General features: G+C 48.9%; 43 protein-coding genes (1 of these 43 cut by a window edge). 11 read left to right on the top strand and 32 right to left on the bottom strand.

Annotation, left to right across the window (positions count from 1 at the left end; translation table 11 throughout):
- Positions 1 to 1,445 carry the 5' portion of an arylsulfatase gene (locus tag GA003_08375; GenBank protein QXD29962.1) on the bottom strand. The gene continues 403 nt to the left of window position 1, outside the view, so only the first 1,445 of its 1,848 coding nucleotides appear in the window; its start codon is at positions 1,443 to 1,445; its stop codon lies beyond the left edge, outside the window.
- 229 nt (positions 1,446 to 1,674) lie between these two features.
- On the opposite strand from GA003_08375, the gene GA003_08370 reads away from it, so the two are divergent.
- From GA003_08370 to GA003_08330, 9 genes are all read left to right on the top strand, one after another.
- Positions 1,675 to 3,507: an alkaline phosphatase D family protein gene (locus GA003_08370; GenBank protein ID QXD29961.1), complete on the top strand. Its 1,833-nt coding sequence runs from the start codon at positions 1,675 to 1,677 to the stop codon at positions 3,505 to 3,507.
- A 402-nt stretch (positions 3,508 to 3,909) separates the two neighbouring features.
- Positions 3,910 to 5,394, top strand: coding sequence for an Nramp family divalent metal transporter (locus tag GA003_08365; GenBank protein ID QXD29960.1), 1,485 nt, complete (start codon positions 3,910 to 3,912; stop codon positions 5,392 to 5,394).
- 98 nt (positions 5,395 to 5,492) lie between these two features.
- A complete protein-coding gene (locus GA003_08360; GenBank protein ID QXD29959.1) occupies positions 5,493 to 6,176 on the top strand; it encodes an ABC transporter ATP-binding protein in 684 nt (227 codons plus the stop codon).
- Between the two features lie 79 nt (positions 6,177 to 6,255).
- Positions 6,256 to 8,808 carry an FtsX-like permease family protein gene (locus GA003_08355; GenBank protein ID QXD29958.1) on the top strand — a complete coding sequence of 851 codons (2,553 nt, stop codon included), beginning with the start codon at positions 6,256 to 6,258 and terminating at the stop codon, positions 8,806 to 8,808.
- A 29-nt stretch (positions 8,809 to 8,837) separates the two neighbouring features.
- A complete protein-coding gene (locus tag GA003_08350) occupies positions 8,838 to 9,947 on the top strand; it encodes a carotenoid 1,2-hydratase (protein ID QXD29957.1) in 1,110 nt (369 codons plus the stop codon).
- Between the two features lie 58 nt (positions 9,948 to 10,005).
- The gene (locus GA003_08345) at positions 10,006 to 10,536 is read left to right on the top strand and encodes a DUF1697 domain-containing protein (protein QXD29956.1); all 531 of its coding nucleotides are present in this window, start codon (positions 10,006 to 10,008) and stop codon (positions 10,534 to 10,536) included.
- Positions 10,537 to 10,703: 167 nt separating this feature from the next.
- The gene (gene fdhD / locus GA003_08340; GenBank protein ID QXD29955.1) at positions 10,704 to 11,525 is read left to right on the top strand and encodes a formate dehydrogenase accessory sulfurtransferase FdhD; all 822 of its coding nucleotides are present in this window, start codon (positions 10,704 to 10,706) and stop codon (positions 11,523 to 11,525) included.
- 35 nt (positions 11,526 to 11,560) lie between these two features.
- Positions 11,561 to 11,788 (top strand): hypothetical protein, encoded by a 228-nt coding sequence (locus GA003_08335; GenBank protein ID QXD29954.1) that lies wholly within the window; start codon positions 11,561 to 11,563, stop codon positions 11,786 to 11,788.
- Positions 11,725 to 11,868 carry an SMP-30/gluconolactonase/LRE family protein gene (locus tag GA003_08330; protein ID QXD30379.1) on the top strand — a complete coding sequence of 48 codons (144 nt, stop codon included), beginning with the start codon at positions 11,725 to 11,727 and terminating at the stop codon, positions 11,866 to 11,868. The genes GA003_08335 and GA003_08330 overlap by 64 nt, the downstream gene beginning before the upstream one ends.
- Before the next feature lie 24 nt (positions 11,869 to 11,892).
- On the opposite strand, the gene GA003_08325 is transcribed toward GA003_08330, so the two are convergent.
- From GA003_08325 to GA003_08230, 20 genes are all read right to left on the bottom strand, one after another.
- Entirely contained in the window at positions 11,893 to 13,356 is a 1,464-nt protein-coding gene (locus GA003_08325) for a sulfatase-like hydrolase/transferase (GenBank protein ID QXD29953.1), read from the bottom strand.
- 149 nt (positions 13,357 to 13,505) lie between these two features.
- Complete coding sequence (locus GA003_08320; GenBank protein ID QXD29952.1) at positions 13,506 to 14,258, bottom strand: ThuA domain-containing protein; 753 nt, start codon at positions 14,256 to 14,258, stop codon at positions 13,506 to 13,508.
- A gap of 227 nt (positions 14,259 to 14,485) precedes the next feature.
- A complete protein-coding gene (locus tag GA003_08315; protein ID QXD29951.1) occupies positions 14,486 to 14,884 on the bottom strand; it encodes an NIPSNAP family protein in 399 nt (132 codons plus the stop codon).
- A gap of 174 nt (positions 14,885 to 15,058) precedes the next feature.
- On the bottom strand, positions 15,059 to 15,694 hold the full coding sequence (locus tag GA003_08310) for a hypothetical protein (protein ID QXD29950.1): 636 nt from the start codon (positions 15,692 to 15,694) through the stop codon (positions 15,059 to 15,061).
- A 412-nt stretch (positions 15,695 to 16,106) separates the two neighbouring features.
- On the bottom strand, positions 16,107 to 17,588 hold the full coding sequence (locus tag GA003_08305) for a sulfatase (protein QXD29949.1): 1,482 nt from the start codon (positions 17,586 to 17,588) through the stop codon (positions 16,107 to 16,109).
- 94 nt (positions 17,589 to 17,682) lie between these two features.
- Positions 17,683 to 18,039, bottom strand: coding sequence for a DUF488 family protein (locus GA003_08300; GenBank protein QXD29948.1), 357 nt, complete (start codon positions 18,037 to 18,039; stop codon positions 17,683 to 17,685).
- 136 nt (positions 18,040 to 18,175) lie between these two features.
- The gene (locus GA003_08295; protein QXD29947.1) at positions 18,176 to 18,691 is read right to left on the bottom strand and encodes a hypothetical protein; all 516 of its coding nucleotides are present in this window, start codon (positions 18,689 to 18,691) and stop codon (positions 18,176 to 18,178) included.
- 26 nt (positions 18,692 to 18,717) lie between these two features.
- A complete protein-coding gene (locus tag GA003_08290; GenBank protein ID QXD29946.1) occupies positions 18,718 to 19,002 on the bottom strand; it encodes a glycerophosphodiester phosphodiesterase in 285 nt (94 codons plus the stop codon).
- A 45-nt stretch (positions 19,003 to 19,047) separates the two neighbouring features.
- Positions 19,048 to 20,526, bottom strand: coding sequence for a sulfatase (locus GA003_08285; GenBank protein ID QXD29945.1), 1,479 nt, complete (start codon positions 20,524 to 20,526; stop codon positions 19,048 to 19,050).
- A 47-nt stretch (positions 20,527 to 20,573) separates the two neighbouring features.
- On the bottom strand, positions 20,574 to 21,818 hold the full coding sequence (locus GA003_08280; GenBank protein ID QXD29944.1) for a M20/M25/M40 family metallo-hydrolase: 1,245 nt from the start codon (positions 21,816 to 21,818) through the stop codon (positions 20,574 to 20,576).
- 89 nt (positions 21,819 to 21,907) lie between these two features.
- Positions 21,908 to 23,269, bottom strand: a complete 1,362-nt coding sequence (locus tag GA003_08275; GenBank protein QXD29943.1) for a Gfo/Idh/MocA family oxidoreductase — start codon at positions 23,267 to 23,269, stop codon at positions 21,908 to 21,910.
- Between the two features lie 79 nt (positions 23,270 to 23,348).
- Positions 23,349 to 26,522 (bottom strand): glycosyltransferase family 2 protein, encoded by a 3,174-nt coding sequence (locus GA003_08270; protein ID QXD29942.1) that lies wholly within the window; start codon positions 26,520 to 26,522, stop codon positions 23,349 to 23,351.
- Positions 26,523 to 26,873: 351 nt separating this feature from the next.
- Entirely contained in the window at positions 26,874 to 29,015 is a 2,142-nt protein-coding gene (locus tag GA003_08265; GenBank protein ID QXD29941.1) for a PQQ-binding-like beta-propeller repeat protein, read from the bottom strand.
- A gap of 94 nt (positions 29,016 to 29,109) precedes the next feature.
- Entirely contained in the window at positions 29,110 to 29,967 is an 858-nt protein-coding gene (locus GA003_08260; GenBank protein ID QXD29940.1) for a hypothetical protein, read from the bottom strand.
- A gap of 45 nt (positions 29,968 to 30,012) precedes the next feature.
- Entirely contained in the window at positions 30,013 to 31,368 is a 1,356-nt protein-coding gene (locus tag GA003_08255; GenBank protein ID QXD29939.1) for a sulfatase-like hydrolase/transferase, read from the bottom strand.
- Between the two features lie 15 nt (positions 31,369 to 31,383).
- Positions 31,384 to 32,787 carry a sulfatase gene (locus GA003_08250; protein QXD29938.1) on the bottom strand — a complete coding sequence of 468 codons (1,404 nt, stop codon included), beginning with the start codon at positions 32,785 to 32,787 and terminating at the stop codon, positions 31,384 to 31,386.
- A 107-nt stretch (positions 32,788 to 32,894) separates the two neighbouring features.
- Positions 32,895 to 34,319, bottom strand: a complete 1,425-nt coding sequence (locus GA003_08245) for a sulfatase-like hydrolase/transferase (GenBank protein QXD29937.1) — start codon at positions 34,317 to 34,319, stop codon at positions 32,895 to 32,897.
- 240 nt (positions 34,320 to 34,559) lie between these two features.
- Positions 34,560 to 36,107, bottom strand: coding sequence for an alkaline phosphatase D family protein (locus GA003_08240; GenBank protein ID QXD29936.1), 1,548 nt, complete (start codon positions 36,105 to 36,107; stop codon positions 34,560 to 34,562).
- Between the two features lie 3 nt (positions 36,108 to 36,110).
- Positions 36,111 to 37,508, bottom strand: coding sequence for a BNR repeat-containing protein (locus GA003_08235; GenBank protein QXD29935.1), 1,398 nt, complete (start codon positions 37,506 to 37,508; stop codon positions 36,111 to 36,113).
- 8 nt (positions 37,509 to 37,516) lie between these two features.
- A complete protein-coding gene (locus GA003_08230; protein ID QXD29934.1) occupies positions 37,517 to 37,942 on the bottom strand; it encodes a hypothetical protein in 426 nt (141 codons plus the stop codon).
- A 111-nt stretch (positions 37,943 to 38,053) separates the two neighbouring features.
- Here GA003_08230 and GA003_08225 point away from each other — a divergent pair, with 111 nt between their 5' ends.
- On the top strand, positions 38,054 to 39,037 hold the full coding sequence (locus tag GA003_08225; GenBank protein QXD29933.1) for a D-2-hydroxyacid dehydrogenase: 984 nt from the start codon (positions 38,054 to 38,056) through the stop codon (positions 39,035 to 39,037).
- 38 nt (positions 39,038 to 39,075) lie between these two features.
- Here GA003_08225 and GA003_08220 read toward each other — a convergent pair whose 3' ends face one another.
- The 6 genes from GA003_08220 to GA003_08195 all read right to left on the bottom strand — a co-directional run bounded on the left by GA003_08220 (position 39,076) and on the right by GA003_08195 (position 46,882).
- On the bottom strand, positions 39,076 to 39,495 hold the full coding sequence (locus GA003_08220; protein QXD29932.1) for a PIN domain-containing protein: 420 nt from the start codon (positions 39,493 to 39,495) through the stop codon (positions 39,076 to 39,078).
- 277 nt (positions 39,496 to 39,772) lie between these two features.
- On the bottom strand, positions 39,773 to 41,209 hold the full coding sequence (locus GA003_08215) for a sulfatase (GenBank protein ID QXD29931.1): 1,437 nt from the start codon (positions 41,207 to 41,209) through the stop codon (positions 39,773 to 39,775).
- 13 nt (positions 41,210 to 41,222) lie between these two features.
- On the bottom strand, positions 41,223 to 43,031 hold the full coding sequence (locus GA003_08210; GenBank protein ID QXD29930.1) for an arylsulfatase: 1,809 nt from the start codon (positions 43,029 to 43,031) through the stop codon (positions 41,223 to 41,225).
- A 186-nt stretch (positions 43,032 to 43,217) separates the two neighbouring features.
- On the bottom strand, positions 43,218 to 44,666 hold the full coding sequence (locus tag GA003_08205) for a hypothetical protein (GenBank protein QXD29929.1): 1,449 nt from the start codon (positions 44,664 to 44,666) through the stop codon (positions 43,218 to 43,220).
- Between the two features lie 19 nt (positions 44,667 to 44,685).
- On the bottom strand, positions 44,686 to 45,330 hold the full coding sequence (locus tag GA003_08200; protein QXD29928.1) for a redoxin domain-containing protein: 645 nt from the start codon (positions 45,328 to 45,330) through the stop codon (positions 44,686 to 44,688).
- Positions 45,331 to 45,415: 85 nt separating this feature from the next.
- Positions 45,416 to 46,882: a sulfatase gene (locus GA003_08195; GenBank protein QXD29927.1), complete on the bottom strand. Its 1,467-nt coding sequence runs from the start codon at positions 46,880 to 46,882 to the stop codon at positions 45,416 to 45,418.
- 208 nt (positions 46,883 to 47,090) lie between these two features.
- Here GA003_08195 and GA003_08190 point away from each other — a divergent pair, with 208 nt between their 5' ends.
- Positions 47,091 to 47,630 carry an acyltransferase gene (locus GA003_08190; protein QXD29926.1) on the top strand — a complete coding sequence of 180 codons (540 nt, stop codon included), beginning with the start codon at positions 47,091 to 47,093 and terminating at the stop codon, positions 47,628 to 47,630.
- A gap of 30 nt (positions 47,631 to 47,660) precedes the next feature.
- Here the strand turns inward: GA003_08190 and GA003_08185 are convergent, their stop codons facing one another.
- The 5 genes from GA003_08185 to GA003_08165 all read right to left on the bottom strand — a co-directional run bounded on the left by GA003_08185 (position 47,661) and on the right by GA003_08165 (position 57,103).
- A complete protein-coding gene (locus tag GA003_08185) occupies positions 47,661 to 48,443 on the bottom strand; it encodes an alpha/beta hydrolase (protein ID QXD29925.1) in 783 nt (260 codons plus the stop codon).
- Positions 48,444 to 48,574: 131 nt separating this feature from the next.
- The gene (locus GA003_08180; protein QXD29924.1) at positions 48,575 to 50,074 is read right to left on the bottom strand and encodes a sulfatase; all 1,500 of its coding nucleotides are present in this window, start codon (positions 50,072 to 50,074) and stop codon (positions 48,575 to 48,577) included.
- A 164-nt stretch (positions 50,075 to 50,238) separates the two neighbouring features.
- Complete coding sequence (locus GA003_08175) at positions 50,239 to 51,843, bottom strand: sulfatase (GenBank protein ID QXD29923.1); 1,605 nt, start codon at positions 51,841 to 51,843, stop codon at positions 50,239 to 50,241.
- A complete protein-coding gene (locus GA003_08170) occupies positions 51,840 to 53,336 on the bottom strand; it encodes a sulfatase (GenBank protein ID QXD29922.1) in 1,497 nt (498 codons plus the stop codon). Before GA003_08170 ends, GA003_08175 begins: the two co-directional genes overlap by 4 nt.
- Positions 53,336 to 57,103: a PmoA family protein gene (locus GA003_08165; GenBank protein ID QXD29921.1), complete on the bottom strand. Its 3,768-nt coding sequence runs from the start codon at positions 57,101 to 57,103 to the stop codon at positions 53,336 to 53,338. Before GA003_08165 ends, GA003_08170 begins: the two co-directional genes overlap by 1 nt.
- Positions 57,104 to 57,671 lie beyond the last annotated feature (568 nt).

Raw genomic sequence — 57,671 nt, 5'->3', positions numbered from 1 at the left:
TGCCAATTTTGAGAAGATAGCGTATACACCTCTTGCTTGGCTGCATCGACCACGAAGGGGACATAGGCTTCGGATCCCGGATAGATATCTTCCCACCAATCCTCATACTCTTCGCGCAGCTTTTTCACGACCTTGGGGTTTTCGGCTGCCACATCCGTTCGCTGTCCTGGATCTGATGCGATCTCGTACAACTCGTCCCCAACCATGCGCCACTGTTGAGTCATCACAGCATAATCTTTGTCTTTTATAAGGAAGCCATCGCCCACAAACTGACCGAATCTTCCTTGATGATGCACAAACAGTGTTCGGTCAGACCATGAATTGGGTTTCCCACGAAGTAGCGGGGATATATCCGTTCCATCGAATCTTACTCGTTTGGGCAATTTGAGATTACAAAGCTCAACCAGGGTTGGCATAATATCCACATGAGCAGTTAATTGAGGCACGTCGGTCCCGTGAACGAGGTTCCCTTTAGGCCAATGGATAAATCCTGCCGCTCGATGTCCACCTTCATAAGCCGAGGACTTCTTTCCGCGCATCCCGGAGTTGTACCCGGATTTCGGATATTCGGGATTCTCACCGAGTTCGTAACCACGCGTGGTTCCATTATCTGTCATGAAAACAATCATCGTATCCTCTGCGATTTCCAGATCTTCAAGCCGCTGCCTTAGCCCGATGATATTCTCATCAATCACTTGAATCATACCATAGAAGATAGCCCGAGCCTTGGGGATTCCAGCATCGAGATAGGGTTGCACATATTCCATCGGCACATGGGAAGGCCCATGGGGTGCATTGGTAGCCAGATAGACAAAGAACGGCTCTTCTTTGTTTTCTTCAATCCAATCACCCGCCTCACGAAACCAGACGTCCGTGCAATACCCTTCAACCTGCTCGGGCACTCCATTTCTGAAATAGGTATCATCGTAGTAATCGTTATTCCAGTAATCAGGCGTTTCTCCAACAACTCCTCCCCCATGAATGAGTGAATGATCGTAACCACGATCTTGAGGCCGAAATGGGTAGTTATCGCCCAAATGCCACTTACCAAAGGTAGCCGTTTTATAGCCACTTTCCTTAAAGGCATCTCCCAAGCTTACTTCGTCCTTCCGCAAATGATTCCGTCCCCCATAAGTAAGCCAAACCCCTACCCTGGAGGAATAGCGTCCGGTCTGCAGAGCCGCACGTGTGGGTGAGCAGGTAGGATCGACATGAAAATCAGTCAATCGCACACTTTCGGCATGTAGCGCATCGAGTCCCGGCGTTTTGATATCTGGGTTTCCATGAGCCGCAATATCTCCGTAACCCTGGTCATCCGTTATGATCACGATGACATTGGTTTTGACCTGATTAAATCCAAGGACGGGAGATTTACCTCGTTGGGCCCTACAGGCCACGTTGAGAATACAGAGAAGAATTAAAAACAGCGTAGAGAGGTGCTTCATTGCCATCGAAAGATAGGTGACTGAAGGACAGCATCAAGCACCACTTAACAGCTGTCGGCACATTCTCTTCGATGAGTTCTTTATTTTAAGGGTCTTTTTCCTTCTGACCGTTTTAGTATCACTTTCCCTCAATCGTGTGAGAATCTCGACTTTTGGTTCGCACTAGGTGGAAGGCACTGTTTTTCTGAATACTTTAAAACTCATTAATACCCCGATTTACTCTGTCTCTATGAAAATCATTACCATCCTTTCGCTGCTATTTATGACCTCTTTGGTATGGGCGCAACCTGCCATCACCATGGAGACCAAGGTTACCCATGGTCCACTCCTGGGACGCCCGGGCAAAGACACCATGAGTATCTGGATGCGAACCAATGGCCCCACCAGCGTATCCGTCACCTACGGTACTCATCGCCACATTCTGGACCAACAATCCGCCCCGGTTGAAACTAAAGCTGAAAATGATTTCACAGCCGTGGTAAAGCTAACGAATCTGGAGCCAGATACCTTGTATTACTACCGGACTGATACGGGCCGAGGGGGCAGCTTCCGCACTTTCCCTGAAGCGGACGACTACCGAAACGAAGAATACAATCCTGAAGGACTCTTCAATTTCCAGTTCCATGCAACTTCCTGCATCAATCAGAATCCCGGCTCCGGTGCAGGCCCCGATCTACCCTCCTACGACATTCTCAACGAACAATGGACGGACAAAGTACTTTTCGGCATCAACAACGGAGATTTCATCTACGAGGAAGACCGCGACTTCACCATAGAGGCCTGGCGTCATCAAGTGGGACTCGATAGAGCGGACGTACCAGAAGTGCTCGACCTCGCACCGTCCATCGTGGGCGTCTGGGAAAACTACAAAACCTACCTATCACGTGGCATGAACCTGATGGAATGGCATCAAAACGTACCCAACGTTTACACCTTCGATGACCATGAACTGTTGAACGATATTTATGGCACCAACGAAATTGGCCTGGTCAACCGACGCGCCGTCTTCCGCGATCCCGGCGTCAAGGCCTGGCACGATTACGTGGGTTGGGCCAATCCTATGGAGCACGAAGCCGATGCCTACTTCGGCCGCGGTAAGTTCGAAAAAGGCAGTGACGTGCTATACGATCCAGAAGCAGATTTCACGGACATGAACATGGAAGACTTCTCCACCTTGCATGTGCATTGGGGCCATGGAAATCTCGACGGAACACTCAACATGTCCTTGGACGTGGCACCACCACCCAATCCCAACTCTGCCGTCTACGGCGTCGTGGAAGTCATCGACAAACACCGACTGCGCATAACGCCTGAACCCAAGATTTCGAATGAAGGCACCTACTCAATCGGCCGCAGAAGTTATGGTTCCTTCAAGGTGGCCAACTGTGAATTCTTCATGCTGCAGACCCGGCCTCACCGCTCCCTCCACATCCTGAGTGAGCCCTGGCAAGAAGGAGCCACCATTTTGGGTAAGCAACAATTCGAATGGCTTAAGGAAGGCATCAAGAACTCCACCGCCGATTTCATTTTCATGGTCTCCTCCGTCGACTTTGTAGTTCCTCACACGGGTTCCGGTGGCGGTGCAGACAAAAACACCTATCCTAAGGACGAAGCCTGGACCGTTTTTCTCGAAGAACGCGATGAGCTCATCGAATTCTGCGACGAAAGAGATCCTAAACAATTCTTCGTAATCACCGGCGACCTGCACAACAGCTTCGCTATCCAGATAACCGACAACATGTGGGAATTTGCCGCTGGCCCAGGTAACTCGGTTAATCACATGCCCCTGCAAGACGAAGGTGGCCGCCCTGTAAATGGAAAGTGGACCTATCAGGATCGCGAAGTAGATATCAAATGGTCGACCTATGCCTATTCCGAGGCACCGCGCCTGGAACGCCTCTATCCGACCTTTTGCATCGCACAAGTAAACAACGTATTCAACAACCCGCTACAACGCGGAGGCGAACGCTGGGTAGCGTATCCGAAACCCCACGTGCTATTTAAATACTACGATGGTTATACGGGTGAGCTCATTTATGCTCAACCCGTCCACGCCCGATAGGTTCAGCAGGTGTGTGTAATGGATTTAAGCTTGAGTTGGATTGGGTACCTTCAGGAACACAGGAAACTCACTAAACTGAAAATCACACACACCTTCGGGCCAAGATGCCGCCTTTGGTTTCCTCACCGTTCACCAAATCCAACATCTTGACTCCGTGAACCTACCGGGAAGTCGCAGGCGTATCGTATCTCAAAGTATGCTTGCTTGGTCACAGCTGGCCAGCCCCGCCTATCGGATCGCGGGCGAATCGTAACTGACAGATCTTCCTTCTTCCTCCTACTCTTTGCCTTCCTCTTCCAATAGACCAGATTACTGATTACCGGTCACTGATCACCGATTACCCCTCCATCCCGACACCTGAACACTAGTCACCGACCACTGCTTTCTACTGACCTCCCCACCATGGACCCATCTCTAATACGCGAACCACCCAAGACATTCCTGGGAACGCTGAAGGAACTCGGGCCCGGACTCATCGTGGCTGCGGGGATTGTCGGATCGGGTGAGTTGATTGCTACCACGGCGACGGGAGCAGAAGCGGGCTTCTGGTTGATGTGGCTAATCATCGTCGGCTGCGTGATTAAGGTATTTGTCCAGGTTGAGATAGGTCGCTATGTTATATTAACAGGTCGCACGACTTTGGAAGGTATCAATAGCCTACCGGGTTTTCGCTTCAAAGGCGTCCACTGGATCGCCTGGTTCTGGCTGCTCATGTATGTGGCTACGACGGCACAGCAGGGCGGTATCATCGGCGGCGTAGGACAGGCTTTAAGTATCAGCGCACCCATTACCGAGCAAGGAGTCACCTTCAACGATGCCGCGGAGGAACAAGTAATGGCCAAACTGGCTCTGGCCAGTGGAGAAGTAAGCGAGACGCAGCTGGCGGCGATTGCAGCCCCACTCCCTGATCCTGGTATCGACATCTTCTTTTGGGCGTTAGTGATTTCGGTTCTCACCGCCATCATTCTATTTTTCGGGAGATACTCAGCCATAGAGACCATCGTAACGGTGTTCGTCGCTGGGTTTACTGTGTTTACTCTAGTCAATCTGGTGATGCTCCAGATGAATCCGGAATGGGCGGTGAGCTGGGAGAGCATCAAGCAAGGGTTATCCTTCAAGCTGCCCCCGGCCCAAGCAGGGATCGATCCTGTCGTAACCGCCCTCGCCACCTTCGGGCTCATTGGAGTTGGAGCTGGGGAGCTCGTCTACTATCCGTACTTCTGCCTAGAGAAAGGTTATGCAGCCTGGATCGGCAAACGGGAAGATACACCTGTCTGGAATGAACGCGCCAAAGGCTGGCTTCGTGTCCTCCGTTGGGACGCCGTCCTTTCGCTTGTTGTTTATACGTCGTCCACTGTCGTCTTTTACCTACTGGGCGCTGCGGTGCTTAATCGAGCGGACCTGCACCCTAAAGGCATGGAAATGATCCGCACGCTCGCCGCGATGTACGAACCGGTGTTTGGCAAGTGGGCCGTTGAACTGTTCCTGATTGGCTCGGTCTTTGTCCTCTACTCTACCTTTTTCGTGGTCAATGCTAGCAAGGGACGTGTCTTTTCCGATGCGCTGGTCATCTTCGGTTGGCGTAAACGAAATCCAGCAACAGATTACCTGTGGATCAAGTGGTTGTGCCTGGGATTCCCGCTGGTCAGCTTCCTCTTCTTCTGGCTCTACCCAAAACCCAAAGAGCTCGTCCTACTCGCCGGCACTATGCAGGCATTCATGCTACCCATGCTTGGTTTTGCCGCCATCCATTTCCGTTATAAACACGCTATTCTGGCCCTTAAACCTTCAAAGGCATGGGATTTCTTTTTATGGCTCTCTGCTTCGGGTTTACTCGTGGCAGGAGTCTGGCTGGCCTGGTCCAAAATAGCTGGCGCCTTTGCTTAGGCCATGGATTAAGCCTTGAATCGGCAGTGGCGCGATAGAGTCAGGTTTTTTTAGAAGAGCCAGTTGCCTTCCTGATTCTCAAGCTTATGTCATAAGGCATGCTAACCGTTAGCCATCTCTCAAAAGCATACCGTAAGCGCAAGGTATTGGACGACGTGTCCTTCACTATGGGCGCGGGCGAGCGAGTAGCTCTCATGGGGCCTTCCGGATCTGGTAAGTCCACATTACTCAATTGTATTTCCGGTTTAGATGCCCCGGATGAAGGCTCAATCCAACTCAACGGACAGGACATCGTTCAGCTAAGCTCAGACGATAAAACCCTACTGCGCCGCAAAACGATAGGTTCAATTTTTCAATTCTTTCATTTGCTCCCATCCATGACTGCAGTGGAAAACGTTTGTCTTCCACTACAGCTGAATGGCTTTTCCAAAAAAGATCAATTGGAGCGAGCAGAGAAGATGTTGGAACAAGTCGGCGTTTACAATCGCGCCCATGCCTTCCCACGGGAAATGAGCGGAGGAGAAATGCAACGCGTTGCCATAGCACGCGCCTTGGTCGTCGAACCCACTCTGTTGTTAGCCGACGAACCCACAGGAAACCTGGATGCTGAAAATGGAGACCGAGTATTGGATCTCTTGGAACGGCTGTCCGAACAGCACCAAGTGGCCTTACTGCTGGTAACCCATCAACCCGAGACAACGCGGATCTGCCATCGAAACTTGCACATGACGGATGGGAAGCTCAGCGCAAAGAACACGCCGACCCAAAATCCATCTTCCTGAAGTGAATCCAGCACTATCAGTACGGTCTTTTCTTACACTTTGGATGAGGACCAGCTTTCGTCACTGGGCAAGACACAAAGTGCAATTTACTATCCTAGTTGCCATTCTAGCCTTGGGTGTCGCTTCTTTTCTTTCTATCCGCATGGCCAATCGAGCGGCTATTCAAGGATTTCGTGGATTCACCGAATCCATCACAGGAAGCTCCGACCTAACATTGAATGCTCAAGGTGACCGCTTCTTGACCAATTGGTTACCAGAAGTTAGATCCGCACTGCAGGAGTATCCCATAGAAATAGCTCCTGTATTGGAAATCCAAGCACGCATTCAAGGTACTCAACTTAAAGCCACTGACTTAGGGTTCCCCATCACTATTATCGGCATTGATGTCGTGGGCATCTCCAACGTACAATACGCTGGAAATGGTGGCCGACTCCTGAACACCGAAAGCATCCAAAAAGGCTACGATTTATTCGAAGTCATCAGCGAGCCTCGCTCTATTTTTATCTCCTCCGGATTGGCTGAACAATTTTCCGTAGAGAGCGGAGACTCCATATCCGTTTTGATAAATGATCGAGTAACAAACCTGAACATCCGGGGCATCCTACCGGCCAACCGTTTGGGCGTAGAGATGCCAGCAAGCTTAACTGTCATGGATCTACCAGCAGCCATGGACCTCCTCCGTGATAATGAAGCAGTTACACGGGTTGAGCTAATACTTGAATCGGAGAAAGCCGTTCGATTGACACAAATACAATCTATAGAATCTAAATTAAGGAACATGGCAGCGGGTCGCTGGAATGTAACCTCCCCTCAAGGCGAACAGAAATCAAATGCCATGATGACCTCCGCTTTCAGGCTTAACCTGGCCATTCTTTCCCTCATCTCGCTTCTCGTAGGTATTTACCTCATCACCCAGTCAATGGATGCGGCCGTTATTCAAAGAAGAAAGGAGATGGGCATTCTCAGGGCACTGGGCGTACTGCCGTCTCAGATTCGCAACCTTTGGTTGATCGACTTGTTTGTGTTTGGCTTCCTTGGGAGTTTACTGGGGATTCTATTGGGATGGCTTGCAGCTCAATCGGTAGTTGTAGGCATTGCAAGGACCGTCAATGCGCTCTATCTAAACAGCACAGCCACGAGCGCCCAATTGAATATGAGCGACTGTGCCTACGGTCTTCTACTTGGATTTGTAGGAAGCTTGATAGCGGGATTGTTTCCTTTGTCTGTGGCCAATCAGATACAACCCTCCAAAATCCTGGCTAGTGGCCGTCAGGAAATTAGTCGCAGTCGATTTCCTTTCCAACGCTTAGGATGGGGTCTCCTGTTAATGGGTTTTGCAATGTCTCAATTTCCCGCTATCCAATTCACTGCGAATAGCCCACTCCCCGTGTTCGGCTATATTACGGCTTTTACTTGGCTGATCGGCGGTTCGCTAGTACTTGCGGGATTGATGGCTCCCGTTGGACGCGTCTTGCGACGGGCATTTGCATTTTCCATCGGAGGAAATCTTGGTTTTGGAAAACTGAGGACTCCTGGCAATCGTCACCGATTGGCTGTGTCGGGATTATTCATAGCCGTGGGCATGGCCGCCAGTATGACCATACTTGTCGGAAGTTTCGAGGCCACCGTTCTTGGCTGGATGAATAATCGATTCCAGGCAGATCTCTATGTGTCCAATAAGGCCTTCACAGGAGGAAGCTCTACCCAGTATGTGAGCGAAGAAACGGTCAATGAACTCACACAGGTTGATGAGATCGCTGAAGTTTCACCTTCCCGGTATTTGAACATCCAATACAAAGGCCGCCCTGTCTTCTTAGTGGGATTTAAAAGCAAATTAATGGGGAGCCATGAGTCCTTCCTTTGGATCAACGAACCTCTGCCCATTGAACAGATACCCGCTGAAGCTGATTCCTGGGTGATCAGCAATGAGGCCTTTCAATACCGATTTGGACACGAAGTCGGGGATCTCATTTCTATCCCAACTCCCTTAGGAGATAAACGACTATGGATTCGAGGCGTTAAAGCCGACTATGGTAGCGACCGTGGTAGCATCTTGATCGACGAAGCAGACATGCGCGCCTGGTACGGCACACGAGATTATTCCAATCTCAGTTTATATCTAAAACCCGACCGCGATGCAGATTACCTGGCCATACAACTAAGCGAACGATACCCGCATCTAGCCATAAGAGAGCAAGAATCTCTTCTGAAGAATGCGATTCGCATCTTTAACGAAACCTTTGCTGTGACCTACGCTTTGCGTCTGCTGGGGTTGTTTGTTGCGGTCGTGGGGTTGGCGCTGGCATTAATGAATATCCTTAAGGAAGACGCAGCAAGCTTGGCGACGCTCAATGGACTGGGTGTTCGGCGAAAAGAACGGGCGTCCATTACCGCTTGTGAAGGCTTGGGCATGACCTTGATCGCCAGCATGGGTGGGATCCTCCTAAGCTTAGGACTCGGCTGGCTATTAGTCTATGTCATCAACCGTCAATCCTTTGGCTGGACTCTCCAGTACACCATTCCTTGGCCCAGCATCCTTGGCTTGGGCATTATATTACTCCTACTGGGCTTTGCTGTCAGCTGGCTCGTCGGTTGGTTTAACGGAAACACCAAACCCCTGCAGGAAGAATGAAGGCAGGCGTTTCTTTAAATTACCTCTGGATGGCTTTTATCTATTTCTGTTGCAGCCATGCCTGGGCAGCGGTTCCAGAATTCACAACGGAGGGATTTCGCGTGCCACAACCAGGGACAACGCTCGAGTTTCCCCGCGATCACGGAAGTCATCCAGACTACAAAATCGAGTGGTGGTATCTCACGGGACACCTGCAATCCAATGATCAAAGAACCTTTGGTTTCCAAGCCACATTCTTTCGCTTTGCCGCGCCCCTGAAACGAGCACCTTCAGCAAGCGCTGCCTTTGGAAGTAACCAACTGTTTTCATCTCAGGTAGCCCTCACAGATATAGAAGGAAATCGTTTTCTTTTCGATGAACGTTTAGATCGCAATGGCTGGGACGCTTCAGCATCCACTGAAGGCTTGGGACTCCGGCATGGTCCATGGACACTCGAGATGATAGATACCACGTCGGAGCAAATGCAGCTTCAGTTTCACATTGGAAGCCAGGCACAATTGGATTTAGAATTACTCCCAGCAAAGCCCAAAGTAATCTTTGGTGAAGATGGAACTTCACGCAAAGGCACGGCTCAAACCGCCCGGAGTTATTACATCACTTTTCCCAGGCTCAAAGCAACCGGCACCCTAGCGCTTGACCGGAAGCAATTGGAAGTCACCGGAGAAGCATGGATGGATCACGAAATTGCCAGCCAGCAACTCAGTGCAGACTTACAGGGTTGGGACTGGACGGCGATTCAACTCAATGACGGTCGCGAAATTAAAGCCTACATCCTGAGACAAGAAGATGGCACTGCATCCCCTTTCTCACGCTTCATATGGATTGGTAAGGACGGTGAGACCCATTACGCCGGCCCAGAATCCTTCACATGGGAGCGCGTCAGCACCTGGCAGAGTCCAGAGAAGGATGCCACCTACCCGACCACGGTTAGGCTTAGCACCATCGACCCAGAAAGCGGTCAAAGGATTTCCCTGACACTTACTCCCAAACTCGATAACCAGGAAGTCCGTGGAGAGCTCAACGGAACCTATTACTGGGAAGGAGCTTGCGAGGTCCAAAACCCTGAAGGGATAAGCTTGGGACAAGCCTACCTTGAATTAGCAGGTTATCATGATTCTCTTGGAAATAAATTGCGGTAAATAATCAAGGGACTGCTTTCTATTTGTCCACATCCTCGGATTAAACTCCCCTAGGTATATGCCTTCATCTATCGCATTGCTCCGCGGCATCAATGTCAGCGGTAAAAACAAGATCTTCATGGCGGACTTAAAGGATCTTTTTATAAACTTGGGCTGCGAATCGGTTGCGACCTATTTGCAAAGCGGTAATGTGGTGTACCAATCAACAACGGCTATTTCTGCGAAAGATATCCAGTCTGCTATATCAAAGCAATTCGGGCTGGAGGTTCCCGTTCTAATACTCGCGGCTGATCGATTAAAGACGCTTATCCAGAACAATCCATTCCTCGAAGATGGAGCCAATACTGCCCATTGCTATGTCACCTTTCCTTGGGAGTCGCCTGATGAAGAGACCGCCTCAAACGGCACCCTACCCGCCAATGAAACAGGCCGCTTTTCGCTTAAGGACGATCTCATCTATATTTGCTGCCCCGATGGTTATGGTCGGACCAAGATCCACAATTTATTTTTTGAGAAGAAGCTCCAATTATTGGCTACCACACGTAACTGGAAAACCGTGAACGCCCTGTTGGAATTGAGTAAACAATAAATATCTTTAACAGAAGGTAACAAAGGTCTCTAGACATTCCTCCGTTACCCTAGGTGCCTTTTGTTCAAACAACCAAGTCCCTCGCCTCTCGCTTCTCGCCCTTCGCCCCGTTCAATATACCATTGTAAGCTCCGATTAATTTCTCAGCCTTGCACAATACAAACGCCATGTCGGAAGATCCCTTAAACGAACCCATCATTCAAAGCACCATTGTTCGCATGAACAAGGACGGTGCGGTTGAGACTGAACATGACCACATTGCCGTCGAAGAGCCGTTGGAAATTCGCATTGGAAATAAACCTTTTGTAGTCACCATGCGTACGCCGGGGCATGACGAAGATCTCGCTGTTGGATTCCTAGTGACTGAAGGCATAATCAAGAAGCGATCTGATATCAAACAACTCAGCCGCTGCCCCACCTCTCCTACACCCGACAACACTTTACGAGTCGACCTGATACAAGACGCGATACCTGAAGGCGTTAAATCCAATCGACACGGTGCAATTGCAGCGAGTTGTGGCGTGTGCGGAAAAGCATCCATCGACGTCATCCAAAATCAATTTCCCCCGAGTGATAGTTCTTTTCAATTCAATCGCCAAACGCTCATCGAATTGCCCGACAAGCTAAGAGAATCACAAACCGTTTTCGATCAAACGGGCGGACTTCACTCTGCCGGACTATTCGACCTGGAAGGCAATCTTCTCTTCCAGCGTGAAGACGTTGGACGCCACAACGCCTTGGACAAAGTCATCGGCCACGCTTTTCTCAACGACCTCTGGCCACTCGACGAGCATGTGCTCATGGTGAGCGGGCGTGTGGCATTCGAGATTATGCAGAAAGCTCTCGCAGCTCACATCGGCCTGGTCGCCGCTGTTTCTGCCCCGTCATCCCTGGCCATTTCTTTCGCCCTGGAAAGCGGCCAAACACTGGTTGGCTTTCTCCGCAACGGAAAGTTTAATGTCTACTCGCATCCGCAGCGGATTGGCTGACTATTCATGTCTATTCTATTAAAACAGAACCCTACATGAGCGATCAGCACATAAAGGCCATAATGGAACTCCGTAAGCGAGATGCGGAGGCTGCTAAGTCGGAGGACTTTGAGACGCTGCGCTCCATCATGTCTGACGACGCGGTTATGTTGCCTCCAGGCGGTAAGCGTCTGGAAGGAAAGTCTGCTATCGATGAGGCATTTGGGTCTTCAATACAAAAGGGAAACAAGATGATTTTATTTCGCTCCCTGAAGAGAAAGTGACCAATTGTGCCTTTGCCGGCGAAGACTTCAACACCCTCTACATAACTACCCAGCAGGGGCTATTTGTGGCGAAGCGTTAATACAGGCTATAGGGCTTCACTCCATTAATTCAGCCAAGGTGCGTATCCTGACATAGTCAGAGCAGGCTCATTGGCTTTCTTCATTTCTTCCTTGAGAGCCTGCGTCATCGATTCCCGGATACGCTTATAAGCTTTATGATCATAGAAATTGATCAGCTCATCCGGGTCTTTTTTGAGATCGAATAGCCAAGGCGAATCCTGATTGGAGAGCACCAGCTTGTAATCATCTGATACGGCAGCGACCCACGGCGGACTCATCGTCGTAGCCCGAATATATGCGATATGATCTTCATCTACCACCTGCTTGCTATTCTCAAACCAATCTGAGCGGTCTCTACCTTGCGTGCCAGGAAGCTCATCTTCGATTCCCAGCATCGATAGAAATGTGGGGCCCACATCAACCGAAGTCATAACCGAATGAATAACCTTGCCTGCCTTTACCTGTTTCGGGCTCTTCACAAGAAAAGGCACTTTCGCAGACCCTTCAAAGGGCACACCTTTGTTGTGGCGACGGTGTTCACCCATGAGGTCTCCATGATCGGAAGTCAGTACCACGATGGTGTCATCTTCCAGTCCTAGTTTATCCAGCTCGGCAATCAGTCGGCCGATATTGTCATCGATACACTCAATCATACCAAAGATGGCTGCGAATTGGTCCTGGTTGATTTCACGATTTTTAATGTAGTTATTCCCTGAAAAACTACTCCACCCAGGTGCTTCCTCCTCGGTCTTGAACATAGTCTTCGGCGCTTCAAATTTGAGTCCTTTATATTTATCCCAGTAAGGTTCGCGCACCGTGTTGGGGCCATGAGGGTCTGGAAGACTCAGCATCACGCAAAATGGATCGTCCTGGTTCTTTCGGATGAAATCCAAAGTGCGATCCATAAGAAAATCTGTGGCGTAGGATTTTTCATCTGCATCGCCAACTTGGTAACCGGGTATACCATCTCTTCCCTTGGGTGCGTCCACCTTTGCTCCATCATGCGTTTCGGCAAACTTCTTATAATGGCCACGGTTGAACATGAAACGATTATCTGCCCAACCAAAATTGCGCTCAGGCTCCCACTGCGGCTTCCCTACACCGTCCAAATGCCATTTGCCGATATAGCTGGTGGCGTAGCCATTGTCGCCAAGGATATCTGCGATGGTCGTCATATGACCGTGCATCGGGATATCATTAGTGGGCACTCCGGTCAGGTGAGGCATCAAGCCAGTGACAAAGGCAGCTCTTGAAGGTGAGCATACAGGAGAAGATACGTAGAAACTGGTGAGGAGTGCACCTTCGTCAGCCAACGCATCCATATGTGGCGTATCTACTTTAACCCCCTTGCCCCATACGAAGGCCTGATCTTCTGACAGATGCTCTCGATAACATCCCAGCGTCCGGAAATTATGCTCGTCCGTCATGACGATAACCAAGTTGGTTTTTGCAAGAAGACTGAAGGACGGGAGAAGAAAGAAGAGAAAGAGATGGAGATAGATGCGCATGAGAAACGGTGTCAGTTGTCAGGTGTCAGTATAGCGCAGTCGTTGTGTAGATCGTTGTGGATGTTGAAATTTAGAGCGAGTGAAAGAAATCATGAATCCATGCCTGAACACTGACACCCGACGCCTTTACACTCCGAACATAAGGACGATTACTTCCTCGCTGCCCAAAGGAACCCCTGGGTCAGGAGGTTAATAAACACTGGATCGCGGAAGGTATCGTCGGAGTGACCATAAGTCGTTCCAAATACGCGGGTACCTTCAAAATCGTTTACCCAAATAACCGGGTGAGCTTTGCCGTCTTTCTCACTGACAGAGCTAGCAAGTGAAGTCGCGCCAGGCCAAAGCTTTTCTATGATGTAAAGCTCATCCATGGGAGTGACCCAATCTTTGGGTGTCCCCTTAAGAGCTGGATGGTTTGGTTTTTCCAGCTTTACGGCATAATTACTTTTGTGGTCGTGGCGCTTGCTCGTCACTCCGAGAAACTTTCGCCAATCATTCGCGTCAATATCACGATAAGTATGCATGGCACAATGAATGACTATCGCAGGTGTTCCAGCATTCTTGTGACCGTCAGATACCGTCTGGATGTAAGATTCATCAGTCACCTGAGCAAAACACTCGTTATGAATAACGATATCGTAAGGCTTGGCCCAATTGGGATCTGCATAAAATTCTGAATGGTGATCTTTGCTCGTGCCGCCCTCGTGCAGGATGGTCCAATTGACATCGACCTCTTTGCTGATGCCTTCCGTCATAGCACTCGTTTGGAAGTGATAGTTATGGCAGCAGCCACCGGTTATAATCAGAGCCTTGATCGGCTTTTTGCCATGGTGATCAGCCAATACGGTGAGAGCCGAACCACTTGAGATTACGGTGAAAAGTAGAATGCGAAGTAACTTCATAGGTGTAGATTTTAAGTTCTTGGCTGAAGCTAGCAGTCCAAATAAGATTTGCATAGGAAAAGTTTTAGGTGATTAACCACTGATAGCATTGATGAACACTGATTCAATAGGCTCGAGAAACAGGCTCCGAATCACTCAATGGGTCTAAAGTACAGCATGAAAGTATCAGTGTAAATCGGTACTATCAGTGGTTTAACTTTGATAAATTCCCGGATTATTAATTAACGCTACTTACTGGGCGAAACCGTGTAGACCTTCTCAACCCCTTCAATCAGGCCTCTTTCCCGTAGTTCAGGAAGAAGGGTATTAACCCAGATTTCACTTTCATAAAAACCAGCACGCTGTTTAGCCATATTAGCCTTACTGGAATACTGCCGGCTCCATACAAAGAGGTTCTCGTCTCCCATAGTGCGATAGGCACTCAGAATCTTGATACCCGCCTTTTCTTGCGGCTCTACCAGTTTGTCGTGAAAGAAACGTTCCCACTCATCCATTTTTCCCTCGGGAATCTTATAGACACGCACCTCAATAATCGGACCTTCGTGATGTGCAGCGGAAAGAAAGAGACCGCCAAAAATTAGTTTTATAAAAACCAGGAGTAACAATGAGCGTAACTGTAATTTCATACTGAGAAGGTGCCTACTTTTCTGCCCAATGGCAATGACCGATCCTAAACAAACAAATTCATTAACCTGCCAACATGCAGCGTTAACCAAAAAAAGATGGCCCCTACGCAGACATAGGGGCCACCTCGAACCAAACTAGAACTCAGAATAAATATTAGAAACTGAAGGTGTTGGTTAGAAACAAGGTCTTCTGCTGCGAATTGCGAATAACGGCGATGTTTCCATCTGGGTTGATCGCGACCGGAATCGGATCATTGTCACCAAACGCATTGCGGAAGTTGAACTGAAACTTCCAATCGATCTTGTCATCCCAGATAGGCGACGATAGCTGAAGAAGATATCCCCATTCAACTGTTCAGGTCCCAAGAACGGACTCGCCAGGTCAGGAATGACTTGTCCATCCGAGCTAAAGATATTGGGATATCCAATTGCATTGCGGTCTTGCCAACGAACACCACCCCCTGCCGTAAAGCCCTGAAGCAGGCCATCGGCGAAATTACCAAGCGCACCATTGGATTCGATATTCAGTGCATAAGGGAGAATTTCCTCCATGGTGGTTGCCCCGGTATCTTCAAATAATTGAGAAGTAATCACCTGAATAGCCGATCCAACATCGCGGAGAGGCGTTTTGAGACGACTACCAGCAAGCGTGTTGGTTGCCTGGTGACCAACGGAATCACCTTCTTCAATGGTGAAGGGTGATAAAGTGACGGTATCGTCCTCGTCTTCGTTTTGGGCAAAAGCGAAGAGAGGAACAGTCAGCAAAATGCCGACGAAGAGGGAGGGGATTCGGAATAATTTCCTGTTCATTTTGTTCTGTTTGGGGTTTGGGGTAAGGTCTCAGTCGACCGTTTATTGAGGTTTAGCAAAAAGCGAATACCAATGTACACGCAGCAATTGCGTCTCATTGATGAGGACCACTTTGGAGGAGGTCTGCTAGGGTATCATGGGGAAATAAGGAGGAGAGGAAAGAGATAGGCTAAATAAGTAAATACTACCTACAGGGGATGAACAAACATTAAAAGCAACTCCTAGATGCGTCAAGAAATTTCTATTCGTTAAAGCGGTGAGATTGCTTTAATTTAACACCCTAGTTAGCGGTAATTAATGTTAAGAGAAACTACTACCAATCCAAACGACTCCACCCTCAGAGCAATTAGATAAGCCCATTCGTTAATTTTGAAAACAGCTTCACCCCACGGGTAATAATAAATACATGATCCTACCTGGGGCCGTGACGATTTATTTCAGAAGCGACATTAGATTCCCCGGGGGTTTCACCACGAAACGACTGATCTTCAAAAATCCTCAATCCAGTTTCGTTGTGAAATTGATCTTCCGATATACGATCCGGATTGGAGTCACCCGTTTCAAGCCGCCATACTTTGAGCACACCTGACAAGGCTCGCTGCACCCCCTTGTGTTTGCCGTCCTCTATCAAATTGTGCAACTGATGGGGATCATCCTGAAACCGATAGAGCTCAGCCGCTGGTCGCGGTGCTAAGAACACATCTTTCTGGGCATCACTCAAGCCATTCGCTTTATGCGTTTCTAATAACTGTACAAATGACGGAGATCTCACCGAGTCAGCCGGCCCCTGCCACGCGGACTCGGTTCTATAGTTCTCGATGTACAACCATTGATTGGTTCGAATGCTTCTGGCAAGTGCTTCATAGTCATGCCAATTGTGCTCCGAGAAAACATACTGTCTTATGTCTGTTTGGATATTTTGAAATAAAGGAAGCAGACTCACCCCTTGAAACGTTTCATTGGGCTCTGCATCGGCGACATCCAGAAATGTGGGTGCGAAATCAATGACACTCACCAGACTATCACAGGTACCCGGATCACTAATACCATCTGGCCAATGCGCGACCAAAGCGGTCTTCATCCCAGAATCATGCAGGCGGGTTTTAGCTCGCGGAAAAGGTCTGCCGTTATCCGCCAAAACCAAGATCAGCGTCTCATCTAATACCTCTTGCTCTTCCAGTTCCTTGACGACTTCCCCTATGAAGTAATCGAACCGTGTTATCTCATTATAGTAACTCGCCAGGTCCTGACGAGTCTCTGGCGTATCAAGCAGGAAGGGAGGTACTGTTACATCCGACAATCCAGTCATGGGGCCATAAAGCTCTTCTACCCACTCATCGTCTGCCTCCCATTGACGATGGGCATCGTAAGCAGCAAACCAAAAGAAAAACGGCTGATCGTCAGGACGTGCCCGTGTGATATCGACCCAATTGGCCTCCCCGCCTCGATTACCTTCCACACGTCCTCCATCATGGTGATCCCAAAATTCCTCATGCGTAGCATCCTCACGCTTCATGTGGTCCTTGCCCGACAAAGCCGTGTAGTAGCCCTCGTATTGCAGTAGTTCAGGAATCCAAGGCAGGTGATCTGCGATAGGCAGATGCAGTTCTGCGGCCTTGCCATTGTTGTGAGGATAGCGACCTGTGATAATACTGGCACGGCTTGGGCTACAACTACTGGCCGTTAGGTAGGCATTGGTGAACTTAATGCCATTTGCTGCCAGCGCATCGATATTGGGTGTGCGCACTCCGTCGTTGCCGTAACAGCCGTAGTCATTCCAACTCACATCATCAGCAATGAAGACGATGATGTTGGGTTGACCCTGGGCAGACAGGCCTAAGGCCAAGATAAAAAAGCAAAATGAAAAAAGACTAGGTAGAGGTCGAAGGGACATAAATTTCTATTGGAACTGAAATTACACCATCGATCTAGCCAAAACTTAAGAAATTGAGCCAACTCCTTGGCAAAAGCTTAGCGAAGACCTCTCTTCAACTTTCCAAATATTCTTTCAAAGCATTCGCCTGATTATGAACAGTATCTCTAGCTGAGTATAATAGTGTTACCACTTCCTTAAGCTTTATGAGATTTAGAAACTCAATAACCAGCTCGGGCTGAGAATCTAGATCAACGAAATACCGTTTCTTAAATTCATTCCAACGAGCAGGATCATGCTTAAACTCTTTCCTCAGCTCAGTACTGGGAGCTATATTTTTAAACCAGATAGCTTCACCTAATTTCTCCTTCGATATACCTCGTGGCCAAATGCGGTCGACTAAGACACAGTAGCCATCTTCAGGGACTATGCCTTCGTAAATACGTTTGGTTAGAATGCGCGTCACAAGCATTGGTGCCTACTAAATGCGATTCCTTTCAGGATATTCCATTCGGCAGCAAGCTACCTCCTACACTTCGTTTCGCATATCTAAATGCAGGAGGTAGCTTGCTGCCGATAATGAGTGGACTAAGAATACCTTTAATCAACTAATCCAAAGAATCCATTCCGCCCGCGATCTTCTTCAATGTAGCAAGAAGCTGTTTAGGATCATCCGCTCCAGTGGAATCCGGCTTGAATGCAAGAAGAGCTATCACTTCTTCCATATCTCCCGTCCCGCCATTAAGACGCAAGAGCTTCCCCGTCGCTTTCACTCGCCTTGCGGGTGCGTCTCCCTCTTCCAGCCACTTCGGCCAGAGTCGTATATATTCAGAACCAGCTTTTGCAAAGACCTCGATATCATCTACGGTTGGGATGAGCCCTAACTGTTTGGCTTCAGGAAGCAGATTTCTAAAACGAATAGCCTGGGCTAAACTGCGCACACCGATCAAAGTCTTGCTAGGTTCCCCGTGTTTACAGATCACATCTGCAACCTGGCGATCATAGACTTCACCCTGCTCTTTCAAGTCCAGTAAAAGATCAATCTTTCCGCGACACAGTTGAGCCACTTCAATTAAAGAGGGAATCCTTTCGTTCCGATAGGTTTTATCGAACCAGGAACCCACATCCAACTGTTGCAACTCTTCGAGGGTTAACTCGTTTGCCGGACCCGTCCCATTTGAAGTCCGGCCAAGGTAGCGTCGTGTAGAATAAACAACTTTCCATCCTTGCTCGTGCGCAAATCGACCTCGGTTGCGGTAGCACCCACTTCGATGGCTCGTTTGGTTGCAGTGATCATGCATTCCGGACGTTCCGCACTGGCACCGCGATGAGCAATGATTTGAGTTAAATTGCCGACTGCGATCGCTAGATCCTCATTCTTACCAACTGAGTCCAAACAAGACATCAACAGAATCAAAAGAAAGTATCGGCTCATGAGTCAGTTCGCTGGTTCTCGTAAACTTTGTTTTCCAGTAATTGATTAATTAGTGAAACTCTTGTTTTTCTCAGCCAGCCTGGCTCGCATGTGCTCCAATACTTTAGCGTGATTTGGGAAAGCAACGAGGTTTATAAACTCATCCGGATCGTTCACTTGATCGTAGAGTTCCTCTTTTCCATCTGCCCAATAATTATAGCGGAAATGTTTGGTCTTAATGGATTCACCCATCCTCTGCCTATTACCCACGACCGTGTAGGCTTCATCATGCCCCACCCCACTTTCTGGATCGTTCATCAATGCGGTCAGGCTTATGCCGTCCAGGTTTGAAGGCACTTTGTCAGAGACACCAGTGAGCTCAGCGATAGTGGGATACAGATCAACCAGTTCTACCAACTCATCGGTGCTCTGACCTGCGGTTGACTCAAATCCGGGAGCCGAGATCAGCAACGGGACACGAGCACTATTTTCAAATAAACTCCCTTTCTGCCACATCGTGTGATGGCCTAAATTGTAACCATGATCCGAAGTAAAGATGACAACCGTGTTCTTGCGTATATCCAAAAGGTCCAGGGTATCCAACAAACGACCTACCTGCTCATCCATGAAGGACACACTGGCGTAGTAGGCGGCAAGTGATTGTTTCTGCTGAAGATCACTCATACCGTACTTTAGATCGTTTGCATTGGTGGCGGCCAAGGCAGGAATATCATCCAGGTCTCCTTTAGGCACATAAGGTAACACCGACTCCTCCTCAGGGTATTCATCAAACCAGGATTTTGGAGCCACGAGCGGCACATGTGGACGCACAAACCCTACTGCCAAAAAGAAGGGCTCATCATGGCGAAGAAAACGTGAGTGGTCTCCTCCTCGGGCTCTTGTTTCAAGAATGGCGATCGCATGGTCAGCGGCAAGAATGTCTGCCTGGGTCTGAATACTATCATCCGGCACAATGATGCGTGCAAAATTGGAGCCATAGTGTTTACGTTTAGGTGACAGTAGTTCCAACGTTCCCGGACTGGCTGTCTCTGGTGCCATCACATCAAACGCACGATCCCAAGAATCAGGTTCATCTCCACCGGGCTCGCCCGCTTCAATGCCACCCGGAACTCCCATGTGGTAAATCTTGGATACACGCAGTGAGACATAACCGTTGGTTCGCAGGAGTTCGCCGATACTAGGATGACTAGCCAAGGCTGGATTGAGTGCCTTATAGCTTCCGAGCGTGTAATTATTTCCCAATACTTTGTTACGCTTGGGGTATAGCCCGCTCATGAAAGACGCTCGGGAAGGACCACAGACCGGATACTGACAATACGCCTTGTTAAATTGCACTCCTTCACTAGCCAGACGATCGAGATTGGGAGTCTGACAAACTTCATTGCCGTACGACCCAAGACAGGCAGTAAGGTCGTCACTGACAATGAAGAGGACATTGGGTCGATCATTCGCGTATAAGCCGGCCGAACAAAGCAAGACAACCAATAGCAAACGAAGACAGCATAAGCGGGTAATCAAAGACATAGTTTCAAAGGGTAGTTTCCCCGATGATTACAGATAGCCCAGACAGCTCAAGATTGAATCAAGCGGTAAATCAGCAAAGCAGCTCGTTTGATCTGATCTCCAAAGGTGTTGAGATCGATAAACTCATCTAATGAATGCGCACCCCCACCCATGGCTCCCAGTCCATCCAAAGCGTCCACATAGTCTGCAATAAAGGAAATATCTGCCGCACCTCGCTCCAGAGGATTATATAAATCCTGAGTAGGTAGACCCAAATCAAGACTCACTTGATTCATCTGATCGAGCAACCCACGATTCCCTTCCGTCGGAGCCATGGCAGGATAGCCATCAGAAAAGGTAATCGTGGCCGAAGTATGAGGCAGGTGACGACTGACAATTTCCCTCATCTGCTCCCTTGCGCTTTTCAATTGCGCTTCCGAAACATAACGAAGTCCGCCCGATGCCACCGCTGTCTCTGCAACCACATTAAATTTGCCATAGGCCTTGCTGAACCCCTCGGCCTCGTCCGTTTCGATGTCGCTGCCTCCAGCAATCAATCCTGGGTTCAAGGTTAAATACTCTTCGCCCGATAGTTCCTCATAAAAGGCATTCAAGATACGACTTAGCTCAAAGACCGCCCCGGCTCCGACATCTTCACTAAAGATCGTAGATGAATGCGCTCGTTTGCCTTGAACTTCCAGCTTCCAAAAGGACGCACCCCGACGGGACACAACTGCCTTACTACCATCTCCTGCGCCCTCGAAGCCGAGGGCGATGTCGCTTCGTTTCGCAGCCTCCACCAACTCCTTTCGCGTTTCCTCAAGGGGACTGCCGGGATTTTCTTCGTCTCCCGTAAAAGCAACAATGATTTGAGCATCACTCAGAAGCCTCAGCTCGCTCAACGCCTTCAATGCATAGACGATAATCACGTCTCCGCCTTTCATATCTTCACCACCCGGCGCTCGCCACCGACCGTCCTCTTTTTGCTCCATTTTCTGAAACGGACTATCACTGGGATACACGGTATCAAGGTGTCCTATGAGCAGGAGGCGTTTACCTTTGTCACCCAGGGTTTCCGCAAAAAGATGGCCAGACCGATTGACTTGAGATTTGTCATACCACCGCGTCTGCAAACCTAGGGAATCAAACACTTCTGAGAACATGTCGCCCACCTGAAGAACCCCCTCAAAATTCATGGTGCCGCTGTTGGTGTCTATGACGCGTCTTAGGAATGACAATGCCTCGTCGCGGTTACGATCAATCGCAGCCACGATGTCGGACTCTATACCCGTTAGCGGTGATTTGTTATCCATGGCGGTGTTCTTAGGATTATTGGACGGGACGGTTAGACCTCACTCCTCACTACGAATAAATCACACCACTTAACCGCGGCAAACAACTGCTAAATCGTCCACCCTTCGCGATAGGGAGGATGAAGTAAGGCATTCGCTTCGTCGTTGTTTGTAAACTCATACTTCTCCGAATCCCAATAGAGCTTCTGGTCCTTGGCTCGAATGGCGAGCACTCCCAGAAGCACTGTTTCTGTCAGGGCAGCCCCATATTCGAAATTCGAACTGGCCGGATTTCCATCTTTGCAGGCCCGAAGCCAGTCTTCCAAATGCCCTTGTTGCCCACCCTTGACCCGCGGAATGGTTGGTTCCGGACGTTGATAAGACTTCCTGAGGCTCTCCGGATAAAGCTGTAATCCCCCTGCTCCGTGAGATCCGTGTTGAATGACTCCCTTACTCCCAAGGATCAATGCACCGCTATTAAAAAGTTTCACCTCAGGTGGAAGCATCTCCGGTCTCGGTGGAAGGAGTCGACCGTCCGACCAGTGCAGGGTTACTGGCGGTTTATTTCCTCGCGCAGGAAATTGGTAACGACAAATCGACGCTCTGGGATAGGTCTGTGAGGACACCTCCTCTTCCCAATGAGTCGAGGTCGCTTCAATCGTTTCAGGTTGTCCCAGATCAAGCGCCCAGAAAGCAGGGTCGATAATATGGCAGCCCATATCTCCCAGGGAGCCCGTGCCAAAGTCCAACCAAGCCCTCCACTTCAATGGATGATAATCCGGATGATAAGGACGGTACTGGGCAGGGCCTAACCACAAATCCCAATCCATATTCGCCGGCACAGGAGGGGTTTCACTCGATTTCCCTTTTACTGCGAAAGTCGACCAAGGAGCGCCACCAACTGGACGATCCGTCCACGCATACACCTCCGTCACGTCGCCAATCACACCGTCATCCAGCCATTCCTTCAGAAGTCGTATGTGTTCCGATGAGTGCCCCTGATTACCCATCTGAGTCTGGAGATTGTGACGCCGAGATTCTTTGAGAAGTATCTGTGATTCTTTGACGGTGTGTGTAAGGGGTTTTTGCAGAAACACATGTTTGCCCGCCTGTAACGCAGCCATACCAATCACCGCATGGGTGTGATCAGGCGTAGCAATCACCACCGCATCAATGTCCTTCTGCTTTTCCAGCATGACACGGTAGTCGGTATACATCTTAGCCTGGGAGTATTTTTCGAAAACAGGTGCTGCGTAGTCATGGTCTACGTCACATAGCGCGACGATGTTCTCCGTCTTGCAGTGGCTCAGGTTGCCATTCCCCATTCCACCAATTCCAATCCCGGCAATATTGAGCTTCTCACTGGCCGCCGTGTGACCCGCACCACCCAGGATGTTTCGTGGGACAATTTGAAAAAGACCAAAGGCCGACGACGCAGCCACAAATTTACGTCTACTGATGGGGTGATTCATCGCAACAGGATGCGCTTTACATTGGTTCCAGCCAAGGAAAAGACAGCAAGAAGCGGAAAATTTCCTCTGCTTAGTTCAGTTATGCTACCCGTTCCCGATCTCCGTCATCTCCGGTCAAGTAATCGGTATTTAGTAATGCATCGACCGTTTGCTTACGCTTCACACGATCCTTCTGTTCCCGCCTCTCCTGACCCAAAGTCGGTGGAAAACGGTAGGAGTAATCTTCGAAGGTAAGGGTTAAGTTCGGATTGTAAAAGGGGTCTTCTCTCAACAGCGATTCCCACTTTCGATGAAAGAACTCTACTTCCTGCTCAAAGACGCGCGTGTCCAACTTGCCACCCCGCGAAGCCGACTCGTGATGATAGAGAACGGCCCGCGGAACCATAAGATTCTTTAGCCCCGCCTGCATGCACTTTAAACCAAGGTCTACGTCACTAAAGTTTACTTTCAGATTCTCCTCATCAAAACCACCCACGCTGAAGAAATGATCTTTTCGAATAGCCAAGCATGCACCCGTAACCGCAGCAACTCCGCGAGTCAGATTCAGACGGTTTCTTTGTCCTGCTGATCCCATCGGATAGTATCGAAACGCATGCCCTGCCACACCGCTGATTCCATAAACGATTCCCGCGTGCTGCATACAACCTTCCGGGTAGAGAAGCTGGGCGCCAACTGCTCCCACTTCTTCTTCCAACGCCATAACCACCATGTCATGAAGCCAATGGGGAGACTGAACCGTAATATCATTGTTTAGAAAAACCAACACATCACCCCTCGCCTTCTTCGCGGCCAGATTGTTCATGGCCGAGAAGTTGAACGGCTTTTTGTACCGTTGAACCCGGAAGGTTGAGCTCTTGTGCCTCTCCAAAAATTCAATGGTCTCAGGATCATCCGACTGGTTATCGATGACCAGGATCTCAAAATTTCGGTAATGGGTAAAATGGTAGATGGATTCAATGCAGGAGGAAAGCAGATCTAGGCCATTTCGAGTCGGAATAATGATGGAAACTTTTACTTCACCCCCCCTGAATTCACGTATGATGTTCCATTCATGGTGAGGAGTTGGAACCAGGCTACCAACGAGATTATTTCGGAGAATATGATCATTCAACACCATTTCGGACGCTGACCGGACGTAAGATTTCTGATGCACATCCAGAGCGGTTGAACCTTCTGTGATTCGCCAATGATACAACACATAGGGAAGGTGGACAATTTGGGCAGATTCAATCAATGAGGTCGCCCGCAGAGCCAAATCCCAATCCTGGCAACCTTCAACGCCTTCTCGTAATCCACCTGCATCCAAATACAAGGACCGCCTCATGGCATTAAGGTGACAGACGTAGTTCTGACCCTCTAAAAGATAGGGATCCCAATCTGTCTTGAAAAACGGATCCTCTCGCTCGCCTTCCTCCGTCAATTTATCTTCGTCTGAGTAGATAAATTGAGTCTCTGGCTTTTCATTGATCGCTTCGACGATTCTTAGCAAGGCGTCAGAATGTAATTCATCATCGTGGTCCAAAAACGTGATCCAAGATCCAGTAGATAGCTGAAAGGCAGATTCAGTCGCCAAACTGATGTGGCCATTATTTTCACGGTATACGATTTGAATTCTAGGATCCAGTTCTGCTATCTCTGCCAAGGCATCCAAGGTGTCCGATTTTTCGGAAGCATCATCTGAAATACAGAGTTCCCATCGTTCGTACTTCTGTTCCAGCACTGATTCAACCGCCTTTCTAAGAAACTTGGTATCAGAGTCATAAGTGGGCATCAGTATAGAGATAAGAGGTCTGTAATCTAAACGTTGCTTTATAATCTCCCCAACGACCTCAGAAGCTGAAATCAGGTGTTGGTAGCGTTTTCTCCAACGGTCGTAATTATGCCACTTATACTTATAATGGAGGAACTGAGCAAAAGGGACAGTGTCCATAGATTCCTCGGCAAACAGAATCCAATCTCCTCCTTCCAGCATGTATTCAAATTCCAAGCACCCATCCAAATCGAGCTTGGTGACGGGAATTTCAAACCCTGATCGTTTCGCCGTAGAAAATTCTCCTCCGTATTCTTTCCGAACATCAGGGCGCTTTCGGCGTATCTTTGCCTCAAAAATCGAGCCATTCGATTTCAAGCGAACTGCCTCAATCGGTTGGTCGTCCAGACGGAAACACCAGCCGACGATCATGTACTCGTAACCATAGGGTCTCCCCACTTTTGCGTGATCAACCCTATATTTAACCCCGCTGGTGTCCTCTTTAATCGTCTGAGTCAACGTACGATAGGCTTTAAAGTCCGACAAAAACCCAAAACGAAACTCAACCCACTTTCCCTCCGCATTCAGATAATCAAATGCCATGAATGGATCTCCCACTACACGCTGAATCGCGATCTCAAACCCTGTGTTTAAACTGTGGGCGGTATTTGGATGCTGTTTTTCCACATCTGGCCGAGGAAGCGTACACTTACCTTCAACGATTTTGTCGCAGAACCGTACTCGAACTCCGTTCACTGCATTTGAACTTTTCAAATCCACTATCCAGCCAAACAACTTTTTCTTGTATGGACTCGCCACATCATGGAAGCACCCTTCGACGACATTTCTGATCTTATCATTTTTCAGGTCAGATAAATTATGAATGCCAATCGGGTGCTCATAAAATACTTTGGGTAAGTACTCTACTGAACCTTCCCAGCAAAGCACCGTATATTTGCCATCCACCTCACAATATATCCTTATGAAATTATGCTTACTATCGTTGGGCAACTCTACTGATATTCCACTGAAGCGAGCTGCGTCTGAAGTCGGCAACTGAGCCGCAACATCTGACCTTTCAATCCCCGATACAAGTTCCAGTTCCTGGGAATCGCTGTATATGCTGACCTTGGTAATACTAAACTTATCTCGCGGAACAATCCAACCGGTCAGTAGCCGGGTCGAGGAGTGACTATGAATGAGAATCTCCTCCAAAGTAAGCGAACAGGGATGCAATAAATCGGGCGTTAATTCTTTAACTCTCAAATCCTTAATAAAATACCAACGCTTTCGACCTTCAAATTTTACATCGAAACGAATCTTTGTCTCCGGGCTCTTTTGGAAAAACGTAAGTGAAAACTCCTTCAGCGTAGCATAAGCTTCAGCATCACCTTCCGACCCAGTATTGGATCCTTCCTTCAGGTCGACGGTGATCCTTTTCTTCCCCTTGGTTAGTCGCAGAAACTGAGGAGTTCCAATTGAGGCCACCAGCTTTCCACGCATTGAGTACCTATGATTCCACGGCTGATAACTCGTGTATTCGATATCAAATACACCTTCGTAATATGCGCGAAATGAGAGACTGGTAAGAAGTCGACGAAAAAACCCCATGAAAAAAATCAGCCAGCATAACACCGTTTGTGGTTGATAAATTAAAATGACGTTGAACGAGAGACTTTTAACTAAATGCTTTGAGAAACCGTCTGTAAACAACTGAAACCCTATCGTAACACTCTGTTACCCAGCCGTTAAAAAGATACCCGTCCGTAACAAAGCGGTTAGTTTTCAGCTAACAATTGTATGGGATTTTTTGAATCCCGGACCTCATCCTTGAAGCTCTTTACAAAACCATCATTATTCAGGCAGAGCGAAGGCAATCACCGCGTCACCAGACTTCACCGGCGACTTGGGCCCTCCACCCGCACAGATGACTACATACTGCTTTCCATTCTGCTCAAACACAGCTGGGGTCGCACATCCGGCAAACGGCATTTTAAATTCCCAAAGCACTTCCCCGGTATCTACATCGAAGGCGCGCATCTTTTCATCGGCAGTCGCGCCAATGAATAGAACACCTCCTGCTGTAGCTACAGCGCCACCCCAATTTAGCGTACCGGTATTGCGAATACCCTTTTCAACAAGATCCGGATACTCACCCAATGGAACTTTCCATTTGATCTCTGCGGTATTGAGATCGACCGCTGCCAGACTGCCCCAGGGTGGCTTGATTGCTGGATGGTCGAACTGATCGAAGAATCGGTTGTAACCATTCATCAAATACGTTGTTTTGGTCGGTCGAGCCATGCGGTCCATTGGCTTTTCACTTGGGTCCTTTAAATAGGCCAACAGAGCCTGAATATCTTCCTCGGGAAGATTCTTGTAGGGCGGCATCGTACCTTTCCCCAAGCGAATAGAAGTCAGTAGCTCCTCATCCGTGCGCATGGAGAGATCCTGCAATGAAGGAAACACAGGAGGAGCGCCTTGCAATTCCACACCGTGACAGGCCACGCAGTTCGACTGATACAGCAAACGACCTTTGTTTTCGGGGCTGAGACCGGTATCATCAAGTAAAGTAGTGACCTGCAGCATATCAATGAGGTTAGGCATCTCATTCACATTTACAAAGAGGACCCGACTGTTGGGATCGAAAGACCCACCGCCCCATTCCATGCCACCACTCATACCCGGTAGCATTACCTGCGGGGTCATGCTAAATGGGGTATACATCGGAACGCCCTTATATTTCTCGTAGATCTCACTCACGTAGTCATGAATTTCCGGCGTAACATCGGAAAGCATGTCATCTGTAAATCCTTGCCGAACCAGCGGAGGAGGAACCAAGGGAAATGGCTGGGTCGGCCATGCCTCCTCACCTGGCAAGGTTGAGGCTGGCACGGGACGCTCTTCCACCGGAAAAATGGGTTCACCGGTGTTGCGATCCAGGACAAAGATAAATCCCATTTTCGTCATCTGAACGACCGCATCGCGATTGAATCCGTTCTGATTGATCGTCACCAATATGGGCGATGGCGGATTGTCCATATCCCAGATATCGTGATGCACCGTCTGGTAGTGCCATATGCGCTCACCGGTTCGGGCGTTCAGCGCCAAAACACAATTTGAAAACAGGTTTTGGCCCTTTCGATTGGCACCGTAAAAATCGTAGGTGGCAGAGCCGGTCGCTGCAAAAACCCATCCTCTATCTTCATCAACCGTCAAGCCACCCCAGGGGTTAGCACCGCCATAGGTTTCTCCATCCACAAACTCCCAGGTATCGTACCCCAGTTCACCTTCCTCAGGGATGGTGTTGAACTTCCAACGAAACTCACCGGTGCGAGCATCCCAGGCCCGAATGTGCCCCGGAGATGAGCCAAAGGTTTCACCCGTGCGCATTCCGAGAATATAAAGATCCTCAAAAATCACACCCGGCGTAGTGGCAGATACAGAAACAACCTCTTCGCCTTCAACCAGATTCTCCGAAATATCGACAACCCCAGTTGCGCCAAATTCCTGCACCAATCGCCCAGTCTTGGCCTCGATTGCGTAGAGCGACATTTCCATGGTATAGAATAAACGCCCTTCGCCATCTTCCTCCCAGTAAGTCAAACCCCGGTTCACCACTGAGTAGCCGCCTTTCTTCTGCTCCTCAGTCCGACCATCAAAGTCCCAGATTTCTCGTCCGGTCACGGCGTCCAACGCGATCACCCTGCCCCCCGGAGACACGATGTAGAGGTAACCATCGATCACCAGCGGGTTATTCTGAAACAAGGAACGCTCTGTGTGGTCGCCGGTGTTGAATTGCCAGACAGGCTCCAGCGAGTGGACATTCTCTTTATTGATCTGGTCCAGCTCTGAGTATTGATTCGCCCCCTGATCACCTCGATAAATCCCCCAATCTCGATAGTTGTTATACTCGCTTCGTTTTTGAACGTTTTCAATTTCGCCGCAGCCGACCAGAAATAATGCAAGAAACAGACAGGGAAGTAGAAATTTCATAGATAAACAGAAAATCAGATGAAGTAGAAAGCTGCTCTCATAAATTCACAGGATGCTTTAAAAGTCACGCACAGACCTGAGGAGGATTGACGTTCTATTTGTTCAAGCGGCTCTGAATACTTTGCAAACCCTCCAGGTTCTCCCGGAGCGCCACTTCAACATCCAGGTCATTCTGGTGACCAAGAATACCGACAGGCCCAGTATACCCACTTGTTTGAATGATTCTCAATAATGACTCCTCGTGTTCTCCTTGCCCCAGGGCCAAAATCTTCGGATCCGGAGACGAGTTCATGCCATTGAGATTCAAGCATAACAAGTAGGGCATCATCTGCTGAAGAAGACTTTTAAATCGATCGATATGCTCATGACCATGATGCAGGTTGTAAACGATGCCTACGTGGTCGGCATCCGTTTGAGACCGGAGCCAATCGACGACCGCTATCATGTTTTCCGGTTCACCTCCCCAACTCCCGTGATTGTAGAGGCCAAACTTACTGCCCATTCGTCGGGTTCTTTCGACCAGCGGCAACATCTGCTTCCCGGCCAGCTCTATCCGTTCCTCCTGCGAATCAGCTTCCGGTGATGGCAGGGTTTTCCAGATCTGCGGATGCATGTCGTATTTCTCAAACAAGGCGAAGGCCTCCGGATGTTCATTCCAGAAAGCAAAGTATTCCAATCCATGCTTTTGGTAGGCCAATATCTCCCGCTCAAATTCCGTTACATGCTTCTGCCTCCAATCATAGGCTACTCGTTCGATCCCCAATCGCTCCAACATCGCAGCCCGTTCTTCAGGGCTTCTCTCCTTGGCATCGAACGGAACAATACACCAGGCCACTAGATTGTCCTTACGAAATAATGCATCGTTTTCCTGAGATTTATCCGTGGCCTCGCCACATCCGAAAGAACCAAGCAGCAAAGCAACCAGCGCGAATCGAGTGAAAAATTGTGCCATTAGCTGAATCAAATGAATCTCTTGGTTCTTACCGCAAACGAGGGACTACTGAAGCTTCGGAGAGCGAAGCATTTCTTTGGGTAACTTGCCATTCACCTTTTCTCGATCAACTCCCTGCCCTTCTGAAGGATAGGAGTCCAACGCCTTCTGCAATCGCTTCCGCACAGTACTCAAAGTTCGGCTTTCAGCACCCGGCCGGGAAGGGCTCTTTTCCAACACATCCTTCTGCGTATCGAATAGGTCCCCATTGCCATACAATTTGTAACGCTTATCTCGCGCATAGCGGACCTCCCAATGGTTATACATAGAATCAAACTGCTTCGCATAGGGTCGTGGGAAATAGTAGCCATAAATAAAATCTCTCTTCGTACCTGACTCTCCAATACACTGAGGCCAAAAGCTCCACCCATCACTTTCACGGATTGACTTGGGTTTCAAACCAGCAGCCTCGACCATGGTCGGAAAAAAATCAGAAAACGCGATCAGATCGCTGTTGACCTGACCCACGGGAATGCGGCCGGGAAAATTGGCGATCATCGGGACACGGGTTCCATAATCATGGGTGTAACCTTTTCCTCCCTGAATCTGCCTGCCTTCGAATTCAGAGCTTAGTACCTGGTTGGTCCCATTATCGCTTGTAAAAACGATTAAGGTATTCTCACGCAATCCCAGCTCTTCGAGTGTGTCCACAATCCGACCGACGAGAAAATCGATATATTCAACCATATCGACAAAGTTCTTTTTGTCATCTGTTTCCTCCTGATTCGTACTGTGCGGAGTCGGAGGAAATGGATTGTGAGGCAGTATCAGCGGATTGTATACGAGGAATGGCTCATCCTTATTCTCCCGAATAAAATCCAGAATAAAATCGTTAACAACCGTCGGACCATAGGAACCGTCGGGCAAATCAAGGAGTTTACCATTTTGATCAAGGGATGGATTCCAGTAGCGCGCCCTCTCCGTCAATGGCATATTCCACAAGCAGTAAGTATCGAAACCAGCTTCGGTCGGAGTTATCCCCTTATCTTCCAATAATAGCTGCCACTTTCCCGCCACAGCCGTTTTGTAACCCTGTGATTTGAAATGATTGGCAAATGTGGGCTCCTCTTTTGGATAGACGCCAAAGTTGTAGTAGTTAAACACATTTGACTTTCCCGACATCAGGTTCACCCGACTAGGGGTGCAAAGTGGCGTCGAATGACAATTCTCAAAGCGAATACCCTCGGCGGCGAGTTGATCGAGACGCGGCGTGTGGTATTCCTTGCTACCATAACTGCTGAAACATTCGAAACCTACGTCATCACAAAGAATGAGGATTACGTTCAGTGGCTTCCCGTTTAGCTGGGCCAAGAAAGCCGTAAAAAGAAAAGCTAAAAAAATACGTCCAATATGATTCTTCATTCTCAATGCTCCGCTTTAACCTCTTGAGAGACCCGCTTTTGAAATGCGATCCTCCAGCTTCTTGCGCCATTCAGCTTTCACTTTTGCGTATTGGGGATCCTTAGCAAGATTCGTGAACTGCTTCGGGTCGTTATGCATGTCGTATAGTTCCTCCTGATCATCCTTGTAGAGTATGTAAACCCACTTGTCTCCCCGCAGCGCAAACTCCTTGTGATTTCCCACGGTAAAGGCGGCTTCGCGAACCGACTTGCGAGCATTTTTCAAAACCGGAACGAGGCTTTTACCCTGAACCGATTGGGGGACGGATACACCGACCAATTCTGACACCGTCGGATAGATATCCACCAGTTCAGCAAACGAATCGGATTCACCAGGCTTAAAACCTGGAGCGGAGATAATAAAAGGAACTCGGGTCACATCTTCATGTACATTACTCTTTTGCCAAAAGAAGTGCTCGCCCAAGTGGTAGCCATGATCACCAATAAAAACAATCGCAGTGGATTCACGTAATCCATGAGCTTCCAGTTCAGCAATAATGCGTCCGACTTGCTCATCCATATAAGTAATGGTTGCGTAGTAAGAAGCCCAAAAGCGTTTTTGATTATCGGGATACTTTCCGATCGGATCATTCAAACTGGTGACAGAGGTATGACCATCTTTTGGAATGTCATCCAAGTCCCCTTCCCTCGTTTCTGGCAAAGTAATATCCTGATAGGGATAAAGATCGAAATACTGATTCGGAGCTACATTCGGGTAATGTGGGCGCACAAAGCCGGCAGCGATAAAAAAGGGCTTATCGCTTTTACCATGCTCCCGAATAAGCTCAATCGCCTTGGAAGCCGTCTTATGATCCGGCTGATCAGAACCATCGCCATCGTATTGAACCGAAACAAACCAACGGTCTTTCTCAGCAGTGCTTGCACGCACCTTCATGCTCGTCGTGAAGATATTGTGATTAAACTCTGAATACACGCCCGCGGTGTGGGCCTCCAACCCCGGAGAATTGAAACTTTCCGTCCAACACGCCTCTACATCTTCACCGTCTGTACCCGCTACGATATCACCTGGCACACGCATATGAAAGATCTTCCCCACACGTGCAGAGTAGAACCCGTTGTTGATGAAGTTCTCACCCATGGTAATACCATTGGCATCCCGATACCGACTACGCATGAATGAGCGACGTGAGGGTCCGCAGGTCGTTCCCTGGCAATACCCACGTTTAAAGACCATGCCCTGAGCTGCCAAAGCGTCGATATTCGGCGTCTGAACCATGGCGTCGCCATAGGCCCCGAGGGTGGACGCTTTCAGGTCATCGGAGATGAGAAACAGGACGTTTTCGATTTTGGCGTGGGTGAACAATGGAAATACCAACAAGCAGAATAGGGAGAGAGATGATTTTTTAATTAAGTGTTTCATGTAGTTCTTTTTGTAGGAGCAAACTTGTTCGCGACCTAGAGTGTTTAAGATGTTCAAGTCGCGAACAAGTTTGCTGCTACAAATCTAAGTTCATTTGTTTAAATTGCTTACTTCTCTAATCCCTTCGGCCCGTACTCCGGCCTCAATTTCGGCGACGTCTTAGGCATCGAGTCCAAAGCTTTCTGAAGCATCTTTCGAGTGCGCTCAGCAACCTTCGATCCTTTGCCCCTCTTTATATGATTCACCTCTTGGTGATCTTCGACGGCATAGTAGGAACCATCATCATACAATTTGTAGGATTGGTTTTGTGCCCAGATAATTTCCAAATTCCGGACTCCTTGCCCATGAGGAATTGCAGCAGGAGTAAACTTCGGAAAGTGATACTGATAAATCCAATCGCGTGGATTTCCTTTCTTGCCTTGGAGCTGTGGCAAAAACGAACGACCATCCAGTTCGACCTCCGGAAGCTTTGCTCCGGCTATATCGGCCAAGGTGGGAAGTATATCTGAAAAATCAACCATATCATCGACTTCAATACCTTCTTTAACAAATCCTGGCGCATTGACAATGAGCGGAACGTGGGAACCACGTTCAGTCGCCAGCCCCTTTTCCCCCTTACGCTGCTCTTCCTCAAAGGGATAGGTCAGAGAACGGTTCGTGCCATTGTCGGCGGTAAAAATGACAATCGTGTTATCCCGTATTTTAAGCTCATCCAACTTGTCTACAATCTTACCAACGATCTTGTCGGCATAGCTGACCATGTCCCGGTAATTCTCCAGCAATTCCTGCTGCTTGCTCCGCCCTTTAACCGGAACACTATCCGGCGTCGGGTCGAATGGGTTGTGGACCAAAATCATAGGATAGTATGCAAAGAAGGGTCCGTCCTGGTTTTCTTCTATAAAATTGACGAGGAAGTCTGATACGATATCCGGACCATAGTCAGTTTCCTTAGTATCGAGCAACCGGCCATCCTGAATCAGGCTGGGATCCCAAAACCTTGATAGGCCTCCACCCGGAAAATTCCATAAACAAAAGGTATCGAAATCATGGTCGGAAGGAACAGATCCATTGGGCGCCCCATGCAATTGCCATTTACCAGCAACCGCAGTGGCATATCCAGCATCCTTGAGCACGCTCCCAAATGTAATTTCTTCCCGATCCAAACAACCGAAAATCACATAGTTCCGCACATTGTCTCGTCCGGTCATGATCTTCACACGGCTCGACGTACAAACCGGCGTCGAATAGGCGTGATTAAACTTCACGCCCGATGCAGCCAAACGATCCAGCCGAGGCGTCGAAAAGTAATCACTGCCGTAGCAACTGTAATTGTCCACCGCGGAATCATCCGCCATGATCAATATGATGTTGGGTGACTGATCGGCCGCGGTGAGCGAGTTAGTAAGCAACGGTAAGGCCAGACAAAGCCCAGCCAAACTGGTAACCGTGCACAGAGTTCTTAGGATCTTAGGGTAAAGCACGCTACAAGACAGAAACATTTGGGCTCTGGATGCAAGGCCAGAGGAATGCATTTCAAGCTTTCGGCAGTATGAGAGCAACGATTGCGTGAGATTGCTGTATCTATTGAAAACGAGAATGATCTACCACTAGAATATATTGATGAGCGTTCGAACACCTTCTGTAGGAGCAAACTTGTTCGCGACTCGTAAATCATAGGCATTCCAGGTCGCGAACAAGTTGTCTCCTACAATTATTACAACTCTTGTCCTTCAACCGCTGAGGGTCTCCAACCTGACACCTCATTCCTGACCTCACGGAATTGAAATCCGCTTGGGCCACCCCGGCACATCTGCTTCAATTGGATCACGGGTCGTCGGATCAGTCGGATGAAACTGAAAGGTCACGTCCCGACTATCCTTATCCAATAAGATCATCCCGTAGCCTACTCCTTTGTCTGATTTGGCGACCAGGGTGAGTTTATTGCCAAAACGGTCATGGTGGTTGCCGGTGCCAGGTCTCCCAGGAATGACTCCGCCTAGAGGTGGCTTAACAGGATCCCACAGGCGATTCACACCTGAACCAAAGGGCGGTAAGGAAAATTCCCAGGGACCATCGCCCCATTTGTCCACGCCGTGTTGTACAATCGTTCCGTAATGCATATCTCCGGAAACCAATACCGGGTTGGCTGGAGTCAGAGACCGGAGTGTGCGATCGCGCGGCGTTGGTGGCCAGGCACTGGAATCCATGTCTCCAAAAGTGCGGTGATAATTGGCTATGTTTGCATAGGGCGATTGATGTAGTACCACAGACATTTTACCTGACTTTGCCACGCTTTGTGCCCAGTCAGCCAGGAAGGCTTCTTGCTCCTTGCCCAATAGATTAAGACCGGGGGCATCGAGTGTATCGATGTCGAATGTGGGATCTTTAACAACCTCTAAGGTCGTGTTGGGTTGGTTGGTTCGGGGATCATCGACCGCCTTTTTAAGAATGTCGGTTGGCGGCGATTTAAATTTACGATCTTCAAGAATAGCGAAGCTGACTCCGCCATAATCCATAGACGTGTAATAGGCCATAATGCCGTCGCCCCAGGGCCCCGGATTAGCGGCATCGGGCAGGATCCAGGTCTGCACTCTCTCAACCGCATTGGTCCAGTCCATGTGAAAGTAACCACCGTCGGTTCGGCCTCCTGTCATCAGCATTCCTCCATTGCCCCACAAATCGCGTGCATAAACATCGTGATCGTCCGTAATAATCACGCAGGGCCGATCTTTCAACAGGTCACGAAAGGTCAGTCCAAATTTTCGCCATTTGGCCAGGTAGCCTTTCATGGCCGGAATCACTTCATCATCCTCATAGGGGTCAATCCATTCCCCTCCTGCATTGCTCCGGTAAAGCTGATCCCCTAGAAAAAACACAAGATCAGGATTCTGGGCCACCATTTGATCCACGGCCTTTTGGTAGGGAAAACGTTTATCATTCACACACGAGACGCCCATCAGTTTGATGATGCTCTTATCCTCGGGATCTTTACGGATGGTGCCGGTGATCGAGCTGGATCCGGAGCTCACGCGATACCTCCGGTCGCGATTCGTATCCCAATCATCGATGCGGAATTCGGCCACTGTTGTAAGCGGATCTACTTTGACTGTCCGTGTCTTCGTCCAGCCACTGCCGGATTTTAAATAGAGATCAACGGTAGCATTGCTAGGGTCGGTTGGATCCGCATCCGTGTGAGCCGCCAACTTAAGCGTGTCATTCGCTGTCAAGTATTGCACCCAGAGAATGTTTACATCCGCATGGGTAATTAAGGCGGTAAATAGAGGCAGAAGAATAAGGATAGAGTATCTGATTCGTTTCATAATTTAGGGCATTCCATACAAAAAGACATCGTTCGTCCAGAACTCACCGGCCTTTAAATATTCGATGGCTGGTTTCTGGTAATAGTCTCCACCACCCGGGTAAGCGCTGCTACCATTGAATAGGTAAAACTTGGGAATTCTGGAAGAGGATAAGCGGTTCGCCCCCACTGGTTTTTCCAGGTTGGGAGAATTGTAGGCCTGGCCGGGATCAAGAACCGACTCCGCTTGATAATGCACGCCATCTTTTGAATGTATCAATACCAGCCGCTGATCTTTGCGTGATTTCATGCTCATGGCCCGAGTTGGTCTGCCATTGAGCCATTCATCATTCAACGGTGACAGGGTGGCCAACACACAGATACGGTCATCTTCCTGGATGGTCACCTTGCCATCGGTCAGACGCATGTCTGGCCATTTGTCTTCCAGTAGATACGACAGGGATCGTTTATTGAATTTGCCGTTGGAATCAGGCGTGGCCACGTACAGCTGCCCCGGCGCTTCGCCATGAGAATAGTAGAAAACGTATGGGATTCCTTTTGAGTCCACCACGATACCTACATTCCGATGCTCGGGCCTTGGAAGATGCTCAACTCGCGTTCGTGTGCTGCGAATGAGTGTATCCATATCTTCGGGACGAGCAGGAGTTTTAAAGAAAGTACCGTCAGCCTTCAACCAGGTCTTTCCTCCATCTGGACTTTTCGCATAGCACACCGCCTGATGAAGCCCCCGGCCGACCTGGTCTTGTCCTTCATAAAAATCGATGACTGCATAAATCATCCCATCCGATCCTAAAGCCATGTTCATGTGAAAGGCTGCATAAGCGTCACGGTATTCTTTTGCGTTCTTTACTATGCGCGTTACCATCCGACACGACTGCCCCTCTGGCTTCGCATAAAAATCAACGCCGATATGGTTATTTCCCCGCATAGTAAGGTAGAGCGTATTGTCTTTGTCACAAAGAACCACGGGATAAGTCCCCTCTCCGACTTTCTCAGGCGTCGTCCACTCCGAACTGTCATTCGGCCTAACAGATCGTCTCCAAGTCACTGGAGAATTATGACCACTCTGAATCGCGTGCAAATATCCCTCATGATCCACAGTCAGGATCGGTCGGGCATGGTTATCAATGCCTGTACCTAGCGTATAAGGTTCAGACCAAACTCCGGACTTATGATCGTAGGACTTTACCTGATTTAAGTACCCTTCCCGGGAAACATCCTGCCAAACGACGTGGGTCTTTCCGTCATAGCTGACGATCTTATTACCGTTGCCGACCGTAGCCCGTTCACTGCCTTCATTCGACACCAGGACGGCGCTATGTAAACAAACGGAGAACAGGAGTACAATTCCCAAAAGCAAATAAACCCATTTGTCTTTCAAAATCATGGTAAGGGTAGACAACAGGTTTATCAAAGACGATTCACATAGACGTGATATGCACCCAGAATGCCTTGCCGTGGACTCTTCTCAAACCAAGTGTATAAACGTGTCGGCCCAGCTTCGAGATCGAAGGTAAAGGTGACTGATTTATCATTCTTGCCGACAGCTTTGCTTTGAAACTCACGACCGACCTGAATGCGAGCAGATTTGATCGGCAAAGCGACACCCTCCTCTAAACGACCGGCGGTAACATCCACTGCTGGCATACCGGCCGCAATAGCCGTATCAGCTTCACGTGGCCAACGACGAAGCTCGAACTCATAAGTACCTGTTTCAGCCACTTCCAATTCTTGTTGCATGACGCCCGGCCACCGAACATCGGCAGCCATCCGCTCCCCCGTAACCGGAGTAAATCCCCAGGTATTAGAATCTCCAAAACAAAGTACACGCTTCATTAAGGTGTAACTATTTCCAGAATTCGGACATCCTTCGAGTAAATATTTCGGCAGCACGTGGCCATCACATATTCCCATTGACCCGATAATGGAGAATTGAAGTCTAAAGCAGTGTCTAACTCCAATCCATTCTCCCCACCCAATTCGATCACCGTACAGTTCGCACACGGTGCCTACCAAATCGGCCCACGATTCGCCGACCGAAAAACAGATTATCCGCACTACCAAACCTGGACCCCAGCCGAAACAGCAGAGCAGATTTCTAACGCTGACGTACTGGTCGTATCCGGATACTGGAACGACTCGTTACTGGAAGGCGCAGGCAAACTTAAGTTCATCCAATCGATCGGTGCCGGCTACGATCAGTTCCCCCTGGATACACTTCGCGAGCGCGGCATCCGCCTGGCCTCTGCTAGCGGCGTCAATAAAAATGCCGTCTCCGAACACGCCATGGCGATGATCCTTGGTCTCACACGAAAAATCCACAGCGGTCGGGACAATCAAACCAAACACCATTGGCGCGGCATGATATCTGACTCGACTATTCGTGAAGACGAGCTCGGTGGTAAAACGCTATTGATAGTCGGACTTGGTACGATCGGTTCACGCCTCGCTAAACTGGCAAAAGCCTTCGACATGCGAGTCCTTGCAACCAAGCGAAACACAGCGGTCGAGAATCACGATGTCGACGAGCTTCATGCTTCCAAGAAGGTCGCAGATTTGTTGCCTCAGGCAGACTTCGTGGCACTCACCTGTCCGCTTACAAACGAAACGACTGATCTGATCAACGATGACACCCTAGACAGAATGAAATCGTCCGCCTGCCTCATCAATGTTGCACGAGGTGGTTGTGTAGAAGAATCCGCACTTCTTGACGCACTCACCAAAAGCACTATCGCCGGGGCAGCCATCGATCATTTCAAAGAAGAACCGCTTCCTGAGAGCTCTCCATTCTGGGATTTAGAAAACTTGATCATCACCCCTCACACCGGCGGTGAAACCAGTAAATACGAGGACAACCTGATCGACATCCTCCTGGAAAACCTAGGGCGCCTCTCGAGAGGAGAGAGCGAACTCTTGAATCAGAAGGTCTGACATCCGCAAACATCAATCAGCCCGGACTCTGTCTCACTCTAATGAAACGGATTTTGCACAACCAATTTCCCAAACTTCTCCCCATGATTCAGATCTTCTGTATATAGAAACTTGCAATCAGCAACTTGCGCAGCGGCAACTGTTTGAGCATCCCAACAAGATACAGAGTGGTCTGAAAAAATATCATGAGCTCTGTCCAAAAGCATCCAGTCTAATTGTATTAACTGCCATGTTCGTAGTAAGCTTATATCCCTCCACGCCACTTGCGGATCGAGTCCTGGTTTCAGTTTTCGAGTAACCGTAACGAAGTACTCATTCAGTACCTGAATACTGATTACACCGCTTCGGTTTCCCCAGCATTTGTGTACCAGTTCGTTTGCTTTTTCGTGTTTCGAGCCCGCCCCAAGATCTTTCGAGTAAACCAATATGTTTGTGTCGACAAATACTCTATCTGTCATGGAGATCGTCTCGAGTAGGATAAGGAGCTCCAGATTCGTTAATAACCAAAGGCTTCGCCGCATGCCATTTATTCATTGCATCTCGATACCCTTGCTCTTGTTCCAGACGCTCTACGAGGAGCTCACCGACAAAGCGAGATACACTCGTATCTGCTCTGCAGCAAAGACTTTAGCCTTCTGAGCCAACTCATCCGGCAAGGTAACCGTTACGTTTTTCATGACACTATTTTCGTGTTACACTGTTTTCGTGTCAATTTCTAATATGGCTAGCCAATCCCTAGTGGACGTTCTCAGACGGTAACGATCTTTGCAGATTCCCAATCACCGTTCGATACTTCGGATCACTGGCGAGGTTGGTCCATTCGTTTGGATCCTGCAAGTGATCGTATAGTTCCTGGCCTCCATCATTGTATTGAATGTAACGCCAACGATCGGTTTGCACTGCGTGATTTTGGTATCCAAAAGTCATGAGAACTGGCTGATCCCAGAGGCGTTTCGGATTCTCGAGTAGCGGAACGATACTTTGCCCATCGAGTCCATCGCGTTGAGGAACTCCGGTCAACTCCAGCATCGTGGGATAGATATCAATAAGACTCACCGGTCGGTCACAAAGTTGACCCACCTGGATCGATTCAGGTCCAGCCATAATAAGGGTGGTTCGTGTCGTAACATCCCACAGCGCATGCTTACGCCAATGTTGTTTTTCGCCCAAGTGCCAACCATGATCACCCCAGAGAACGATGATAGTATTATCCGCGTGCTCGCTTGCTTCCAAGGTATCCAATAGTCGCCCTATATGCGCATCTACAAAACTAATGGTCGCCAGATAGCTTTGAACCGCACGTTCCCATTGGTTGTGTTTCAAAATCATGTCATGATCTTCACCATGAGTCGCAAAGTTTCTTGCGCCTGAAACATCGTGCACCTCTTGAGCAAATTTCTTACCCCAGTAAGGAAGATCATCCCGATCATTTTCTAAAGTTTCCGGCAAGATGATGCTTTCCCGCGGATGCAGATCGAAGTATTTCTGGGGGACAAACCAAGGCATGTGGGGCTTGGTAAATCCGCAGGCGATAAAGAAGGGTTTGTCGTGCGATTTTTCTAACTCGGAAATCGCCCAATTCACATTCTTTACATCAAACATTTCAGAATCTTCCACATCCAGGGGTCCCCAGGGTGCCCAGGCATCTTTTGCCAAACCTTCATCTCTTTTTCCCACCTGTCTCGCACGTGGCGGTGTATTGTAATAATCCCAGGATGCCTGATCGTAGGGCCCACTTCCATGAAAGGTCTTACCCCCACCCTGAACCGAATAATCACCCGCCTCACGTAAGTGCTGCATCAAGGTCACCGTATCCGGAATCTTAGCACGCATCATTTCCCCATTCCCATAGACTCCAGAATTCGAGGGACGAATGCCTGAGAATAAACTCACACGTGAAGGATTACACAGCGGGGCATTGCAGTAAGCCTTGGTAAAGGAAACTCCCTTCCCGGCCAATCGGTCTATATTCGGCGTCTTTGCCTGAGGGTGTCCTCCTAAGTGCCCCACCCAATCGTTCAAATCGTCGACGGCGATGAAGAGGATATTTGGGCGGCCTGCCGCCCAAACAGACGAGAGGCTAGAGGCTAGAGAAAAGAGGCAGAAAAAGATGCTGAGAACGGCACTGCGGTGACGCAGTAGCCCTACATTTCGATTCAATAGACTATTCATATTCTCCTCCATATCACTTCTTTGTCACATAGACGTAGTACGCGCTCATCGTAGTCGTCGGGCCGCGAAACCAGGTGTGAAGTGCAATGGGTCCCTTTTTGAGCTGAGCGGTAAAAGTAATACCTGTATCATCGGGTCCGATAGACTTGTTCAAGCCTTCGAAACGGTAGGGTGTTTTATCCCCAATATCCAGGTGATGGTAGTCGCTTAAATAGAAGCTGGCCGTATCCACATTGATGGCTCCCTGACCTCCCTCAGACGGAGCGTTGATGGGCCGGTCTATTTCTATGGGCCAACGACGGAGCTCAAAGTCGTATTCACCGTCTTCCGCCACCTCGAGCATCCAGTAACCACTCTTCTCCTGCCCTACACGAATCTGACGTTGTTGGTCGATGAATACATCCAACCATTCACAGCCGGTGAGGCGCGATGGATTCTCGTGCTCACTGCCAATTATGACTCGTTGCACATCGTTGGCATTCGGACCCACATCAGCCCACCAATCATCCAGTCTGTTTCGCATCTTCGCCAACACCTTCGGGTGCTTATCGATGACGTTGTTCTGCTGCAATGGATCGGTCTCGAGATTATAAAGCTCTCGATCCTCAAGGAGTCGCCAGCGTTTCCAAAGCACTTCACCCAAATTCCGCTGCATGAGCGTCTGCGCAAATGGCGTTGGATAATTCACAAAGCCTGGCATACGACTGTAGTTAATGACCAGCATGCGGTCTTCTGGAACCACTGCCTTTCCCCTAAAAATGGAAGCGAGACTCATGCCGTCAAACTTGGCTTCTCTGGGGATGTCACAGAGATCGAGCAAAGTCGGTAAAATATCCTGAACCTGAGTCAGTCCATGAATGTCCTGCGATTTCAACAGCCCACCATTCGGCCAACTGATGAGGAAGGGCACGCGATGACCACCTTCCCATAGCTCCGTTTTGGATCCACGCATTCCGGCGTTGTAGTAGAGAGGACCGTGTGTGCTGCCATTATCCGTTTGAAATGTGATAATGGTGTCGTCTCTCAATCCCTCGTCTTCGAGAAATTTCATCATGGTGCCCATGTTGTCGTCGATGTTGATGATCATCCCGAGGTAGTCGGCCAGACGAGTCTTGAGCGCGCGGTTCATATTGGCAAATTCCGGTTGTTCCAGGATTTTCAGGATCTTCGCTTCGTCTTCATCCTTTGCAACCAGGGGGCCATGGGGTGTATTGGGCATAATGATCGCCATGAACGGTTTCCCTTCCTTGGCCGCCTGCTTCATAAACGACATGCCCTCTTCAAAAAACACATCCGTGCAGTAGCCTTTATACTGCTTCCACTTCCCATTGTTTACATAGGTGTCATCAAAATAGTCATTGCCCCAATAATCTGGCACGGAGCCGATATGAGAGGACGGAAACCAGCAGGTTTCATCGAATCCACGGTCTTCGGGCCTGAACGGATAATTAGCCCCTAAATGCCATTTCCCGAAAAGACCGGTCGCATACCCGGCATCACCAAAGAAGTTGGCTATGGTCGGTAACTCAGGTCGCAAGAGCGCTCGTCCACTACTCACATTGATGCATCCATTCCGGGCGGCATCCAAGCCGGTCATCAACTGACCGCGCGTCGGCGCACACATGGGAGATACGTGGTAATCCTCCAAACGTATGCTCTCACTATGCAGGCGATCGAGGTGAGGGGTTTTCAGTATGGGATTTCCGTGTACTGACAATTCAGGATATCCCTGGTCGTCAGTCATAACCACAATCACATTGGGTTTTGCGAACAAAGTGGTCGAAGTAACGAGGAGTGAGAGCGCTAGTTTGAAGAATTTCATTTTAGTATATTATGGTTCAATGCCGACTCTTGAAAGATCAATCATCGGCAACCTGGTTGGCAATACTTGTCCTCTATTCTAGCATTAAACGCCCACAAAATATTGGATGGAATGGCCGCAATTTATTGGATCCTGGCCTTTAATAATCAGGCTACAGAATAATAGAAGCAAAAATCCTTATACAATTTACCGCCCAAAAGCCTCGCGCGCGGCTTGGCGTTCAGCAGGACTCAACTTACCGTCTCCGTCTTTATCGAATTGTTCGATTAAGCGCTTTAGCTGTGCCCCACGAGGTCGGTTTGCGTTTTGAGCCAATCTTCCACCACGCGCTTTCATACCCGATTCCGCTACATGCTGCTGTATTGCCTGCCTAAGCTCTGGAAATTCACGCGGATTAGCCGCAAACATCTGCAAGGTCACACTCCCCATTTCATCATTTGATTCCCGTCCCCATTTTACAGGTATAGGAGGATCATTAGGATTATTGATGTTATCGGATGAATTATCCCAGGTAACCGCGGCATCTAGCTTTGTCCCAGCGGGTAAGAAAATGTAGTCCTTGTAACGATACTGTTCCTGCCAGGAGAAATCCCAATCAGTGATGGACAACAATTCCCGCTCCTCACCGTTTGGTAAGGTGGCCGTCATATTCATGCTCTTCCCCAAATAATGGGCATGAGAACTTACGCCAAATGCTTTTACATCTACAGGAAGGACGAAGGAGTCGCGTTTGGTATAATTGCTATCCCCGGCAGGTATATTTACTCCTGCCAACGCACCAAAGACAGGCGGCAATTGAACTCCCGCAAATTTCTGAGTAGGCGGTTCATCTGAAAAATAAAGTCCCACTGTCGACACTTCGGTCTCCTCTTTACCCGATGGGTGAAAGTGAGTCGAAAGAATCAGGTCAGATCCCTTGGGCAAACGATAGGCCAGCCCCTCAGGCAGTTTTTTAGGAATACCTCCTACAGCCCAACCGCCGATGCCGCCACCTTCGCGGTCGCGCCCCATCCGTTTGTAACCAGGAATAGGATCCTCAGCATCTCGTGCACGGGCTTCTCCACTCGTATCATAGTAAAAGAGAGAATGATGAACGATGGATCGTTCTCCTGGTCGAAACTCAAACGCTTGAATCCACTTATCCTCAGTCAAGTTGAGAGGGATCACAAAGTTGCGATAAATATCCGGCCCTTCAGCATATAAGGTATACCCTTCCGCCATGCTCACCACTAGGTCAGGTTCTCCAAGTTGCCATCCATCGGTGAACTTTGGCATGGCTGGCAATTTACCAGGATCACCTTCCGCCATTCCGGTTTCGACCCAGGTCTCGATTGTTTGAATATCCGAATCAGCCAACTGACGATGATCCTGAAACTCAAAATCTCTTGAGTTGGCATGCCAGGGAGGCATATAGCGATCTTCGACAACGGTCAGTATGAGCTCCGCGCGTTTTTGCACATCCCGGTAATTCATCAACGAAAAAGGAGCGGCTTCATTGGGCCTATGGCAGGCAGTACAATTATTAAAAACGATGGGCGCAATATGTTCACTGAATGTGACCCGTTCTTCCTTCGCTTGGATCGTTATCCCGGCTAAAAGAATGGGTGCGACTAGAAGGTAATGGAAGGCTTTCATAGTTTCTGATGAAGAAGAATTAAAATTGTAAGTTGGGCATGTAACACCCAATGGCCTGAGTTCTTGAAACGGTTACGGGTTCGTTTTCAACAATGGCATTCAAAGCATTGCGCAGGTCTTTCTCGGTGATAACTCTGCGGCGTTGCCCAAGCGCTGGATACATGTTGTCGATACGCCCACGGTAGGACAGCGATCCATCAGGAAGTACCAAAGCCACTTCAGGGGTCACAGTAGCTCCAACGACTTTCACCAGCCGATGTGTTTTATCAGCAATCGCTGTGTAGCCATTCAAACTGAAATCTCTCATATGGGTTTTGATATTTTCATCACTCGCGTCAGGATCCACATACACGAGCATCATCTTAAACCCTTTTTCCTCGTATTCATTCCTTAGGCGACTCATTTCAGGAGCATAGGCATTGGATATAGGACAGTCATGGGTCACAAAAATAAGAACCGATCCCTTGGCGTCATTCACCTGAAATGGATGTATTTGCTGCCCATCAATATCCTTTATCGAAAAGGGCATGTGATCGGTGACAGAAGAAACCGCCCCCTCCTCAGCATGCAATCCCCCTAAAAAGGGGATCAGGCACAAACAGACCGCAAAGAGTAGCCACTCAAAGCCTTTAGTTCTCTTCGCTGATAATATGACTAGTCGCATCAATAATACAAAACGGATTATTATCAAAAAAGGTTACATCATGGAAATGAAAACACCAACCCAATTACAGCTCTTCAACCTATTCCTAATAATACTGATCCACCTTGGAAACACCCCGATCATTAGGCAACGGAGCGGTGAAAGAGAGTCCATTTGGATGGGAGGTTGCTTCCTGAATACGTTCACTGAGGCGTTTATCCAACTGGTCGATAACCCAAGAGTAATTAGGATCTTTCGCTAAATTCACCATTTCGGCTGGATCCTTCAATCGGTTGTAAAGTTCAATGTTATTGGGTGCTCCCTCCTTCCATCGGCTATAACGAAATTGCTTCGTACGAAGCGTATAATCATGGTGAAGCTGTGTGAATGCATCTGGGCGCACATTCACAAACGGATCATTAAGAACAGGAACGAGGCTTTTCCCCTGCACGTATTCAGGAACTGGCGACAAGCCGGCCAATTCGGTGAGGGTTTTGTAAAAATCGATCATTTCAGCAAATGATTCAGTAGAAGCACCAGGTTGATTCATTCCTGGTGTTCGAAGAATAAGCGGCACACGATCGGCATCTTCAAACAAAGTGTTCTTCTGATAGTGACCATGTTCCCCCATATGGTAACCATGATCAGAACTAAAAACGACTACCGTATTCTCACGCAGGCCCAACTCATCCAGGGCATTCAACACGCGGCCGATCTGGGCATCGACGAAGGATATCGTCGCATAATAAGCGAGGATCGACTTTCGAGCGAGATCGTCATCAAGATCGATTTGATTTTTAAAGGCGGTTACGCTCTTCGCCGCTGATTCCGGTATTGTATCCAAATAACCGTCCGGAATCTGAGGCACTACGATGTCATCTAAATCGTAGAGATCGAAGTACTTCTTCGGAGCCACATACGGTGTATGCGGTTTATAGAAACCCACCGCCAGAAAGAATGGAGTCTCATCCTTAGCGTGCTGCTTGAGCACCTTGATAGATTCGGTGGCGACCATGCCGTCTGTCTGCTCCTCGTCTGCACCATCCGCAGCCAACCAGCTTAAGGTAGCGCCAAATGAACCGGGATTTAGAGAAAAGGTGATGTCCTCGTCATCCTTGTCGCGACCACGGGGATTTATTTTGTGATCCCAGGAAGCTGGATCGTCGTGCCCATCGGTTCCAATACCCCTGGGATTGTCGTAATGATAGATTTTTCCAACGCGGGTGGACGTGTAGCCATTAGCCGAAAAATGCTGGGAAAGCGTGACCGCGTCCGGCACATAGTCACGAAACAGACGGCGTAGAACCGTCACTCCATTTTGCTCCGGATAAAGCCCGGTCATGAAACTGGCACGGGATGGCCCGCACAAAGGAAAGTTGCAAAAAGCGTTTTCAAACAGACGACCTTCATCAGCTAGTTTATCAATATGGGGCGTCTTGACGAGCGGATGACCATAAGCCCCGATATTGCAGTTCAAATCATCGGTCATAATGAAAAGAACGTTGGTTTTGGCGTGAATGATAGCACCCAAAAAAACGGTGAAAATTATCAGTATATGGATGCGGCGTATCATGAATAAGAATAATTCGGATTTAATTTCACTAAGGATAATTATCTAAACCGACGCAACTCCACCTTAATAGGAAGGGCGACTCAAGATTCTTACCAACAGACTATAATTCGCCCTGAATCCATATATGTAGCACAAAATGTCGGTTGGTCTCGCAAACTAGCCACCTGATCCCAATCTAAACTTCCAGAACTAACACCTAACTCTAGTCATGAATATTTTATCAAGGTTACGGGATTCTTTCCTAATTCTTTTTTACAAGCTCACTGGACCACCAAGGATTCTGAATTTCAACAGCCGCTTGAACACCAAAATCCTCAGACACTTTGGGGCCAAGATTGGAAACACAAAAGTTCGAATCCAAGCTCCCCTTGTTATTCATAATGCCATTGATGGGTATAAACATCTTTCTATAGCCGATGGATGTATGTTGAACGGTAACAACTTTTTGGATCTGACAGAAAAGATAACCTTGGAAAAAGGAGTTAGTTTAGGGCCAGGCGTCACCATAATGACTCACAACCAATTTAACTATAATAAATTCCTGGAAGAAAAACTGTCCTTCATGTGTGGAACGAAAGAAGTCATTATAAGAAAAGGATCAGGCATAAAAGCAGGTGCCTTAATTACCATGGGCGTCGAAATTGGAGAAAACTCCGTCGTCGCTGGCAATGCTGTCGTCAATAAAGATGTAGCCCCTAAGAGCCTAGTATCAGGAGAACCTGCTAAGGAATTTTCCAAAATTACCTGAACCAATCTGCAACTTTAAAACTCATACGAGTTATTCCTTCAGCGTCCTCTCAAAAAAAGCGGTGCGAGCGGGACGCGCGGTTTGGAGGTATTGCACGTAGACGCCGTGACCAGCGTCTTCGTGGCGCTTATAAGTCATATCTTTCACCCCCAACTCCCGCATGGCTTCCACAAATGCATCCATGTATTGAATAGGAGCCTTTCTAAGGTCCTGAGCACCGTGTATAAAATAAAGCGGTGGAGCATCGGCTCGCACATAAGTCATGGGCTGAATCTGCTTAACATCCCTACCTGCAGCTTTGCCACGTCCGAAGCGTGGCATGATGGGTGTTGAGCTGCAATGCGCGGCTTGTACAGCACTGGAAAACTCCTGATAAGGACCGTCGCCTTCGAGACCAGCGGAAGGATGGTAGAGCGCTAGCATCAACGCCAGATGAGCACCGGCTGAATTTCCGGCTACACCGATACGATTTGGATCCACATTATACTGCTCAGCATGAGCACGTAGCCAGCGAATGGCGCATTTGGCATCTTCAATACAGGCCATCTTATCCACATCCAGCCGATAGTTAACCGAGATTCCAACGAAGCCTTGAGTCGCATAACCGAGGACCGTTCCGATTCCTTGTCCACGTTTGTCGCCTTGAGTCCAACCCCCTCCATGCAGATACACAATCACAGGAAGCGGAGTGTCAGACTTCTCAGTTGGCATCGCCAAATCAAGTTTCCAGGCATCATGCCCTTCACGATAAACCAAGTCGGGAAACACGGTCACGCCCTCGGGAGCTATGGCGAGTAGCTCTTCATCAGACATGACAGACCGGCTCTGATTTCCTGCGGATCTGTTCTGCGCCGAAGCGTAGGTGCTAAGAAGAACCAACCATAAAACCAGAGCACGATAAACAATCCTATTCATGGTGCCTTTCTAAAAATTAGTGTGGCGCATTAATCGACACCGTAATGATTTTTCAATCGGACAATCTCTGTTTTCAATTCAGCTATCTTCGGTCCGTATTCAGGGTTCCCATACTCGCTGTTCATTTCACTGGGATCACGCTCGTGATCAAAAAACTCCCATTCATCCACCTCGTCGTGCTTAAAATGGATGAGCTTGTAGCGACTGGTGGCCACACCCTCATGTGGTGGCACACCATGATTATAGTAGCCTTCACTCACACTGCCCCCAAATCTCTCACCGTAGTATTTGTAATAGAAGCTCTTTCTCCAGTTTTGAGGAGCATTGCCTTTCAACAAAGGAACCAAACTGCGACCTTGAATGGCGCTCGGAATCGACGCTCCTGCCAGTTCGAGAAACATGGGAGCGAAATCCAGGTTCGAAACGAGATCATTATTGACCTGACCTGCTTGAGTTACCCCTGGCCAGCGAACCACGAGCGGTGTTTTCAAACACTCCTCATACATCCAGCGCTTGTCATACCAACCATGCTCCCCCAGAAAAAAGCCCTGGTCTGCCGCGTAGATCACGATGGTGTTTTCCGCCAATCCACTCTCGTCAAGGTAGTTCAGTAAACGACCTACATTTTCATCGATAGCTTTGCTCGTCAGAAGGAAGTTTTTTATAAAGCGCTGGTAACGCCACTTTGCCCGTTCGTCACCTTGTAGATTGGCCTTTTCAAAGGCCTCATTGGCCGCAGCGAAGTGGCTCTGATATTCAGCGAGCTGCTCTCCCTGAATATTCCTATATTCGAGGCTTAGATTACTAAGGGGCATTACCTCTGCGATGCTGGTATTGTGATTACCAGGAGCGCGACTGCGGCCACTGTAGTCGTCGAAAAAATTGTCCGGCATGGGAACGCTGACATCATCCAGCTCACCCAGATGGCGCAAGGCTGGTTGAAAGGGGCCGTGAGTGGCTTTGAATTGAGCCATCAGCATGAATGGCTGATCCGAGTCCCGACTCTTTAGCCAATTCAATGATCGGTCCACGACCACGTCTGTATTGTAGCCTTCATACTCCGTAGGTTTTCCATCGGTGTAGAGGGTTGGATTGTAATAACGACCTTGCCCACGCATTACTTCATGGTAGTCGAATCCCGTGGGTACCGATTTCAAATGCCACTTGCCAACGATAGCCGTCTGGTAACCGGATTTCTGCAGCAACTGGGGAAAGGTTACCTGACTTCCGTCAAAGGTATTGTAATTATTGATCTGCCCATTCAGATGGGAATATTTTCCAGTGAGCACGACCGCACGCGAGGGAGCACAAATTGAATTCGTGACCAGGCATCGGTCGAAGCGAATACCCTCATCAGCAATCCGATCGATATTCGGCGTCGGTACGACCTTGGATAAGGGATGCCCATAGGCTGAGATCGTCTGCCAAGTGTGATCATCCGAAAATATGAACAGGATGTTTGGACGATCATTCGCGCAAAGAGAGGAGAGGCCAAAGACTAGCGACAGGAGGACTAGAAATGTAGCCATGGTCGTAAGACCATGGAATCGATTCCCCGATAACGCGATTTCTCCCTTGATCCATGGTGTCACCACCATTGCCTCTTTTTTTGAATGTAGGAGCAAACTTGTTCGCGACCCATTCCTAACACAACGGCTCGCTCGGCGATCGAGCCCTACCTTTTTCAGCAATTTCATTTTGGTTTCTCGTCTACTTTCCAGTTTTTGTTAGCACGATTTCCGTAGTGCGGGTAGTAGTCCCAATCGACCGTCCCTCCCACTACTCGAGGGTCTTCTGTCTTTTCCAAGTAATCAAATAATTGCCGTCGCAAAGAGTTTTGAGTGGCCAGGTGTTTCAGATTTCCAGCCAGATTGTTCATTTGGTGTGGGTCGTCCTTGATGATGTAGAACTCTTCCGCCGGATGCTTCCCAAACGCCAGCTCTGCCAAATGTGCAACGCCATGCTTGTAACGATTTTCCACCATAAAGGTCTTTGTTGGGGAATTATCGTATTCCCCAAATGGAATCAGACGGTTGCACATCTCCGGATCGGGAGAGCCGGATGGCCAACGATCCGGTTCGAAATTATAGATATACATGTAATCCTTCGTACGGATCGCACGACTGGGGTAACCTTTGCCACCGGCACGAGCTCCACTATGGCGTTCAAATGCAATGAAGGCTGCGGCTCGATCGATCGTGGGGTTATCATCAAACAGATCCATCATACTTCGCCCGGTCATCATATCCGGAACGTTTACTCCTGCTGCTTCCAGGAAGGTGGGCGCCAAGTCACTGAGGTTGACCGGAGAATCTATCACTCGCCCAGCGTTCTTAATTCCATCTGCCCACCGGATGGCCAACGGCACACGTGATCCGTCATCATACAAGGTCGCTTTGCCTCTGGGAAATGGCATGCCGTGGTCACTGGTGATCACTACGATCGTGTTGTCCAACTGACCTCGTTCATCAAGCGTAGCGATAGCGCGCGCAACCATGGAATCAAAGTGCTCAATTTCTACATAGTAGTCCAAAATGTCACTGCGGACGATGTCATTGTCCGGAAAGATCGCTGGCACGATTACCTGGGAAGGATCCTTCCCGGACTTGATACCAGCACCATTTTCATAGGGACGATGCGGTTCGCTGGTGCCCAGCCAAAAGCAAAACGGTTGGCTCTGCCCTACTTCCGACAAAAAGCCTTCAAAATTTCCGGCGTAGTCCGTGTTCCTCATCGCCCCATAGGGTGCCTTTAGAGTTCTGGTGTTGTAGGGCTTGCCCGCAGGGTTTTCGGTTCTTCCTCCTGGCTCTAAACGCCCAGGGGCCCAAGCTTTACCCGTGGAACCCACTTTATAACCTGCCTTCTGCAGCTCCTCTGTATAAGTCGCGAACTTGGCTTGAAGCGTACTCCAGATATTGGCCGCTTCTTCCAAACGCCAAATGTGTTGCCCTGTCACAATAGCGCTTCTGGACGGCCCACAGGTCGGAGCATCACAGTAGGAATTTATAAAACGTAATCCTTCATCGGATACGCGATCGAAAGCAGGAGTCTGGACAATAGGATCACCATTGGCTCCCATATGAGCCCAGGATTGATCGTCGGAGATACAGAAGAGGATGTTGGGGCGGCTTTCAGCCGTCAGAGGCGAGAGGCTAGAGGCGAGAGACAAGAGGATAAAACAGCTTAATATGGCACTGCGAGGACGCAGTAGCCCTACCAGGCTAGCAATTAAAAGGTAGGGCAATCGCGTCCTCGCGATGCCGTCATTATTGAGATTTAAAGCTCTGGGAATTTTCATTCCGGTCTCTCCGCTACTTTCCAGTTTTTATTCCTCATTGCTCCATAATAAGGATAGTAATCCCAATCCACTTTCCCGCCCACGACACGAGGATCTTGAGTGACTGAAAGGTGATTAAACAGCTTCCTGCGCAGTTCGTTTTGAACTGCATTGTATTCCTGGTTGCCAGCCAGATTGACCAGTTGCTCCGGATCATTTTTCAAATCGTAGAGTTCCTCGGCTGGACGCATTCCAAAAGAAAGCTCAGCCAAGTGAGCTACTCCATGCGTGCTCCGATTGTCCATCATATATGTTTTGGTAGGTGATGAATCAATTTCACCATACGGAAGAGCCCTGGCACAGACCGATGCATCCGGCGAACCCGACGGCCAACGAGTGGGCTCGAAGTTGTGAATATACATAAAGTCTTTAGTTCGAACCGCACGACAGGGATAACCTTTACCCCCTGCTCGACATCCATCGTGGCGTTCCATCGCGATGTAAGCAGCGTCCCGGTTGTGAACCTCCCGGTTTGCGAATACATCCATCAAACTGTTTGCAGACATCATACCAGGAACCTCTACACCCACGGCCTCGAGAAAGGTCGGTGCGAGATCGCTCAAATTCACAAAGGAATCAACCACGCGACCATTTACTTCAATTCCTTCTGGCCAACGAATCGCCAAAGGCACCTTGGAGCCCCAATCGTAAAGACTGGCTTTAGCTCGTGGAAAGGGCATGCCATGATCGCTGGTAACGACAACGATGGTGTTATCCAGAAGCCCGCGTCTCTCAAGAGAAGCGATCGCTCGCTCGACCATCGAGTCGAAATGTTCAATCTCAACCAAATAATCGAGGATGTCACTGCGCACGATATCGTTATCCGGAAATATCGCAGGCACCCTGACCTTGGAAGGATCCTTACCGGTCTTAATCCCGGCACCGTTCTCAAAGCCACGATGAGGCTCACTGGTGCCCAGCCAGAAACAAAAGGCCTCACCCTCTTCTACCTCACCCAGAAAATCTTCGAAATTCGCAGCATAATCGTTGTTCCGCATGAACCGAAAAGGCGCCTCCAATGTCCGCGCTGTATACTCCTTGCCTGCTGGATTCTCAGTACGGCCACCGGCCTCTAAACGACCTGGACTCCAGCCCTTACCCGTGAAGCCGGTTTTGTAACCGACCTTTTGTAGCTCCTCAGTGTAGGTGGCGAACTTAGCCGGTAAGGTGCTGTGAATGTTACCTGCTTCTTCCAGACGCCAGATCGCCTGCCCCGTTAAAATCGCACTGCGAGAAGGACCACAGGTCGGTGCATCGCAAAACGAATTGGTAAATCGAAGACCTTCATTTGCCACCCGATCAAATGCCGGTGTTTTGATTACCGGATCTCCATTGGCCCCGGTGTGCGCCCAGGACTGATCATCCGATATGCAAAAGAGAATATTGGGTCGCTCCGAAAAGCCCAGGTTTTGTATCCAAATCAGTAAGACAACAGTAACACAGAAACGCTTCATTACTGAATCGGGTGAGTAGTTCTCAGAAAAGCAATCAAGTCTCGAACCTGGCTATCGGCCATCGTATTCAGTTGGCCTTCCGGCATCATGGACAGCGGTGACGTTTGACGAGAAAGGATATCGGATTTTGGAATAATCACTTCCTGCCCGATCATAGCTAAGGTCACGCGTTGATCATCTTCATTTACAACATTACCGGCGTAGGTCCTTCCATCCTGAGTACTAATGGTCACCAGTTTATAAGACTCAGCCACTTCACCATTCGGATCGATCATGTTCGTCAGAATATAATCCAGATCGGCTCGATTGGATCCCGTAATGTCAGGACCAATCGCTCCCCCTTCACCATACATTTTGTGACAGGCTCCACAGGTGGAGGTATAAATCGATTTACCGTTTACGACATCAGCATGCGACATGTACTCATCGGTGAGCAGGAACTTATAGCGGTTAATGGCCAATTCCTTATCTTTCTCCATGGTTTCCATCGGGCCCCACCAATCTACGAAGCTGGGGCCTAGCACGCGTCGCAGCTGTCGAGCAGCTACCGCTGAAACATCAGTGCGGGGCACTCGTCTACTGATGAGTGCACGCATCAATGTTCGAGCCGTGTCCCGCCTCGTAGAAAGCGTTTGTAATGCCACGGTCTTTTCATCCGCTGTGAAGTCAGAGTAATGGGAAAGAATCGTATTGGAAATCGCATCATCCTCATAGGATGCCAGTGTCCTCATGGCATCCAACCTAAGATCCGGATGCTTCACGAATCCTAGAATAGAATCGAATGCGGGTGGAAATTTATCCTGAGCAAAGCCACGGATAATTTCCTGACGGCGCTCAATGGGCGTGGAGGAATCATTGAGTTCAACAAGCTGAATCTTGCCAGCTTCCGCGCTACCAAAAAGCTGCCCGACCTGAAGTGTCACGTTTTTCAATTCGGCATCGTTCAACAAGTCACGCTCCAGGTTAGACCATTTAGCTGGAGCTGTCAGATCCCGTTGACCGAGCAGTCCATCGCGCATCCCTTCCAGCAACACCTTGCGAACACCGGAAGAGCTGGCGGATGCTAAACTTTCGACCACTGCTTCGAGCAATTTACCGGAAGTAGCGCGTCGAGCAATGAACTGGGAGACCATGGGAATCTTACTCTTGGAAGCAACCTCCATAGCCAGTACCGGATTTTCAGCTACGTGCGGCTGAATACCGAACCAGATCATCTTGGGGATGTTGTGATCGTCTATATCGTCAGCGTGCCCCAACAATCCCGATGCAAGATCCCAAACACTAGCCTCAGGAATCCGTTGTAAGGCAGACGCCAAATAGAGTCGAACAACCGGTGATGGATCGGACTTCGCCAGCTCTTTAAATTCAGCTAGAGCAGCTTCTCCGGGATCCATGTCTTCACACAGCAGTTGAATAGCCCAGGCACGGATGTACTCATCATCATTGTTCAGCATGCCGGTCAGGTGTTTTTGAGAAACCCCGCCAGTCACATGCAGTGCCCAGAGGGCTCTTAGCTTTCTACCTGTGTCGGTTTGATTCTTAAACATTTCCCAAAGGCGCATATGCTCTTGCTGGGATAGACCTCTTTCCTCGGCCCGCTCGTGAAGAATGACGCGAGCACGCCGAACGTACCAGTCATTTTTATCCAACTGCATTTCAACTAGCTCACGGTCGCTGAGTTTTTTCAGATCAAAGTTCGTGGGATACGGCGTGCCTTCTGGAGCTAGTCGGTAAACCCGACCGGTATCCTTGTCGTGGACGTCATTTCCGCAGATATCTGCGTCGTGCCAGTCCAGCATGTAGACGGCACCATCGGGACCAATCTCCAGACTGAAGCCAATCCATTGGGGATCATTTGCCAGGACCGTATCGTCACCGTGCTTGGCAATAAACCCGGACCCATTCCGCACCAGCGTTTCCGAGAGGAGCGCATGCTCATGGATGTTGGCCATGAAAAGTCGGCCATGATACTCTTCCGGCAAGGTATCAGCCAAATAAACCCGGGCACCCCCGTGAGCAGAACGGTGACGGTGATCCCCGATAGTTTTGATATCGTCATATACATAGGGGTGAATGTGTTTTCCTCCCTGGCGATGGAAGAACCCACCTTGCACTATGTGCCAGGCATGAGGAATCACACAGGCCGAAATGAAGGCTTGTCCGGTATCGTCGAAGTCCAACCCCCAGGGATTGCTGAATCCATGAGCAACCACCTCAAAACGTTCTTTGATCGGATGGTAGCGGAAGATGCCTCCATCAATAAACTGACCATCTACCACTTCCTGGCTTATGGGGAAAGGTTCCCCTTTCTTGAAAATGCGTCCTCCATCGACTGGTTTGCCCACCGTTGAAGGTGTAGCAAATCCCTGACAACCATAGAGCCACCCATCCGGCCCCCAAATAAAACTGTTTAATACTTCATGCCGATCGCGGATACCCCACCCCGTAAGGCGTACTTCGATTTCGTCATCAGCCTTGTCGTCTCCGTCTCGATCGGGAACAAACATCAGATTGGGCGGTGCTCCCAACCAAAGCCCGTCAAAGCCCACCGCGATGGCCGAGGGAAATGGAAGACCTTCCATGAATACTTTCTTCGTATCCATTTTCCCATCACCATCCTCATCTTCTAAAATAAGAATACGGCTTTCCCCATCGTTCGAGAAACCGGATCTTCGAGTTTCATAGTCCCGGTTTTCGGCAATCCATAAGCGCCCACGATCATCGTAGCAGAATGCCAGGGGTTGCGTGATTTGCGGTTCGGAAGTTACCAGTGTTACTTCCAGGCCATCAGGAACAGTCATCTTCGCGATGGCTTCCTCGCCTGTTAAGAACTCTGCCTGCTTGGCTTCCTCACGAGCCTGGATCCACTCCGCATAGGTGTTGTTTTGGCCGGTGTAGGCCTTCCAATCCTCATGCATATGAATGTCATTCAATCTACCCGTATAAACAATCAACTGATGTTTGTAGGTAGCGACCTCACCCGCTTTGATATGCCAGTCGCCCATACGGGCACGTGCTGGACCTATCCCCAACTGACGATCCACTCTCCAGGGTGTGGGATAAGCATCGTTCTCCACATGATCTAAAACTGCAATGTGACCCCAGTCATCTGGATCTCGACCTTCAATTTGCATGCCGACATTGACCCACGACGCTCGTTGTCCCTCTGCACGTTCATTGACCTGACGGGCACTGTTAGTGGCCTCTCCCTCGGTGACACCTCGCTTGAACGGCATCCGCAGGAATAATCCTCCATAGTTGTATTCTGAAATCGTAATGTCGGTATGAGCCTTCCCAGACCAAATAAGATCTACGAAATATTGGTCACCCAGATCTCGCATGGACCAGACCTGTGTCTCCTCCATCAGCGCGGTGCCCTCTTCGTCTAACATATGGTAAATCGTTTCCCACTGAACGACGTCCCCTTCAGCCACAATTACATTGGCCTCCAACAACTTCCAATAGCCATTGGTCGGATTGTGAAAAAAGTCGCGGCCATTCACACGGGTCATTCCCCAATAAACCCCGGTTTGGTGGGGGTGGTGCCCCGGACTGTATTCCGTCATGATACCATTGCCATCCGGAGCAACAATCGGATGTAAATACGGCCGGTGGTCGGACCGAGCGTTCTGAACAAGGATTGCCTCCTCTCCGTTGGGCCGAAACACCGAGATGGTCTCAGCCTCCTCATCTTTAACCAGCTTAAGCGGAGCCGCAAAAACCGAAGTAAACGAAATAACCAGAAGAAGAGCACAGAGTGTTTTCATGATAGTGGGTAATTGTGTGACTTTTAGCCTAGCAGCTAGCGCTAGTTTTATATTGGTGGCTCTGGCCTATTTTTATTAGATCTTGGCCATCACACAGTAAAACTAAAACACAGACCTATCTTCAACTTAGATAGAAGATAAACTCAAGTAAATCCAGAGAAGCCGATCTGGCTAAAATCACCCATTGAAAATGCTAACCCAGCCGCCACCCCTGAAACAGCTCATGAGACTTCTTAGTCAATGGGTCTGGCGTTCCAAAAAATTGACCACCCATCAGGCAAGTATCATCCCGGGTGCCTATTTGAACATAGAGTCAATAAACAATATCTGCAGAATCGTACAATCCCAGAGAATCACTCATCTCCTTGGGTGTGATAGTAACGGAAACCCTTACGCAATAGAAGCTTCGCCTACTATTCAAACGACGTTTTAACACGGGAAAACCGTATCCAGGCACGACCAATCCGTACGCAAGATCGCCGTTAAACTAGATAAAGGATCAGATTCTAGGAAGCTTAAGGCAGCTTCGCTTCTAAACGAAACCGTAAGCTTCTAAGATCTGATGGAC

This window comes from Opitutia bacterium ISCC 52 (assembly GCA_014529675.2).
Taxonomy (GTDB): domain Bacteria; phylum Verrucomicrobiota; class Verrucomicrobiia; order Opitutales; family UBA2995; genus UBA2995.
Note: the sequence above shows the minus strand (reverse complement) of the source record. Positions and strands in the feature narration are given on the sequence as shown.

Coding starts and splice junctions, on each gene's coding strand:
- GA003_08350 (QXD29957.1), top strand. CDS start 8,838: ATGGCTTTTATCTATTTCTGTTGCAGCCATGCCTGGGCAGCGGTTCCA.
- GA003_08185 (QXD29925.1), bottom strand. CDS start 48,443: ATGTCTGATGAAGAGCTACTCGCCATAGCTCCCGAGGGCGTGACCGTG.
- GA003_08180 (QXD29924.1), bottom strand. CDS start 50,074: ATGGCTACATTTCTAGTCCTCCTGTCGCTAGTCTTTGGCCTCTCCTCT.
- GA003_08365 (QXD29960.1), top strand. CDS start 3,910: ATGGACCCATCTCTAATACGCGAACCACCCAAGACATTCCTGGGAACG.
- GA003_08335 (QXD29954.1), top strand. CDS start 11,561: ATGAGCGATCAGCACATAAAGGCCATAATGGAACTCCGTAAGCGAGAT.
- GA003_08220 (QXD29932.1), bottom strand. CDS start 39,495: ATGACAGATAGAGTATTTGTCGACACAAACATATTGGTTTACTCGAAA.
- GA003_08260 (QXD29940.1), bottom strand. CDS start 29,967: ATGGCACAATTTTTCACTCGATTCGCGCTGGTTGCTTTGCTGCTTGGT.
- GA003_08275 (QXD29943.1), bottom strand. CDS start 23,269: ATGAATCACCCCATCAGTAGACGTAAATTTGTGGCTGCGTCGTCGGCC.
- GA003_08310 (QXD29950.1), bottom strand. CDS start 15,694: ATGAACAGGAAATTATTCCGAATCCCCTCCCTCTTCGTCGGCATTTTG.
- GA003_08230 (QXD29934.1), bottom strand. CDS start 37,942: ATGAAGCGTGTACTTTGTTTTGGAGATTCTAATACCTGGGGATTTACT.
- GA003_08190 (QXD29926.1), top strand. CDS start 47,091: ATGAATATTTTATCAAGGTTACGGGATTCTTTCCTAATTCTTTTTTAC.
- GA003_08215 (QXD29931.1), bottom strand. CDS start 41,209: ATGAATAGTCTATTGAATCGAAATGTAGGGCTACTGCGTCACCGCAGT.
- GA003_08265 (QXD29941.1), bottom strand. CDS start 29,015: ATGAAATTTCTACTTCCCTGTCTGTTTCTTGCATTATTTCTGGTCGGC.
- GA003_08370 (QXD29961.1), top strand. CDS start 1,675: ATGAAAATCATTACCATCCTTTCGCTGCTATTTATGACCTCTTTGGTA.
- GA003_08205 (QXD29929.1), bottom strand. CDS start 44,666: ATGAAAGCCTTCCATTACCTTCTAGTCGCACCCATTCTTTTAGCCGGG.
- GA003_08210 (QXD29930.1), bottom strand. CDS start 43,031: ATGAAATTCTTCAAACTAGCGCTCTCACTCCTCGTTACTTCGACCACT.
- GA003_08325 (QXD29953.1), bottom strand. CDS start 13,356: ATGCGCATCTATCTCCATCTCTTTCTCTTCTTTCTTCTCCCGTCCTTC.
- GA003_08305 (QXD29949.1), bottom strand. CDS start 17,588: ATGTCCCTTCGACCTCTACCTAGTCTTTTTTCATTTTGCTTTTTTATC.
- GA003_08200 (QXD29928.1), bottom strand. CDS start 45,330: ATGCGACTAGTCATATTATCAGCGAAGAGAACTAAAGGCTTTGAGTGG.
- GA003_08315 (QXD29951.1), bottom strand. CDS start 14,884: ATGAAATTACAGTTACGCTCATTGTTACTCCTGGTTTTTATAAAACTA.
- fdhD (QXD29955.1), top strand. CDS start 10,704: ATGTCGGAAGATCCCTTAAACGAACCCATCATTCAAAGCACCATTGTT.
- GA003_08170 (QXD29922.1), bottom strand. CDS start 53,336: ATGAAGCGTTTCTGTGTTACTGTTGTCTTACTGATTTGGATACAAAAC.
- GA003_08240 (QXD29936.1), bottom strand. CDS start 36,107: ATGAAACGAATCAGATACTCTATCCTTATTCTTCTGCCTCTATTTACC.
- GA003_08300 (QXD29948.1), bottom strand. CDS start 18,039: ATGCTTGTGACGCGCATTCTAACCAAACGTATTTACGAAGGCATAGTC.
- GA003_08165 (QXD29921.1), bottom strand. CDS start 57,103: ATGAAAACACTCTGTGCTCTTCTTCTGGTTATTTCGTTTACTTCGGTT.
- GA003_08175 (QXD29923.1), bottom strand. CDS start 51,843: ATGAAAATTCCCAGAGCTTTAAATCTCAATAATGACGGCATCGCGAGG.
- GA003_08345 (QXD29956.1), top strand. CDS start 10,006: ATGCCTTCATCTATCGCATTGCTCCGCGGCATCAATGTCAGCGGTAAA.
- GA003_08270 (QXD29942.1), bottom strand. CDS start 26,522: ATGCGTGGAAAGCTGGTGGCCTCAATTGGAACTCCTCAGTTTCTGCGA.
- GA003_08320 (QXD29952.1), bottom strand. CDS start 14,258: ATGAAGTTACTTCGCATTCTACTTTTCACCGTAATCTCAAGTGGTTCG.
- GA003_08245 (QXD29937.1), bottom strand. CDS start 34,319: ATGCATTCCTCTGGCCTTGCATCCAGAGCCCAAATGTTTCTGTCTTGT.
- GA003_08280 (QXD29944.1), bottom strand. CDS start 21,818: ATGGATAACAAATCACCGCTAACGGGTATAGAGTCCGACATCGTGGCT.
- GA003_08290 (QXD29946.1), bottom strand. CDS start 19,002: ATGAGCCGATACTTTCTTTTGATTCTGTTGATGTCTTGTTTGGACTCA.
- GA003_08255 (QXD29939.1), bottom strand. CDS start 31,368: ATGAAGAATCATATTGGACGTATTTTTTTAGCTTTTCTTTTTACGGCT.
- GA003_08360 (QXD29959.1), top strand. CDS start 5,493: ATGCTAACCGTTAGCCATCTCTCAAAAGCATACCGTAAGCGCAAGGTA.
- GA003_08195 (QXD29927.1), bottom strand. CDS start 46,882: ATGATACGCCGCATCCATATACTGATAATTTTCACCGTTTTTTTGGGT.
- GA003_08285 (QXD29945.1), bottom strand. CDS start 20,526: ATGTCTTTGATTACCCGCTTATGCTGTCTTCGTTTGCTATTGGTTGTC.
- GA003_08250 (QXD29938.1), bottom strand. CDS start 32,787: ATGAAACACTTAATTAAAAAATCATCTCTCTCCCTATTCTGCTTGTTG.